The organism is Vibrio variabilis, assembly GCF_003263785.1.
Taxonomy (GTDB): domain Bacteria; phylum Pseudomonadota; class Gammaproteobacteria; order Enterobacterales; family Vibrionaceae; genus Vibrio; species Vibrio variabilis.
In genome coordinates this window covers 1-50,766 of sequence record NZ_JYJK01000152.1, presented here as the reverse complement: position 1 = coordinate 50,766, position 50,766 = coordinate 1, and the positions used below count along the sequence as shown (strand labels likewise).

Genomic DNA, 50,766 nt, shown 5'->3' with positions numbered 1-50,766 from the left:
TCTTTAGTTGATAATCGCAGTAAACGCGAAAAGAGGAGCTTAGGCTCCTCTTTTTTTATGTGAAAATAAATTTAACGTCGCTTCAGAGACTTACCTCAGTTAGGGCAAATTGGATATAAATAGCACTGGTAATGCTAACAATTCTCGTTTATATTCTTCTGCGTGAATTGTGAAAGGTTGTATTATGTTTGTTTGTTTATGCCACGGCATCTCTGATAAAAAATTGCGTAAGCTCGCTATCGAGCAAGGCATCACCGATATGCGTACCATCAGAAAGTGCACGTCACTTGGCTCTCAATGTGGTAAATGCGTTAAACAAGCAAAAGAAATCTTAAGCGAAACACAGGCGATGCAGTTTGCAAAAGTAAGCTAACCCCAAACCTTCGCCCGGTGACTTTGACACCTCCCCAATTGGTTCTACAGTTAATACTGAGCCAAAGAGGAGGGCTTTGTCATGAAAGGCGATCCAATCATCATTCAACATCTCAACAAAATTCTCGGTAACGAACTCGTTGCCATCAATCAATATTTCCTACACGCAAGAATGTACAAAGACTGGGGCTTAAAGCACCTGGCCGATAAGGAATACCACGAATCTATTGATGAAATGAAACACGCCGATCATCTGATTGAGCGGATTTTGTTCTTAGAAGGCATACCCAATTTGCAAGATCTAGGTAAGCTCATGGTTGGTGAGGATACAAAGGAGATGTTGGAGTGTGACCTTAAACTCGAAATGATGGCAATACCTGACTTAAAAGATGCGATCGCTTACGCCGAGGATAGTCGTGACTTCGTCTCTCGTGATCTGTTTCAAGATATCCTAGAAGACGAAGAAGAGCATGTGGATTGGCTCGAAACCCAGCTTGGACTTATCGAGAAAGTGGGCATTGAAAACTATCTTCAAGCTCAGTTTGTTGACGAAGAGTAGGGCGCTCTAATCAGGGTCTGGCGCGTTCCAGCTAGACCCTAAAAGTAAATTCGTTTATTTTTCCCCACCTATTGCATCCCGTTTTGTGATCTGTATAATACCGCCCACTGACTTAGTTCAGTTGTGAACCAATGAGCAAAGAGGAGTAAGCAATTTGCCTCGGCAAGTGCTTAGTAACGTAGACTCAGCTTATGTTCGCAGTTAATACAATTGACTCTCTGCCACGCAGTTGAGTGAATCGAAAATTAGCTGACAATGCGCTCAATCAGAGTGCTACGGTTTCACATAAATCAATCGGCATTCTCTCGCCTTAGCGAGTATGAGTGGCGATATTGTTTGTGTAATTTTTAATTATTGGAGCTCTGTCTCATGCAGAACCAACGTATTCGTATCCGCCTAAAGGCTTTCGATTATAAACTAATCGACCAGTCGACTGCGGAAATCGTTGAAACAGCTAAGCGTACCGGCGCACAGGTTCGTGGTCCAATTCCACTACCTACTCGTAAAGAGCGTTTCACTGTTCTTATCTCTCCACACGTCAACAAAGATGCACGTGACCAGTACGAAATCCGTACTCACAAGCGTTTGATCGACATCGTTGAGCCAACAGACAAAACTGTTGACGCTCTAATGCGTCTTGATCTTGCTGCTGGCGTTGATGTTCAAATCAGCCTAGGTTAAGGGAGATTAGAAGAATGATTGGTCTAGTCGGACGTAAAGTGGGTATGACCCGCATTTTTACCGAAGAAGGCGTTTCTATCCCTGTAACAGTTGTTGAGGTTGAAGCGAACCGTGTAACTCAAGTACGTACACTTGAAACTGACGGTTATGCAGCAATCCAGGTAACTGCAGGTGCTAAGAAAGCTAGCCGTGTTTCTAAGCCAGAAGCTGGCCACTTTGCGAAAGCAGGTGTTGAAGCAGGTCGCGGTCTTTGGGAATTCCGTTTGGAAAACGGCGAAGAGTTCGAAGTTGGCGCTGAGCTAAACGTAGAACTATTCAACGACGTTAAAAAAGTAGACGTTACTGGTACTTCTAAAGGTAAAGGCTTCCAAGGCGCTGTTAAGCGTTGGAACTTCTCTACTCAAGATGCTACTCACGGTAACTCTTTGTCTCACCGTGCTCCGGGTTCAATTGGTCAGTGCCAAACTCCAGGTCGCGTATTTAAAGGCAAAAAAATGGCAGGTCACATGGGTGCTGAGCGTGTAACGACTCAAAACCTAGAGATCGTACGTGTTGACGCTGAGCGCAATCTGCTTCTTATCAAAGGTGCAGTACCAGGCTCAACAGGCGGCAACGTGATCGTTAAACCAGCTATTAAAGCTTAACGTCTAGGAGTAAGTAATGGAATTGATGGTTAAAGGTGCTGATGCACTAACTGTTTCCGAGACTACTTTCGGACGTGACTTCAACGAAGCTCTTGTACACCAAGTAGTTGTTGCTTATGCAGCAGGTGCTCGTCAAGGTACTCGCGCTCAAAAGACTCGTTCTGAAGTATCTGGCGGTGGCGCTAAGCCATGGCGTCAAAAAGGTACTGGCCGTGCACGTGCTGGTACAATTCGTAGCCCAATCTGGCGTACAGGTGGTGTTACTTTTGCTGCGAAACCACAAGATCACAGCCAAAAAGTTAACAAGAAAATGTACCGCGGTGCTATGAAGAGCATTCTTTCTGAGCTAGTTCGTCAAGAGCGTCTAATCGTTGTTGATAACTTCTCTGTAGAAGCTCCAAAAACTAAAGAGCTTGTAGCTAAGCTTAAAGAGCTTGAGCTAACAGATGCGCTTATCGTGACTAGTGAAGTAGATGAGAATCTATTCCTAGCTGCTCGTAACCTATACAAAGTTGACGCACGTGACGTAGCTGGTATTGACCCAGTTTCTCTAATCGCGTTCGACAAAGTTGTTATTACTGCTGCTGCAGTTAAACAAGTTGAGGAGATGCTAGCATGATCACTGAAGAGCGTATCCTAAAAGTTCTACGTGCTCCGCACATCTCTGAAAAAGCAACTATGGCAGCTGAGAAAGCGAACACTATCGTTTTCAAAGTAGCGAAAGATGCAACTAAGAAAGAGATCAAAGCAGCTGTAGAAAAGCTATTTGAAGTTGAAGTTAAGTCTGTAAATACTCTTGTTCTTAAGGGTAAGACTAAACGTCAAGGTCTACGTCAAGGTCGCCGCAGCGACGTTAAGAAGGCGTATGTGACTCTGGCGGAAGGTCAAGATCTTGACTTCGTTGGCGGTGCGGAATAACAGGAGAGTTAAACAATGGCTATTGTTAAATGTAAGCCGACTTCCCCTGGTCGTCGTCACGTAGTTAAAGTTGTTAATGCTGACCTTCACAAAGGTAAGCCTTACGCTCCACTTCTAGAGAAAAACTCTAAGAACGGTGGTCGTAACAACAACGGTCGTATCACAGTACGTCACATCGGTGGTGGTCACAAGCATCATTACCGTTTGGTTGACTTCAAACGTACTAAAGATGGCATCCCAGCGAAAGTTGAGCGCCTAGAATACGATCCAAACCGTAGCGCAAACATCGCTCTAGTTCTGTACGCAGACGGTGAGCGTCGCTACATCATTGCACCAAAAGGCATCCAAGCGGGTGACCAAATCCAATCTGGTGTTGATGCGCCTATCAAAGCAGGTAACACTCTGCCAATGCGCAACATCCCAGTAGGTTCTACTGTTCACTGTGTTGAACTAAAACCTGGTAAAGGTGCACAAATTGCTCGTTCTGCAGGTGCATACGCACAAATCATCGCTCGCGATGGTGCATATGTAACTCTACGCCTACGTTCTGGCGAAATGCGCAAAGTACTATCAGAAGGCCGTGCAACAATCGGTGAAGTTGGTAATGCTGAGCACATGCTACGTGAACTAGGTAAAGCTGGTGCTAGCCGCTGGCGCGGTGTTCGTCCAACCGTTCGCGGTGTGGTAATGAACCCGGTAGACCACCCACACGGTGGTGGTGAAGGCCGTACTTCTGGTGGTCGTCACCCAGTATCTCCTTGGGGTCAGCCAACTAAAGGCTTTAAGACTCGTAAGAACAAGCGCACTGACAAGTACATCGTACGTCGTCGTAACAAGTAATCTATAAAGAGGAATCGCCATGCCACGTTCTCTCAAGAAAGGTCCTTTTATTGACCTACACTTGCTGAAGAAGGTAGAGAAAGCGGTGGAAAGCGGAGACAAAAAGCCTGTTAAGACTTGGTCCCGTCGTTCAATGATCATCCCATCAATGATTGGTTTGACCATCGCTGTCCATAATGGTCGTCAGCACGTACCAGTTTTCGTTACCGAAGAAATGATCGGTCACAAACTGGGTGAATTTGCACCAACTCGCACTTACCGCGGCCACGCTGCGGATAAGAAAGCTAAGAAGAAATAAGGAGTAGATGATGGAAGCTATCGCTAAACATAACTTTGCTCGTATTTCTCCACAGAAAGCTCGCTTAGTTGCAGACCAAATCCGCGGTAAAAGCGTGGATCAAGCTCTTGAACTACTAACTTTCAGCAACAAAAAAGCTGCTGAACTAGTTAAGAAAGTTCTTGAATCAGCAATCGCGAATGCGGAACACAACGAAGGTGCAGATATCGACGATCTTTCAGTCGCAAAAATCTTCGTAGATGAAGGCCCTATCATGAAGCGTATTATGCCTCGTGCTAAAGGCCGTGCCGACCGTATCTTGAAGCGTTCTTGCCACATCACTGTTGTTGTTGCAGACGCTTAAGACTAGGAGATAAGCAATGGGTCAGAAAGTACATCCTAATGGTATTCGTCTTGGCATCGTTAAGCCTTGGAATGCTACATGGTTTGCTAACACCAAAGATTTCGCTGACAACCTAGACGGCGACTTCAAGGTACGTCAGTTCCTTACTAAGGAACTAGCAAAAGCGTCTCTTTCACGTATCGTTATCGAGCGTCCAGCTAAGAGCATCCGTGTGACTATTCACACTGCTCGTCCTGGCGTTGTTATCGGTAAGAAAGGTGAAGACGTTGAGAAGCTACGCGCAGCTGTAGCTAAAATCGCAGGTGTACCAGCGCAAATTAACATCGCTGAAGTACGTAAGCCTGAGCTAGACGGCCAACTTGTGGCTGATAGCATCGCGTCTCAACTTGAGCGTCGTGTTATGTTCCGTCGTGCTATGAAGCGTGCGGTACAAAATGCTATGCGTCTTGGCGCTAAAGGTATCAAAGTGGAAGTAAGCGGTCGTCTAGGCGGCGCTGAAATCGCACGTTCTGAGTGGTACCGTGAAGGCCGTGTGCCTCTACACACTCTACGTGCTGACATTGATTACGCAACTTCTTCGGCTCACACTCAATACGGTGTGATCGGCATTAAAGTTTGGATCTTCAAAGGTGAGATTCTAGGCGGTATGCCAGCAGCTAACGCTGTAGAGCCAAAAGGCGATAAGCCTAAGAAGCAGCGCAAAGGCCGTAAGTAAGGAGTCGACAGATGCTACAACCTAAACGTACTAAGTTCCGTAAGGTTCAGACTGGTCGCAACCGTGGTCTAGCTAAAGGTACAGACGTAAGCTTCGGCACATTCGGTCTTAAGGCTGTTGGTCGTGGTCGTCTTACTGCTCGTCAGATCGAAGCGGCTCGTCGTGCAATGACGCGTCACGTTAAGCGTCAAGGTAAAATCTGGATTCGTGTATTCCCAGACAAGCCTATCACAGAAAAACCACTAGAAGTTCGTCAAGGTAAGGGTAAAGGTAACGTTGAGTACTGGGTAGCCCAAATCCAACCTGGTAAGGTTATGTACGAAATGGACGGTGTACCTGAAGAGTTGGCACGTGAAGCGTTCCGCCTAGCGGCTCGCAAACTGCCGTTCAAAACTACATTTGTAACTAAGCAGGTGATGTGATGAAAGCACAAGATCTACGCGAAAAAAACGTTGAAGAGCTTAACGCTGAGCTTTTGAATTTGCTACGTGAACAGTTCAACTTGCGCATGCAAGCTGCAACTGGTCAGCTACAGCAAACTCATACTCTGAAAGCTGTACGCCGTGATATCGCACGTGTGAAAACTGTTTTGACTGAGAAGGCAGGCGCATAATGAGCGAACAAATCCGTACTCAACAAGGTCGTGTAATTAGCAACAAAGGCGACAAGTCTATTGTTGTTGCAATCGAACGCATGGTTAAGCACCCAATTTACGGTAAATTCGTAAAGCGTACGACTAAACTACACGCACATGACGAAAACAACGAGTGTGGCATTGGCGACACAGTTGAAGTTCGTGAGTGCCGTCCACTGTCTAAGACTAAGTCTTGGACTTTGGTAAGCATCGTAGAAAAAGCGAAAATTTAATCGTTTTTCTATAGCGAAATCAAGCGGCTCCAAATTATTTTTGGGGCCGCTTATTTTTTGTCTACCCAATCACAAAAAAGGGTGGTACAATTCGCGTCCCTTTAAAGAGGCAGCCCGACCCGAGAGGGTCTAGTTTTTAATATTTAGCGGAGCACTAACAATGATCCAAATGCAAAGTACACTTGACGCAGCAGATAACTCTGGCGCGCGCAAGGTAATGTGTATTAAGGTTCTGGGTGGCTCACACCGTCGTTACGCACACATCGGCGACATCATCAAAGTTACTGTGAAAGAAGCAATTCCTCGCGGTAAAGTTAAAAAAGGTGATGTTCTGAAGGCGGTAGTAGTTCGCACCCGTAAAGGCGTACGTCGTCCAGACGGTTCTGTCATTCGCTTCGACCGTAATGCTTGTGTATTGTTGAACGACACTACTGAGCAACCAGTCGGCACACGTATCTTTGGTCCAGTGACTCGTGAACTTCGTAACGCGAAATTCATGAAAATTGTTTCACTAGCACCTGAAGTACTGTAAGGAGCTATAAAATGGCAGCTAAAATCCGTCGTAATGACGAAGTAATCGTTCTTGCTGGTAAAGATAAAGGCAAGAAAGGTAAAGTAACTAAGGTTCTAGCAACTGGTAAAGTTATCGTTGAAGGTATCAACCTTGTTAAGAAGCACCAAAAGCCTCAACCGGCTCTAGGTCAACAAGGTGGCATCGTTGAGCAAGAAGCAGCAATTGACGCTTCTAACGTTGCAATCTTTAACGCGGCTACTGGTAAAGCTGACCGCATCGGTTTCCGTATCGAAGATGGCAAGAAAGTTCGTTTCTTCAAGTCTAACGGCGAAACTGTTTCTAACTAATAGAAAGTAATTTGGAGTTCTACTATGGCGAAACTGCATGATTACTACAAGTCGTCTGTAGTTGCTGAATTGACCAAACAATTCAACTACTCAAGCGTCATGCAAGTCCCTAGGATTGAGAAAATCACCCTAAACATGGGCGTTGGTGAAGCAATCAACGATAAGAAACTGCTAGAAAACGCAGCAGCTGATATGGCAACGATCTCTGGTCAAAAGCCTCTTATCACTAAAGCGCGTAAATCTGTTGCAGGTTTCAAAATTCGTGAAGGCTACCCAATTGGTTGTAAAGTAACCTTGCGTGGCGAACGTATGTGGGAATTTTTAGAGCGTTTAATCTCTATCGCACTTCCACGTGTACGTGACTTCCGTGGCGTTAGCGCTAAGTCTTTTGACGGACGCGGTAACTACAGCATGGGCGTTCGCGAGCAAATCATCTTCCCGGAAATCGACTACGATAAAGTAGACCGTGTTCGTGGCCTAGACATCACTATTACGACGTCTGCTGCAAACGATGAGGAAGGCCGAGCTCTGCTGGCTGCCTTTAACTTCCCATTCCGTAAGTAAGGTGAAGGGTTACTGTTATGGCTAAACAATCAATGAAAGCGCGCGAAGCAAAACGCGCGAAGCTAGTAGCTAAGTTTGCTGAAAAGCGCTCAGCTCTAAAAGCTATCATCAGCGATGTAAACGCATCTGAAGAAGATCGTTGGAATGCAGTTCTTAAGCTGCAATCTCTTCCACGTGATTCAAGTGCATCACGTCAGCGCAACCGTTGTAACCAAACTGGTCGTCCACACGGTTACCTACGTAAGTTCGGTCTAAGCCGTATCAAAGTTCGTGAAGCTTGCATGAAAGGCGAGATTCCTGGACTTCGTAAGGCTAGCTGGTAATTGCCACTTAATCATTTGGAGTAAATCGTATGAGCATGCAAGATCCGATTTCGGATATGCTGACCCGCATTCGTAACGGTCAAGCAGCAAACAAAGTTGCTGTTAAAATGCCTTCTTCAAAGCTTAAAGTTGCAATTGCTGCACTACTGAAAGCTGAAGGTTACATCGTTGACTTCGCTGTTGAAGGCGAAGCAAAACCAGAGCTAGAAGTTACTCTTAAGTACTTCCAAGCGAAACCTGTAATTGAGCAAATCAAACGTGTTTCACGTCCTGGTCTGCGTGTCTACAAAAACAAAGACTCGCTACCAACTGTGATGGGCGGTTTGGGTATTGCTGTTGTTTCTACTTCCAAGGGTCTGATGTCAGACCGCGCTGCTCGCAAAGCAGGTCTTGGCGGTGAAATCATCTGTTACGTAGCTTAATAGGAGTAGATTATGTCTCGTGTTGCTAAGGCACCTGTCGCTATTCCAGCTGGCGTAGAGGTGAAACTTAACGGTCAAGAAATTACCGTTAAAGGCGCTAAAGGCGAACTAACTCGCGTTCTAAACAACGCTGTAGTTATTGCGCAAGAAGAGAACAACCTTACTTTCGGTCCTCGCGACGGTGTTGCTAACGCATGGGCACAGGCAGGTACTGCACGTGCACTAGTTAACAACATGGTTGTTGGTGTTACTGAAGGCTTTACTAAGAAGCTAACTCTTAAAGGTGTTGGTTACCGTGCTGCTATCAAAGGCAACGCTGTAGGTCTAACACTAGGCTTCTCTCACCCAGTTGAGCACGAGTTGCCAGCGGGTATTAAAGCTGAATGTCCTAGCCAAACTGAAATCGTGATCACTGGTTGTGACAAGCAACTAGTTGGTCAAGTAGCGGCTGACATTCGTTCTTACCGTGAGCCTGAGCCTTACAAAGGTAAAGGTGTTCGTTACGCAGATGAAAATGTGCGTACTAAAGAAGCTAAGAAGAAGTAAGGTAACACTATGGATAAGAAAGCATCTCGCATCCGTCGTGCTACACGTGCACGTCGTAAGATTGCAGAACTGGGTGCAACTCGCCTAGTAGTACACCGTACTCCTCGTCACGTTTACGCTCAAGTAATCGCAGCGAACGGCTCTGAAGTAATCGCAGCCGCTTCTACGGTAGAAAAAGCAATTCGTGAAGAAGTTAAGAGTACTGGTAACATCGATGCAGCTAAAGCAGTAGGTAAAGCTGTTGCTGAGCGCGCGCTTGAGAAAGGCGTATCTGCTGTTGCATTCGATCGTTCTGGTTTCCAATACCACGGTCGAGTAGCGGCGCTAGCAGAATCTGCTCGCGAAGCTGGTCTGAAATTCTAAGGTAGGGTTGGAAGATGGCTAAAGAACAACAACAAGCTAGTGATTTGCAAGAAAAGCTAATCGCCGTTAACCGTGTTTCTAAGACGGTTAAAGGTGGTCGAATCATGAGCTTCACTGCACTAACAGTAGTTGGTGACGGTAACGGTCGTGTAGGTTTCGGTTACGGCAAAGCTCGTGAAGTACCTGCTGCGATTCAAAAAGCAATGGAAAAAGCACGTCGTAACATGACTACGATCGCGCTTAACGAAGGCACTCTTCACCACCCGGTGAAAGGTCGCCACTCTGGCTCTAAAGTTTACATGCAGCCAGCAGCAGAAGGTACGGGTGTTATCGCAGGTGGTGCGATGCGTGCAGTACTAGAAGTTGCAGGTGTACACAACGTACTATCTAAAGCATACGGTTCTACGAACCCTATCAACATCGTTCGTGCAACGATCGACGCTCTAGGTAGCATGAAGTCACCAGAAATGGTTGCTGCTAAACGTGGTCTAACTGTTGAATCTATTTCGGAGTAAGAACACCATGGCAACTATCAAAGTAACTCAAACTAAGAGCTCAATTGGTCGCCTACCTAAGCACAAAGCGTGTCTTAAAGGTCTTGGCCTTCGTAAAATCAACCACACAGTAGAACTTGAAGATACTCCGTGCGTTCGCGGTATGATCAACAAGGTTTACTACATGGTTAAAGTTGAGGAGTAATCAGAATGCGTTTGAATACTCTATCACCGGCTGCGGGTTCTAAGCCTTCTAAGAAGCGCGTAGGTCGTGGTATCGGTTCTGGCCTAGGTAAAACTGGTGGCCGTGGCCACAAAGGTCAAAAATCACGCTCTGGCGGCAGCGTTCGTCCAGGTTTTGAAGGCGGTCAAATGCCTTTGAAACAGCGTCTACCAAAATTCGGTTTCACTTCTCGTAAGAGCCTAGTGTCTGCTGAAGTTCGTCTAGCTGAGCTAGCGAAAGTAACTGGTGACGTTGTTGACCTAAACAGCCTTAAAGCAGCTAACGTTATCACTAAGAACATCGAATTTGTTAAAGTTGTTCTTTCAGGTGAAATCAACAAAGCTGTGACTGTTAAAGGTCTACGCGTGACTAAAGGCGCTAAAGCTGCAATCGAAGCTGCAGGCGGTAAAATCGAGGAATAATCTCGAGGGATGAGGTACAGATGGCTAAGAAACCAGGACAAGATTTTAGTAGTGCAAAGAATGGCTTAAACGAACTTAAGTCTAGACTTTTATTCGTGATAGGCGCACTTTTAGTGTTCCGTGCCGGCTCTTTTGTGCCGATCCCTGGTATTGACGCAGCTGTACTTGCCGATTTGTTCGAACAGCAAAAAGGTACCATCGTAGAAATGTTTAACATGTTCTCCGGTGGTGCATTAGAGCGTGCATCTATTTTAGCACTGGGCATCATGCCGTATATTTCGGCGTCGATTGTTGTCCAGTTGCTAACGGTAGTTCATCCAGCGTTAGCCGAACTCAAGAAAGAGGGTGAGGCAGGGCGTCGTAAGATCAGCCAATATACGCGTTATGGTACGCTTGTACTTGCAACATTCCAGGCAATAGGTATCGCAACTGGCCTTCCAAACATGGTCAATAATCTGGTTGTTATCAACCAAACCATGTTTACGCTAATTGCAACCGTAAGTTTAGTAACTGGTACCATGTTCCTAATGTGGTTAGGTGAACAAATTACAGAGCGTGGAATTGGTAATGGTATTTCCATTCTAATTTTTGCAGGTATTGTTGCTGGATTGCCTTCGGCAATCGGTCAAACAATCGAGCAAGCGCGTCAAGGTGAACTGCACGTACTTCTTCTGCTGTTGATTGCTGTACTTGCTTTCGCAGTGATTTACTTTGTGGTGTTTATGGAACGTGGTCAACGTCGTATCGTCGTTAACTACGCTAAGCGCCAACAAGGCCGTAAGGTTTTCGCTGCACAAAGCACACACCTACCGTTGAAAATCAACATGGCAGGTGTTATTCCAGCAATCTTTGCTTCAAGCATTATCCTGTTCCCAGGAACACTGGCTCAGTGGTTTGGTCAGAATGGTGAGAGCAGCGCGTTCGGTTGGTTAACTGACGTGTCATTGGCTCTTAGCCCAGGTCAACCGCTGTATGTAATGCTTTATGCAGCAGCGATTATTTTCTTCTGTTTCTTCTACACGGCTCTTGTTTTCAATCCGCGTGAAACAGCAGATAACTTGAAGAAGTCAGGTGCATTCGTACCCGGCATCCGCCAGGTGAGCAGACAGCGAAATACATTGATAAAGTAATGACTAGACTAACCCTTGCTGGTGCTCTATACATTACCTTTATTTGTCTGATTCCCGAGTTCATGATGGTCGCGTGGAACGTACGTTTCTACTTCGGCGGTACTTCACTACTTATCGTAGTGGTAGTCATTATGGACTTTATGGCACAGGTACAGACTCATCTGATGTCACAACAGTATGATTCTGTGTTGAAGAAAGCAAATCTGAAAGGTTACGGCCGTTAATTCGGCGGTAGTCTCAGATTTCATCTACGGAGTTTAGCAATGAAAGTTCGTGCTTCCGTTAAAAAAATCTGCCGTAACTGTAAAGTTATCAAGCGCAACGGTGTTGTGCGTGTTATCTGTAGCAGTGAGCCAAAGCACAAACAGCGCCAAGGCTAATTAAGCAGAAATTTTTACTTGAAATATAAGGTATGGTCGAGTATATTCCTCGGCCTACCTTTTGCGTGCAAAAGAAGTAGCACTCCGCAGCGTATCCATAACGGGCTTTGCTGCGGCTATTCTTTTAAGAAACACTAGGAGTGAATAATGGCCCGTATAGCAGGCATTAACATTCCTGATCAGAAACACGCTGTAATCGCACTAACTGCGATCTACGGCATCGGTAAAACTCGCTCTCAAGCTATCCTAGCTGAAGTGGGTATTGCTGAAGATGTTAAGATCAGTGAACTAACTGAAGAGCAGATCGATCAACTGCGTGATGGTGTAGCTAAGTACACTGTAGAAGGTGATCTACGTCGTGAAGTATCAATGAACATCAAGCGTCTTATGGACCTTGGCTGTTACCGTGGTCTTCGTCATCGTCGCAGTCTACCACTACGTGGACAGCGTACTAAAACCAACGCTCGCACCCGTAAGGGTCCGCGTAAGCCGATCAAGAAATAATCGGGAAGGTAGAGTACAATGGCTAAACAACCAACTCGCGCGCGTAAGCGCGTTCGCAAGCAAGTTGCAGATGGCGTTGCGCACATCCATGCTTCTTTCAATAACACAATCGTAACTATTACTGACCGTCAAGGTAACGCTCTAGCATGGGCTACTGCAGGTGGTTCAGGTTTCCGCGGTTCTCGTAAGTCTACTCCGTTCGCTGCACAGGTTGCTGCTGAGCGTTGTGCTGAAATGGCTAAAGAATACGGTCTAAAGAACTTGGAAGTTATGGTTAAGGGTCCAGGTCCAGGTCGCGAATCTACTGTTCGTGCACTGAACGCTGCTGGTTTCCGCATCACGAACATCGTTGACGCGACACCAATCCCTCATAACGGTTGTCGTCCACCTAAGAAACGTCGCGTATAACGTTTCTAGGATAATTGGAGAAGAATCATGGCAAGATATTTGGGTCCTAAGCTGAAGCTTAGCCGTCGCGAAGGTACAGACTTATTCCTTAAGTCAGGCGTACGCGCGATCGATACCAAGTGTAAAATCGATAACGCACCAGGTGTACACGGCGCTCGTCGCGGTCGTCTATCTGAGTATGGCGTTCAGCTTCGTGAGAAGCAAAAAGTTCGTCGTATCTACGGCGTTCTAGAAAAACAATTCCGTAACTACTACAAAGAAGCAGCTCGCCTTAAAGGCAACACTGGTGAAAACCTACTTCAGCTTCTTGAAGGTCGTCTAGATAACGTAGTTTACCGCATGGGCTTTGGCGCTACTCGCGCAGAAGCACGTCAGCTAGTTAGCCACAAAGCTATCCTAGTTAACGGTAAAGTTGTAAACGTTCCTTCATTCAAAGTTGCGGCTAACGACGTTGTTTCTATCCGCGAGAAGGCTAAACAGCAAGCTCGTATTAAAGCAGCTCTAGAAGTTGCTGAACAACGTGAAAAACCAACTTGGATTGAAGTAGATGCTGGCAAGATGGAAGGTACATTCAAGCGTATGCCTGAGCGTTCAGATCTATCTGCTGACATTAACGAACACTTGATCGTCGAGCTTTACTCTAAGTAAGGTTTAAACTAAAGAGAGGACACAATGCAGGGTTCTGTAACAGAATTTCTTAAGCCACGTCTTGTTGACATCGAACAAGTTAGCACGACACACGCAAAAGTAACTCTTGAGCCATTAGAGCGTGGCTTTGGTCACACTCTAGGTAATGCGCTTCGCCGTATTTTGCTTTCGTCAATGCCAGGTTGTGCAGTGACTGAAGTTGAAATCGAAGGCGTTCTGCACGAGTACAGCACTAAAGAAGGTGTACAAGAAGATATCCTAGAGATTCTTCTTAACCTGAAAGGTCTAGCTGTTCGCGTTGCTGAAGGCAAAGATGAAGTGTTTATTACACTAAACAAATCAGGCTCAGGCCCTGTTGTTGCAGGTGACATCACCCATGATGGTGATGTAGAGATCGCTAACCCAGAACACGTTATTTGTCACCTAACGGATGACAACGCTGAGATTTCTATGCGAATCAAAGTTGAACGTGGTCGTGGTTACGTTCCAGCTTCAGCTCGTATCCATACTGAAGAAGATGAGCGTCCAATCGGTCGTTTGCTCGTTGACGCAACTTACAGCCCAGTAGACAAAATTGCCTACGCTGTAGAAGCGGCACGTGTTGAGCAACGTACTGACCTAGACAAGCTCGTTATCGATATGGAAACGAACGGTACTCTAGAACCTGAGGAAGCTATCCGTCGCGCAGCTACTATCCTAGCTGAGCAATTGGATGCATTCGTAGATCTTCGTGATGTACGTGTTCCTGAGGAGAAGGAAGAGAAGCCGGAGTTCGATCCTATTCTACTGCGTCCTGTAGACGATCTTGAACTAACAGTTCGCTCTGCTAACTGTCTAAAAGCAGAAGCGATTCACTACATCGGTGATCTTGTACAGCGTACTGAGGTTGAGCTACTTAAAACGCCAAACCTTGGTAAAAAATCTCTTACCGAGATTAAAGACGTACTTGCATCACGTGGTCTGTCTCTGGGCATGCGCCTAGAAAACTGGCCACCAGCGTCTATCGCTGAAGATTAATCGATACTAGTTAGAAGGATTAGGTCATGCGCCATCGTAAGAGTGGTCGTCAACTCAACCGCAACAGCAGCCATCGCAAAGCGATGTTCAGCAATATGGCTAGCTCTCTTGTACGTCATGAAGTAATCAAGACTACATTGCCTAAAGCAAAAGAGCTACGTCGCGTAGTTGAGCCTTTGATTACACTAGCTAAGACTGACAGTGTTGCTAACCGTCGTCTAGCATTTGCACGTACTCGTGATAACGAAGTAGTTGCGAAACTATTCAACGAACTAGGTCCACGTTTTGCTGCTCGTCAGGGCGGTTACACTCGTATCCTAAAAGCTGGCTTCCGTGCTGGCGATAAAGCTCCAATGGCTTACATTGAGCTAGTTGATCGCCCAGAAGCATCTGAAGAAGCTGCTGCTGAGTAATCAGTAAAGTTCGTAGAACTAAAAAAGCCGAGCATTTATGCTCGGCTTTTTGCTATCTGCTATTTTGAAATCGCCTCTCCCCTTTACTGCCATAATGATGTCAGTGATTCCAAAAGACCTGAACTTGCCCCTTGTGAGCCCAGGTAATCCAATACGACCGGTGCAAACTGTGAAATCATCGACGGGTCTAAACCCACGGATGAGAAGGCACTTTTTACACTGTCCATATCTTGTATTGACGAGAGAAGACCGCTGCTTGTTAGCGAATCCATTCCGGGAATCAGGGAGTTCAGCTCACTCTGCTGATCTGAACCGAGTGAACTTTGTGCAAGAGAGAGTAGCGCGCCTACGCCAGTTGTCGCTTGTTCAGGGGATATAGAAAGATTGCTGGCTAAGTCATTAACGACTGGTGAATCTTTTGCGTTCATCATTGAGTTTGCACTAGAGAGTAAACCGCTTGCATCGTCAGTGGATACGCTTGAAAGGTCAAGTGCAGCGTGCGCTGGTGCTGAAATGAGTAGTGCCGTAGAAAGGGCTAGAAGAGTTCTCATAATACCGTCCATTTTATTGTCTATCCCGTTAAGATTAGACAATAAAAAAGCAGTGACGAGTCACTGCTTTTAAAAACTGAGTATCAGAGATGAGATTAAGCGATGATGTCTAGTAGCTCAACTTCGAATACTAGTGCTGCAAACGGAGGAATCGCTGCACCTGCGCCGCGCTCACCGTATGCTAGGTCTTGAGGAATGTACAGTTTCCACTTAGAACCTACAGGCATTAGTTGAAGTGCTTCAACCCAGCCTTTGATTACGCCAGTCACTGGGAACTCAGCAGGTTGACCGCGAGATACAGAGCTGTCGAATACAGTACCGTCTGTTAGCTCACCGTGGTAGTGAACGCGTACAGTTTTGTCTGCAGATGGGATTTCGCCAGTACCTTCAGTGATCACTTCGTATTGAAGACCAGACTCAAGAACCGTTACTTCTGAACGAAGTGCGTTGTCTTTTAGGAACGCTTCGCCGTCAGCTGCCGCTGCTTTTGCCGCTTCTTGACGTAGTGCTTCTGCGCGAGTGTGTAGCTCTTGCAGTGCGTTGTTGATCTCGTCAATTTCGATTTCTGGCATGTCACCAGTTAGTGCAGTTGCAATACCTTTAGCGATTGCATCTACGTTTAGACCTTCTAGCCGCTACCTGCTAGTTGTTGGCCCATTTGTAGACCAATACCATAGCTTGCTTTCTGTTCTACAGTTTCTAATTTCACGTCAGACATGACGGTCTCTCTTGCTATTCGAATGAAGACGAAAGCATACCAGTTCTGGCTTTAAACCGAAACGCTCTAACCAACTTTTACCAATTAATTCGTTTTGGTTGTTAAACTTGTGACATTAGGCGGTTATAAATTAGCAGACCTGCGATTTTTCTATACTCTGAACGCAGGTTTTCTTAAACTGAGACGGTTGTGTAGTAGGAGACCAATGGGAATGAATCGTCGTCACCGTAAAAAGCAAAAAGTTGACCACGTTCAAGTGCTGAAAGAAAAGTGGCAAGCGCTGGATTTATCGCGTCTAAAGCAAATCGATTTGTCTCGACTGTCTGCGATACGTGATAAGGCTAAGGCGTTATGGCAACGTTTGCCGCGTCTACATAGAAGGGTTTTGAGCGTTCTCATTCCTGTTGTTATTGTGTTGATGCTTTTGCCAGGCCAAAAAGCTGAGGCGCCTCAAGTGACCCCTACCAATCAACGCGTCGCAGTCAGCGTCAATACCGCGCCATTGAGTGAGCAGTCGTCGCAGGTTAACGTGGAAGAGCGAGTAGAAACGGATTGGCGCGAGTACACGGTGAAAAAGGGTGACACGCTCGCGCGCGTATTCCGCACCAACCAATTGCCGATGGCAGACTTGAATGCGTTGGCACGCATTGAAGGCAGCGACAAACCACTAAGCCGAATTAAGCAAGGTCAGCTAATTCGATTTAAGTTCAATGAAGAGGGCAGCTTAGATATCTTGCAGATTGAGCGTGGTGACCAGTCGATCATGTTCTTCCGCTTGTCTGATGGCGGATTTGGTCGCAGTAAATAGAAAAAGATAAGAAGGGGCTCGCAAGCCCCTTTTTTGCTCTATTCGTCACTGTTTAAGTCACGATTATTTTAGAAGCCTCATGTCAATATGAGGGATATCATCTTCTAGGTATTCATCCGAGCAGGCACTAAAGCCATGTTTTGAATAGTAACCTTGCAAGTGAGATTGCGCTCCGATTTGGATGCTCTCGTTAGGCCACAGACGCTCACACTCGAGTTTTGCTTGCACCAATAGGTCATGCCCTAGACCACCCCCTCTATGCGTCTGCTTTGTCGCGACACGGCCAATACTTACTTGTTTGTACGTAGTGCCTTTTGGTAACAATCGCGCACAAGCGACGAGTTCATCACCTTGGTAACCCAGTAAATGGTGTACGCCTTCGATCTGGTCTTTGTTATCCAATTCTGGATAAGGACAGGTTTGTTCTACCACAAACACATCGACGCGCAGTTTGATCAACTCATATAGCTCAGTCGTGTTGAGTTCAGTGAACGTTTTTGTCTTCCAGATAATCATGATGTATTTCTCTTTATTGCGAACAGCGGCCTATCGTTCTTAGACTAAACCGAGGCGAATAAAAAAGCCACGCATTACGCGTGGCTAGATTCAATAAGATGATACTAAATTTAGATCAGCTTATTTTTGTAAGTCGATCTGGTAAACCGCGAAACCAACATCGTCAGTCGCGACCTTTTTCATTGGGTATTGACCTTTGTCGCTGATAAATTGCGCCGCTTTCTCTGATGGAGAGGTTTCAAAACGCACGTCCAGCTTAGCGCTTGTGCTAATTGGCGCAAATGACCAGTTGTTGTCCGCACTTGGCGTCACTTCACCTTTCTCTTTGCTTACTTTCGAGATGTAGTTAGCAACGATAGAACGGTTTTCATCTGGAGAATCAAATGCGATAAAGTCGCTACCAGTACCAGGGAACTTGTTGCTGTATGCACGGTAGTTATTGGTCGCAATGATGAAGGTTTGCTTCATGTCGATTGGTTTGCCGTTATAAGTCAAACCAAGGATACGCTCGCTACCTTCGTCTAGCAGTTTGCAATTGCCGTCATAACGGGCTGGTTTAGTGACATCGATTTGGTATTCAACGCCATCCATCACATCAAAGTTGTAGGTACGGAAACCATCCCAATCGATCAGTGATTGTGGCTTGTTAGAGTTTGCATCGATTTGTTTGAACTGACCTGCAGAACACTCCAACCATTCCTTCACTTCTTTACCCGTTACTTTCAACGCTACAAGCGTATTTGGGTATAGGTATAGGTCGGCTGCGTTACGGAACGTAAGTTGACCCGATTCTACTTCGGTAAAGTTAGCTGGATCGTTCTTACGGCCGCCCGCTTTAAATGGCGCAGCAGCAGACAGCACTGGCAGACCATCAAGATCCGGATCGCCTTGGATCATGGTTTCTACATAGTCTTTCTGTGCAAGGTTAACGATCTGTACCGTAGGATCATCTTGAACCAGCGCTAAGAAGCTGTACATCACGTCATTCGCTTTACCAATCGGTTGGTTAACGAAATCACGTGTAGCACTGTGATCGCCTTTAACCGCATCGACAATACCTTGGTCTGCTTTAGCAATTGGCTTTTTGTTAGCAGCGTCGAAGATAGGACGAGCTTCTGTTTGCGCATCAGCCACTTTCCAGCTATCACCGTCTTGCTCAAGTACCAGATCCATTACGCCCACGTGACTACCCCAACGTCCTGGCATTACTGCAGCAACACCATTAATGGTGCCTTTTTCATTGTCGACACCTTGGATATTGTCAAAGCCTTTACCTGGGAATACTGCGTGAGAGTGACCAAACGCAATCGCATCGATGCTTCTACTTCAGAAAGGTAGTAAGTCGAGTTCTCTGCGCCGGCTTTATACGGATCGCTTGAAACGCCTGAGTGCGGGATAGCAACGATAATGTCCGCACCTTCTTTCTTCATTTGTGGCACTAACTTTTCAGCGGAAGCTTTGATGTCTTCAGCGAACACTTTGCCTTCGAGGTTTTTCTTATCCCACACCATGATTTGAGGTGGTACGAAGCCAATGTAGCCAACTTTCACGTCGTGTGCATTGCCATCGGTGTCTTTGAACGTATGGGTTTTGATTAGGTAAGGCTTGAAGTAGTGGTCACCGGTTTTTTTATCAAATACGTTAGCGCTGATGTAAGGGAAGTTAGCGCCTTCCAGTGAGGTTTTAAGGAACTCAAGGCCATAGTTAAACTCATGGTTACCGATGTTACCCACATCGTAGTCAAGCTGGTTCATGGCTTTGTAAACCGGGTGGATTTCACCTGGCTTAATCCCTTTCGATGCCATGTAGTCGCCCATTGGGCTACCTTGAAGTAGGTCACCGTTATCCACCAATACGCTGTTCGTTACCTCACCACGAGCTTCTTTTACCAAAGTAGCAGCGCGAGTCAGGCCGATTTTCTGCGACGGCTTATCCTTGTAGTAGTCGTAATCCATAACATTAGTATGAATGTCCGTCGTTTCGATAATTCTTAACTTGATCTCTTCAGCCATCGCTGGGCTCGCCATTGCAAGCATCCCGCCTAGCACAGCGATAGAAATTGGGGTCACTGCCACTTTCATCTTCATATCCTTCTAATTCGAGGGTGATTCAAAAACTCGCTAAGTGTATCAATTTGTGATGTAAGAAATGTTTCTATGGCTATAAAAGTGTGATCTGCATTTATTACTTACTGGGGTTCTGATACCGATCTCTCACCTTTACTAGTAAGACTACAACTGATAGCGGTTCCATGCGGCGAGTTAGCTCGAAATTTGACCATATTTTTCAGGCTAAATAGCTTCTTTAGTGACTTTTGGAATAAAAAATGAAATTTTAGAATTTCAAGTAATATAGGCGAGTGGTCATAATGCCATCATTCGATATGCGAAGGATTGCCATTATGACCCCAACTTTTACTAACCAGCCGGGCAAAGGAAGTACACCCACTTTGGTTAGCAGCCAAGATAAGCCAAGGCTAGCCAAATCACAGCTCAACAAAGGCGAGGTGGCTTTAATCGGTGCCGGTCCAGGCGATCCTGAACTACTGACCATAAAAGCATTAAACCTGCTACAACAAGCTGACGTCGTGCTCTATGACTATCTTGTTTCTGAAGAAATTATGGCGCTGGTACCAGATAGTACTATTTTAGTTTGTGTGGGCAAAAGAGCTGGTCATCACAGCGTTCCTCAAGAAAAAACCAATCAACTGTTGGTCGAGTTTGCCCAGAGCGGTCATAAAGTCGTTCGTATTAAAGGTGGCGATCCGTTTGTATTTGGCCGTGGTGGTGAAGAGCTGCAAGTTCTCGCATCAGCAGGCATTCGATTCCAAGTGGTGCCGGGTATTACCGCAGCCGCTGGCGCGACGGCATACGCAGGTATCCCCCTAACTCATCGAGACTACGCGCAATCGGCGCTGTTTGTCACCGGGCACCTAAAACCGGACAGCGATGATATGGATTGGTCAACGCTGGCGCGCGGCAATCAGACTCTCGTTATCTACATGGGGCTAATGAAATCTGACTATATCCAGTCGCAACTTATTGAACACGGCCGAAGTTCAAGTGTACCTGTTGCCATTATTGAGCGTGGGACACAGGCAACCCAAAAGGTCTTACGTGGCACTTTGGCAACACTACCGGAGATGGCCAAAGATGCGCAGTCGCCATCACTGATTGTTGTCGGTGAGGTGGTCTCGTTAGCCGATGAACTCTCTTGGTTTGGTGAAGATAGTGCACAGCCAAGCCAAATCGAAACACTACAAAGTATTAGAGCTTAACCCTAAGAGGATAGCTCACTCATATTCTAAATCAGTCGTGTGTTGGCCAAGTCACGTCAACATGAACAAAGGAAGCACAACTCATGGACCAAGAAAGACTCACACACCTTAAACAGTTGGAAGCGGAAAGTATTCACATCATCCGCGAGGTCGCGGCGGAATTTGATAATCCCGTCATGATGTACTCCATCGGTAAAGACTCGTCGGTGATGCTGCACTTAGCGCGTAAGGCATTTTACCCAGGTAAGATCCCGTTCCCGTTGCTACACGTGGATACCGATTGGAAGTTCAAAGAGATGATTGAATTTCGCGACCGTACAGCAAAGAACTACGGATTTGAGCTTTTGGTGCACAAGAACCCAGAAGGTCTAGCCATGGGCTGTAGCCCGTTTGTGCATGGTTCGTCCAAGCATACCGACATTATGAAGACTCAAGGTCTAAAGCAGGCGCTCAACAAATACGGTTTTGATGCGGCATTCGGTGGTGCACGTCGTGATGAAGAGAAGTCTCGCGCTAAAGAGCGTGTCTATTCATTCCGCGACAAGAACCATACATGGGATCCGAAGAACCAGCGGCCAGAGCTGTGGAAAACCTACAACGGTCAAATCAACAAAGGTGAGAGCATCCGTGTGTTCCCACTTTCTAACTGGACCGAGCTCGATATTTGGCAATACATCTTGCTAGAAGGCATTGAAATCGTGCCTTTGTATCTTGCAGCACCACGTCCAGTGGTCGAGCGCGATGGTATGTTGATCATGGTGGACGATGATCGCATGGAAATCGGCCCTGATGAAACGGTTGAGCATAAGAGTGTGCGCTTTAGAACGCTTGGCTGTTACCCATTGACCGGTGCTATTGAGTCGGAAGCAACCACACTTACTGGAATTATCGAAGAGATGCTCGTCGCGACCTCAAGTGAGAGGCAAGGACGAGCGATCGACCACGATCAGTCAGGATCGATGGAGCTTAAGAAACGTCAAGGATACTTTTAAGGATCGAAGGAACAGACTATGAACAGCGCAGTAGAAGCACAACTTGCCGAACTCGGTATTGAAGGTTACCTGAGTCAGCACCAGTACAAATCGTTACTTCGATTCCTAACGTGTGGCTCAGTTGATGATGGTAAAAGTACCTTAATTGGACGCTTGCTCCACGACTCGAAACAAATTTATGAAGATCAACTAGCGGCTGTTCACTCAGACAGTCAACGTGTTGGTACGACTGGTGAAAAACCAGATTTAGCCTTGCTTGTAGATGGCTTACAGGCAGAACGTGAACAAGGGATCACGATTGATGTGGCATACCGCTACTTCTCGACCCAAAAACGTAAGTTCATCATTGCCGATACTCCGGGGCATGAGCAGTACACGCGAAACATGGCAACGGGCGCATCGACGTGTGATCTTGCCGTGATCTTGATTGATGCGCGTAAAGGTGTACTCGATCAAACGCGTCGTCACTCATTTATTTCCAGCCTGCTTGGTCTAAAGCACTTTATTGTTGCGGTGAACAAGATGGATTTGGTCGACTACTCACAGCAGCGCTATGAAGAGATCCGCGATGAGTATCTGACTTTCTCAGAGAACCTAGGTAAAGACATCGACATTCAGATGATCCCGATCTCTGCCTAGAGGGCGACAACGTTGTCGATCTCAGTGACAAGATGAGCTGGTATCAAGGTGAGCCATTGCTCGATCTACTAGAGAAAGTGGATATCGACCAAGGCAAACAGCAAGGCGAGTTCCGCTTCCCGGTGCAGTACGTTAACCGACCTAATCTCGATTTCCGTGGTTTTGCTGGCACGATTGGCTCTGGTGAAATCCGCGTTGGCGATGAGATTAAAGCGTTGCCGTCTGGTAAGACGTCTAAAGTCGAGCGCATCGTGACCTTTGATGGTGATTTACCGAGTGCATTTGCAGGTCAAGCAGTGACGTTAACGCTGACTGATGAGATTGATATCAGCCGTGGTGACTTGATTGTTAAGCAAGACGCACGCGTTGCGTCATCAAATCGTCTACTGGCGGATGTGGTATGGATGACGGATGAGCGCTAGCGGCAGTCGCAGCTACGACATCAAAATTGCGGGTAAGAAAACGCAAGGTCAGTTGGACGCGATTCGCCATCAGTATGACATCAACTCGCTTAAATCGTTTGAGGCAGAGTCACTGCCACTAAACGGTATCGGTTTGTGTGAGTGGTCACTGACGGAAGCGGTAGCGATTGATAGCTACGATTCGGTTCAAGATACCGGTGGTTTTATTGTGATTGATCGTCTCACCAACGTGACAGTGGGTGCAGGCCTTGTTCGTGAAGCTTTAGCGGAAGAGCAGCGTTCACCACAAGAGCGTATGGGCGCCTTTGAGAAAGAGCTTAAGGCTCTGATCATGAAGCACTTCCCTGAGTGGGACGCGAAAATATAACCACCGTTATATAACCGTAACCATGAGCTCTAGCGATCGCTAGAGCTCACAAGAACAACGCAGTGACTTTGCATAAGGAATAGGATGATGTGGGAACAAGGAGTGGTGCTGGCTTTGCTGATGTCTATCATCACTTGCTTGATAGCAACCCAGATCAAACCGAGCCTTATTTTTGCAGGCGCTGCGTTTTTGGCGTTTATTGCTGGCATGATAGATATCAATGCGGTTGCGAGTAATTTCACCAACTCATCGCTGCTCACACTGGTGTTACTGATTTTGTCCTCAGCAGCGCTGGAGAAAACACGACTAATTAGCTGGGTCAGCCGCTCAATTGCGACGGGGCGTTTAGGGGCTGTGGTTGCTAAGTTAGGTATCTCGACTGCACTGCTTTCCTCGTTCACTAACAACACGGCAGTGGTCGTCTCGTTAATTGGTGCTATTAAGCGTAATCAGCGCCATGCGCCATCCAAGTTACTGATACCGCTATCTTATGCTGCCATTCTAGGCGGCACACTGACGCTGATTGGTACCTCAACCAACCTGATAATTAACAGCTTTGTTGAGGATGTAGGCTTACCAAGCTTAGGCTTTTTCGAGCCAACTTGGATTGGCTTGAGCGTATTGCTCGGTGGTGTGTTGGTATTAATTCCGCTTAGCTACTTCTTACCGAACTACGATGACACCAACCAAGATGATCTACCGTATTTTTTAGAAGCACGAGTAGAATCTGGCTCACCGCTGGTGGGACGCAGTATCGCCGAGAATAACCTCAGAGCATTGCGTAAGCTTTTCCTTGCCGAGGTGGTTCGTGATGGTCAAACGTTGGCATCGGTTGGCCCTGACTTTGTATTAGAAGCTAAGGACCGCCTACTGTTTTGTGGTGACGTGGAAAGTGTCGCGACGCTACAAGAAATTACCGGCTTAACCTTTTTTGGTCAGCATCACCTCAACGGACAGAATCTACTGGAGGTGGTAGTCAGCTCGTCGGCGACATTTTGCAATAACACCCTCAAATCGAGTCAGTTTCGAGATCGCTTTGATGCGGTGGTCGTGGCGATTCGTCGCGGTCATGAACGTTTGGAAGGTGGGCTTGGCAATATTATCCTGCAAGCGGGGGATACGTTAGTACTCGCTCCGGGTAAACGCTTTGAGGCACTTCGTCGTCAGCATCGCAAAGAGTTCGTGCTTATTAACGATTTAGACTCCAGTGCCAAGCTTGATTTAGTGAAGTCTAGCTATGTTCTGTTTGGCTTTGTTGCTGTCATTGCGTTAGCACTCACTAACGTACTGCCTATCATCAAAGGGCTTGCACTGTATCTAATCGCGGTGTTGGCGTTTGGTATCGTTAATTTGGGCGAGCTGCGCCGCCGCTTCCCAACTGATATTGTGGTGATCGTCGGCTCTGCGCTTTCCATTGCTCAACTGATGATTTCTACTGGCCTTTCTGAGCGCATGGGTGACATGTTCATTGAGATGTTCAACGGCTGGGGCGTATTCGGTGCGTTAGTGGCCACTTACTTAGTAACACTCATATTGACCGAATTAGTCACTAACAATGCCGCAGCTGCGCTGGCATTCCCGATTGGCTACAGCATGTCGGTGGCCTATGGTGTCGATCCTATGCCGTTTATCATGGCAGTGCTATTCGGAGCGAGCGCAAGCTTTGTCTCTCCCTATGGCTATCAGACCAATCTATTGGTGTATAGCGTGGGTAATTATCAGCTTAAAGATTACATGCGGATTGGCATTCCCATCTCCATCGTTTACTCGGTGTTGGTGCTCGCGCTTATCCCTTACTTTTTTCCTTTTTAACGGCGTTACCTAAGGACGAGTTATGTCGAATACTGTACAAGCCTCTGACACGATCGAAAAAGATGAAAACGTGATTTGGCATCAACATGTGGTGACCAAGTCAGAGCGCGCTGAACTGAAAAAACAGCAGCCGGTGGTACTGTGGTTTACTGGCTTATCGGGGGCAGGCAAATCCACGGTCGCTGGCGCGCTGGAAACAGAACTAGCAAGCCTTGGCTACCATACCTATTTGTTGGATGGTGATAATGTAAGACACGGACTTTGTCGTGACTTAGGATTTTCGGAGCAAGACCGTCGAGAAAACATTCGCCGTGTTGGCGAGCTGGCTAAGTTAATGGCGGACGCAGGTCTGATTGTCCTCTCTGCGTTTATCTCTCCGCATCGTGAGGAGCGCGCCTTGGTTCGTGACCTTTTGCCTGATGGCGAGTTTATGGAAGTGTTTGTCGATGCGAGCCTAGAGGTGTGTGAATCACGCGATCCCAAAGGTCTGTATAAGAAAGCACGCGCTGGCGAAATACCGAACTTTACGGGTATCGATTCTGAATATGAAGCGCCGCTTAATCCAGAAATCCATCTCAAAGCCGGTGACAGCACGGTCGCACAGCTGGTGGAGCAATGTTTAACGGTACTTAAAGATAAGCGCGTTATACGTTAATCAATAGGGCTGCTACACCTTATGATGAAATGAGGTGGGCAGCTCACCTTTGACCACAAACTTTCTGTTCAGTAGTGCCACCAACTGCTCTTGATACTGCGCATTGCTGCGATGACCAAGAAGCTGACATAACTCATTGCCTGTTGGCGTAAATCGATAGTAGGTTAGGACGATGCCCTTGCTCTTTGCGGTCAGGGTCATTTCTTGGCCTTGATAGCTCAGCTTCAGTGGCGCTTCTCTATTAATCTCTCCCGATTCAAGTTCTGTCGCCAACAACACTCCTAATTCAACCAAAAGTAGGATACTAGAGTAGGGCAACTGAAATTCGCCCAAACTCAACTCATCCACACTCTCGCGGCGAGAAAAACTGAATAATCCGGAGTGATGCTTAATGCCTAATAACAATTTTCGACTACTGTCAGTCCCAAAGCTGCAAGCTAGAGAGGAGGCTCTTTGCAGGGTTTGCGCTTCTTTAGGAGTCATGTCTCGAAGTGTTTTTAGTGCCTTCATTGAAGTGGCACCGGGGTTAGTGATTTCTCGTTTTAGCACTTGCGCCCAAAGCTTCTGCATCGACGAGTTGTGGATCTCTTTCGCCATATCAAAATAGCGCACTAACCAGTCAAAATCAGGCTCTCCCGCCACTTCGTTTTTGCAGGCTGCCATCGCCGCTTTGATTATCTGCTCAAGGTTCTTCTGGCGCTGCTCTTTGCCTTGTTTTTCACGCAGCATGGCTCGTTCAAACAATGACTGGCTTGGCGTTTCCTCACGGATCAGGGCGTCGAGGTAATGAGATTCGGCAATCGCGCGCAAACGGCTGGCGCTGTCTTTCATGTGATGGGCTTTCTTTTGCCCAGACTCAGTGGAAGAGTTAGATTCTACTTTAGCAGGCTTGCTCTCAACGGGATGATGACTCATTACTCAGACTCAATATGAAGCGAAAACGAAGCAATAATGTGCAATAAGTCTTCAATTTAGCGGGAATTTCGTGCAAAAACCAGCGTAATTTATGTGAGCTGATGTCCGAAAATGGTGGGAGCGAGAAGCGGTTGTAAAAACTCTAGGATAAATGCTAAAATTTTGTTAAGTTTATGCTTCATAATAGAGGAGGGCGTTATGAGGCACTCAAGAGACAATCACTCATTAGAGAGTCACGCGCCACAGAGCAAAATGAAAAAGCATGTCTCGGTGGCATTGCTGATGTGTGTTTATATTGGCGTACTAGGCTATCTGTCCACATTAATAGGCTAACAACCTAGCACGCGATTTCGTATCTTACGACTACTCGCTTTGACAATCACTCGGCTTCGTCATAACCATCATCGTAGTCTTCAATCTCATAACCATCGATTAAGTAGCCAGTCTGTGCTAGCTCTGAGTCGATGGTTTCTGTTTTTAGCGTACCAACAACATAAATCACATCCCATAGACGGTGTACAGGCGCGCCTTCCTTGAACTTCACGTAGATGATTTGGTTTGGAGGCGGTGGTGGAACGTGGATACAGGCACCGAAGTAGGGTACCAATAGAAATTCCGTTACCGCATTTTCATCCCCTTCGAGTGGGATAACGAAGCCAGGGATTTTTACCTTACTGCCATTGAGTTCTTGGCGCACGGTACCGACTTTCGATTGTTCCATCACGCCACCGGAGTGATCGACTGAAGGCATCCCCATCGCATCAAACTGATTGCGCTCTTTCTCCGGAATGAGATCAATCCAATCGAGTGTTAATACATCTGAGTCAGTTTCAGCCATCGCCAGTGGCGCAGCCAGCACGCTCAGGGATAACAATAAGCCACAAAGTAGCGTTTTCAAGGTTTTCATCGAAGTCCCACTAAATACGGATGGTCATGCCATCACTTAATGATTGTCTGTACGCACGCAGCGCAGGGAAGAAGCCAATAATAATGCCTGCTAACTGCACAAACCCAAGTAGCATCCATTCATGTGAACTGATCCCAGATAAGGCAATATTAATCCCGTAATTTGAGGTAATGATTGGCGCTGCGACCGCAAGCATCGCATACATACCACCCACACCGCAAATGATACCTATGGTGGTCAAAACCGTGGCTTCACTAATCAGCAATACGAACACATGGCGCGGCCTTGCCCCATTGCTCTGAGAATTGCCATTTCGCGGCGACGCTCCTGAAGGCTAGTTAAGAGGCTCGATAACATGCCCATAAGACCGGCTACAACCACAAACACAGAGACAATCAATAGCGCTTGCTCCGCGACGCTCATCATGCCCCATAGCTCATGCAAGGCAATACCTGGAGGATTGCGCTGAGTGGCTCTTGCTTATAGGTGTTGATCTGGCGTTGTAAGGCGAAGGTTTGGATTTTACTTTTCAGTCCAATCATCATCGCCGTAATTTGCTTGGGATGGAAATCCATTTCGAGCAGTTGCTCTTTACTTGGATTGTTACCAAGGTTTGCGCCAGACTCCCAACCAACGTGAATCGCTTCGATGGCTTCGAGTGACACATGAACGGTTTTATCCACTGGAGTGCCCGTAGGTGCTAAGATACCGACCACTTTAAATGGCGTGTTTTCATGGCGGCTGAAACCCACATCGCTGATGCCATGAGCAATAACGATCTCAGTGCCGATGTCATAGCCAAGCTTCTTAGCAACCTCAGAGCCAATAACCGCTTCAAATAGGTTGTCGAACTCTTCTCCTTTACTCAGAGAGAGGTGCTGCTTTTGACCATATTGATAGTGCTCAAAGTAGCTGTGATTGGTGCCCATCACTCGAAATCCGCGATGAGAATCGCCGAGAGAGATAGGGATCGCCCATTTTACCGCGCGATGATTGCTAAATTCTTCGAAACTCTTCCAGTCGATATTGTTGGTCGCATTACCAATACGAAATACTGAGTAGAGCAATAAGTTCACTTGTCCGGAGCGACCACCCACAATTAAGTCTGTGCCAGAAATCGTGTTGGCAAAGCTGCTTTTTGCTTGAGTTCGAATGCGCTCAACACCCATTAGCAAAATAACGGAAATCGCCACCGTCAGAATGGTGAGCAGTGCCGTGGTTTTGCGATTCAGCAGGCTTTTCCATGCCAGCTTTAATGTGATGCTCATAGCGGCCTCACTTGATTAATGTCTTGTAGGTTTTCAGTGCGCTTGAATAAAGGCTCGAGCGTTGGATCGTGGCTGACGAAAATGAGTGTCGATTCAGCGCGGTTCGCTTGTTCCATGAGTAGCTCGATGAAGGCTTCACGATTGTCGTGATCTAAGGCTGAGGTCGGTTCGTCAGCAATCAGAAATTCGGGCTGGCCGATGAGTGCTCTTGCAGCCGCGACGCGTTGCTGCTGACCAATACTGAGTTCAATCACGGGTTTTTGTAGCAAATTTGACGGCAGACGCAAATGATCAAGCAGTCGCTTAGCTTCATTAGCTAGCGAGCCAGATACCTTCTCTTTGCGTCTTTGCGAAAAGTGGCAAGGCAGCGTGACATTGTCGATGACCGACAAATATGGGATCAAATTAAACTGTTGAAAAACATAGCCGATGTGGTCGGCGCGAAATCTATCGCGTTTTGACGCTGAAAGAGCCGTTAAGTTTTGATTGAGTGCCAAGATATCCCCGCTGGTGGCCGTATTTATACCAGTAAGCAAACCGAGCAATGTCGATTTACCACTGCCACTTGGGCCTTTGAGAAATAAATGCTCACCTTGTTTGATAATAAGAGAGGGAATATCAAGAGTTGGAGCTTGGTCGGGCTGCCACTTAAATGTGACGTCTGTAAGTTCGATTACGCTAGCCATAGTGTCCTCTAAAAACTACCCTCAAGCCTCGGGCGAGGCCTGAGAGTTGGACGGTTTAGAATTTAATAGTTGTGCTACCTGATGTCAGTTCCGTTGCTGATTGTGCGCTATCCGTTAGCAGGTTTACTGATACTTTCTCAGTTGCAGGGAAGTGTGTAAACCACTGTGTATCAATTTGCGAGACTTTAGCAACGTCTTCACAGGAGAATTGGTATTGAATTGAGAATTCACCGTGGCCATCATGATGGTCGTGGTCGTGGTCGTGGTCGTGGTCGTGACCTTTGTGCTCGTCATGATGCTCGTGGTCATCGTGTTCTTTATGGTCGTCGTGGTGGTCATGACCTTCATGATCATGTCCCTTATGATCGTCGTGATGGTCGTGACCTTTGTGATCATCATGATCTTTATGCTCACCATGGTGATCATGCTCGTCTTTCTCTAGCGTGTTTTCAATATGAGCCTCAACCAGTTTACAGTTCGCAGCCGCTGGAATCGTTAGAATGCTATTTACATTGTTCAGTTTTGCTGTGGCATCAGCGATAGCTGATTTTTCTGCATCCGTCTTTGGTGCGTGTTCAAAGCCCACTACATCAGCGCCTGGAGCGGTGATTTCCACTAAAAGATCTTGACCATCTTGAGCAATGTTAAATTCTACATGACCATGCACATGGGCATCATGCTGGCGAAATTGGTCTTCAGCGACAGCGAACTGCGATACAACAAGTCCAGCTAAGAGTGTCATCTTCAGTTTCATGATTAATCCTTAAATAGCGAAGTAAAAGTAGTGAGCACCAATGCAGGTAAATAGGCTGTTGAAGTAGCCTAGTGCAAAGGTTTCTGGTGAGAACGATGCGATCGGTTCTCGTTTAACTGTTGTTTGTTATGTTATAACAAACAAATATTTTTTCCAGCGGAAACAACATTCAGCCTGAGCTTTCTGACCGGAAAACAACAAAAAAGGAGCCGCAAGGGCTCCTTCTCAGAATCTTTAACTGTCAATTAGATGTTGTCAGTAACCAGGCTCAGTACTTGCTGAATGTCAGCTTCGCTGAGCGCACCTTCTTTAACATAGAGGATTTTACCTTGTTTATCCTGAACGATAATTGCTGAGCTTTCTTCTGCAAGTTGCCAAGCGTTCGCCACCAGGCCATGTTTGTCTAGTACCATTGATGACCAAGGAAACTCTTTTTTGCTGTCTTCCGCGGAAGACTTAACAAATGAACTGGTGCCCCACATTGCATCGTCTTGGTTGATGATGGTTGTAGTTTGATAGCTTTCTTTTGGAAAATCGGCAGCGGTAATGGCAGCCATCAGCGGTGCATTCATCTCTTTTGAGCTGCTGCGGCCAGCGATAGCTTGGATGACACGCACTTTGCCTAGCATGTCATTAGTGCTCCATGCTTGGTAGTTGATCGCGTCGTTGCTTAGGATAAGTTCACCGTGATCACTGACCGATACAGAGCGAGCATTTCCACCGACTTGTAGGTTGGTTGCCATAGCAAATGCTGGCACCAGCAGCATAGCGAGAGTTAGGAGAGGCTTTAGTTTCATTGTAATAGTTTCCGTTACTTTGTAGTGGGCGGCTACCTTAGGCGAACTCAAGGTCAGCCACAATGTAAATAATGATGATTTGACCAAGAATTGTCTGTCTCTCAATAAAATCATTTCAAGCATAACAGCAATTTATAGTTTGTTGCAAAGTTGTTAACTTTTGTTTGTGTCCTCAAGAATTTCGAGTATAATTTCAATCGAACGCAAACTATATTGCGAAATGACTCGCAGAAATGTGGTCACGATTAGATGTACTCAAACGGATATTGAGGTTAGGTTATGCTGCGTAAGTTCACGGTTTATCGTCCGCGTCAGATTGCGAAGTTCGTAAAGACGCTGTTTAAGGGGCAGTTTTTTATTGCAGGTATTGGTTTGTTTCGTTTTGATAACGGCAAGGTGCTGTTACCTGAAGTCGAAGACAAGCAAAAGCTGGTGGCATTTAGAGAGATAAACGGAGAGATTGCCGCACTGGCGCTCTAAAAAGGCCAAAAAATTTATGTGAAATGCCCTCGCTAATGCGAGGGCATTTTTGTTGATACTAGCTTAACTCTGGTGGGAAGCACACACCTGTGCCACCAATGCCGCAGTAGCCATTTGGGTTTTTCGCCAAGTATTGTTGATGGTAGACCTCGGCAAAATAGTACTCACCAAGAGGGGCTATTTCAGTGGTGATGCCAGCATCGCCGAGCGCTTGTTGATATTGTTGCTGCATTTGCTTTGCAATTTCAGCTTGATCATCATTCGCGGTGTAAATCGCTGAGCGATATTGAGTGCCGATATCGTTGCCTTGACGCATTCCTTGAGTCGGGTCGTGCTTTTCCCAAAATGTGCGCAAGATGGTGGCTAGAGAGGTTTGCGTGGTATCAAACACGATACGAACCACTTCGGCATGGCCGGTTAAGCCGCTGCAGACCTCTTCGTAGGTCGGGTTTGGCGTAAAGCCACCAGAGTAGCCTACAGAGGTCGAAACCACGCCCGGCAATTGCCAAAACAAGCGCTCAGCACCCCAAAAACAGCCCAACCCTAAAACAATACTCTCTTGCTGTGCATTAAGCGGTGCGTAAAGGTCAGATTGATTGATAAAGTGCGGCTCCATATTCGCTATGGCGCTATCTCTACCCGGGAGCGCTTGGTCGGCGGAAATCATTTCTTGTTTACGCATCGTCAGTTCCTTTTTTAGACTAGAATTTCAAGTGCAAAGCGTCTGAAAACAAAATGAGTGCAATGACTTATCTGTTTCACCCTTGTCTACAGACTTCTCTATCAATCAGAGTTATCATTCTACGTAACAACAAAAATAAACGCATCACAGCCTCACAATAAAGCATGATAAAGAGACTTTTACCACCGCTATTCTTGACCTTATCGCCCGCACTCGCTTTTGCTGATGAGAGCGTGTCTTTGGATGTTCAAGGATTAAGTGGCGCGCTTCAAGATAACGTCAATGCCTATGTATCCGCGATCGCGGTGAATGAATACTCGACGTCGCTGCGATTCCAATCTCGACTCACCAAAGAAATCAACGAAGCGCTCAATGCTCTGGGCATTACAACGCCAAGATCGATTTTTCTGTGAATGAGCGTGGCGATGAATTGACGGTCAAGGTTAACCCAGGACCGCCAACTCGCATCAAGCTGGTGGATGTTCAACTGACGGGTGAAGCTGAAAAGGATGAGGATTTCATGCGCCTCATTCGTATCTCGCCGCTCAAAGAGGGCGATACACTCAATCACAATCAATATGACAGTTTGAAATCGGGCATTCGTAATTTAGCGCTGCAAAAAGGCTACTTTGATGGTGTGTATACTATGAGCCGTCTCGAGGTTATCCCGGAGCGGAATGAAGCGATTGTGAGGCTTCATTATGACAGTGGTATTCGTTATCAGTTTGGTAAGGCAACCATAACTGGCAGTCAAATTGACATTCAGAAGGTGCAGTCATTGCAGCCTTATAAAATTGGCGATGAGTATCAAGTTGCTAAGGTGGGGGAGCATAACCAAAACTTATCCAACACTGAGTGGTTTTCATCAGTATTTGTCGAGCCTGATCTGTCGGAAGTGGGCAAAGGGCGTGAGCTACCAATGAAAGTGTCATTGGCTCCTCAAGTGCGAAATCAGTTTGAAACCGGTCTCGGTTATTCCACTGACGTGGGAGCAAAAGTGAAATTTGGCTGGAAAAAGCCGTGGCTCAACGAACATGGTCACAGTTTCAAAACCAGTTTGGATTTATCTCTCCCTGAGCAGCAGGTAACGGCGAGCTATAAGATCCCACTCGACGATGTGCTCAAAGATTACTACGTCATTCAGTATGGTCTGAAAAACGTCAACCGAAGCGACAAAAAGACCTTGGAATCGAACCTGTCGTTCGAGCGCCATTGGGTGTTGGACAGTGGCTGGCATCGAACCGCTTACTTACGATATTTGATTGAGAACTATGAATTTAATGCGCAGGGAGAGCTTGGTCAGTTTGTGTTGCCCGGGCTTTCCTATTCTCGCGTAGTCTCGCGCGGTGGCGTCTTACCCATGAGTGGCAACAAGCAAACCATTATGTTTGAAGTGGGTGATGAGCGAGCGCTCTCTGAAACCTCGGTGTTTAGACTTCGCGGAACTTCAACTTGGATTTCTAGTATTGGTGAGAACCACCGAGGCTTGTTCAAAGTTGACATTGGCGCCAACATTGCCAGTGACCCTTCTAAACTTTCCCCATCATTGCGTTTCTATGCCGGTGGTGACAACAGTGTGCGTGGTTACGATTATGAGAGTATCTCCCCTGTCGATGATGCGGGCAATAAAACCGGTGGCCAATATCTCGCGACCAGCAGCCTTGAATATCAATATCGTTTAACGGGTAACTGGTGGGCGGCAACCTTTTTTGATGTTGGTGATGCCTTTGATGACGATCCCGAATGGAAGCGTGGTGCCGGTTTTGGCATACGTTGGGTCTCTCCAGTCGGCCCCGTTAAATTCGATTATGCAAAAGGATTGGATACGAAACCGCAAGCCGAATGGCGCATTCACTTTAGCTTAGGGCCTGAACTATGATGTCGAAAGTTTGGCAAGTCACCAAATGGTGTTCTATTGGCCTGATTACTCTGATTTTACTGCTCCTCGCAACACTGGCGTTTGCTCTGTTTACCAATGCCGGTCTTAACAGCATTTTGTGGGGGGTAAACAAAGCGTTGCCGCAATTTGAGGCTGGCGAGACACAAGGTGCACTGTTTCCCAGGTTCACGATCAATGATGTGAGCTTTAAAGATGAAAGCTTGTTTGTTGACTTAACTGCGCAATCATTGACGCTGGCTGTCGATCTCAATTGCTTGTCAGATCCAAGAGTCTGCGTAAATGAACTGTCGATTCAAGGGCTTGATTTTAGCATGCCAGAGGTCGCGCCCAGTGAGCCTTCTCCAGAGCCGACAGAGCCATTAACTAAAATAACACTGCCAATTCCTGTCGCGATTGGTCACGTCAATTTTGACGATATCCAATTGGATATTTTGGGCACCAAGGTGAGTTGGGATAGTTTTTCTACTTCATTGTCGATGACGGGCTCTAACTTAACTGTCGGTAAGACAAAGTTAACCTCTCCGTTAGTTGCGTTGCCACCCGCAACGGAAACCGCACAAACGTTTGAAGAAGCGCCTGCGGCATCAAACGAACCCGCAACGGCGATTGAGCTGCCTGAGGTGTTGATCCCCCTATTCGTTAATATTACCGGGATTGAGATCCTCGATTTTAAACTCGATCAGCCAGAGCCCGTGATTGTCGATAGACTCAAACTCGTCGGTAAGGCAGGTAAGCACGATGTGGGTGTGTCTACGCTAGAACTGGAAATGCCTCTGGTTGATGCCAATCTGCAAGGCAAGGTGACCCTAAAAGATGGTTATCCACTTGACCTTGATTTGGGCGCGCACCTTAAGCAAACCGATTTTGCCGGGCAGAAGCTTAAGCTCAATGCCTCGGGTAGTGTGCAAACGCTTCAGCTTGATAGTGAGTTCTCCGGACTAATAACAGGTCTACTAAAGGGGCAAATTCAACCGTTAGAACCGACGATTCCATTTGATGCAACAATAACGAGCGCTAAGGCGAACTGGCCATTGAGCGGTGAATCGGACTACCAAGTATCTATTGATACCTTAGGGGCTAAAGGTTCGTTAGAAGGCTATGAGGTCAATTTGTTGGCATCTGCTTCTGGCAAAGAGATCCCTGACCTTGATGTGGATTTGCAGGGTACTGGCGACTTAGAGCACATCGATTTGAGTAAGCTATCCATTGACACATTGGGCGGCAATGTTGCTGGTCAAGTGATGGCGAACTGGTCTGCGCCGGTGAACTGGCAAGGCGATATCAACCTCACTAATATTCAGCCGGGTTTGCAGTGGCCAGAAGCCGAGGGGGATATTAGCGGTAAAATAGTGACATCTGGCTCTCTCACTGATGCGGGGGTGGCAAGTCTCAGTGCCGACATTAGATATCGTCGGCATGCTCAGAAACTACCCAATAAATATCAAAGGTCAGCTTGATGCGTCTGATCAAGCCGGTAAAGGAGAGTTTAAGGTCGATACCCAGGGACTTTCGGTCGCCCATGGCCCTAACCAGCTTAATGCTCGGGGTAAGCTTGATAAAGACTGGGATATGAGTGTCGATATCGATTTCCCTGAGCTCGCGAAATCTGTCCCAGATCTCTCGGGCATTCTACGCGGAAAGCTTAGCCTCAAGGGAGCAATGAAAGAGCCAGATATCGCCACTGATCTGAGTATTGAAAAGATTCAGTGGAAGGACGAAGCAAGTCTTGAGGCGTTAACTCTATCCGGTACGGCTAAACCTTTGCCAATCGAGAGCGCGCAAGCGGATCTACGACTCAATGCGCGCGGTGTTAAGTATCAAGAACAAGAGGTCGATTCCGCCAGTTTGACACTCTCCGGCACTCAAGCCGCCCACACGCTAGCACTGGATGTGGTTTCTAAGATAGCGTCTTTAAATCTAGCGATCAGCGGTAAACTCTCGGATAAGCCAAATTTAGTTTGGGATGGCGAGCTGGCAGAGGTGCACCTTGAGACTGAGCAAGGTCCTCTCGATTTGACTGAACCTGTGGCAATCAAAGTCGATATTGATAAGCAAGTGGCCAATGTAGCGGCACACTGCTGGAAACAGGCCGACTCTCGATTGTGTCTAGAAAAAGACATCGAGGCGGGACAGTCTGGAGAAGCCTTGGTCACAGTGAAGAACTTCGACTTTGACCAAATTAAGGCTTATATCCCAGAAAACATGCTGGTAGAGGGCAGTGCCAATATTACTGCTTGGGCAAAATGGGCGCCTGAAACATCCCCTCAAGTGAAGTTGGATGTGGCACTACCAAAAGGTACCGTGACTCAAAATCTGGAAACACCATTGGTGGTGGGTTGGGAGTCGGTAAGCGTTAAAGCAAACCTAGCTGACGATAAGCTCGATGCGAGTTGGCTGATTGATGTCACTGACAATGGTGATCTCTCAGGTAAGGTGATCCTGCCAAACGTGCTTGCCGAACAAAAAACGATTGATGGTGAGCTGAATCTTTCAACATTTAACCTCGATTTCTTGCAGCCGCTGGTGGGTGAGTTTAACCAGCTGAAGGCGAATTTGGCGGCGGATATTAAGATCAAAGGTGATGCGTTGCATCCTGAGCTCTATGGTCAGTTCTCTGTCGCTGATTTGTCGTTGCAAGGTGATATTTCACCGATTCAGGTTGAGACTGGTAAGGTCGATATTGCCTTCAATGGTTACGACGCGCTGCTTGATGCAAACATTAAAACTAATGATGGTGAGCTTAAGCTGGAAGGTGATGGCAATTGGCAAGACTTGAAAGCGTGGCGAACTAAGTTGAGAGTGTTTGCCGATGAGCTTAATGTCGACGTACCACCCATGGTGAAAGTGAAGGTGGTGCCAGATATGACGATTGAGGCCAACCCGACATTAGCGAAAATCACCGGTTCTATCGGATTACCTTGGGGGCGTATTTTGGTTGAGGAGCTACCGCAAAGTGCGGTCGCGGTTTCTAGCGACCAGGTGTTACTGAATCCAGATATGACCCCAGTCAATGAAGAGGCAGAGGTACCATTTAATGTCGAAACGGACGTGTCAATTTCCATTGGCGATGACTTTACCATCTCGGCATTTGGTCTCAAAGGGGGACTGCAGGGCAAGTTGCATGTTTCTCAGAAAGACCGTGGCCCGTTTGTTCAAGGGGAAATCAATATCGTCGATGGCTCGTACAGTTCGTTTGGTCAGGATTTGCTGATTGAAGAAGGTAAGATCCTCATGACAGGTCCAGTCGATCAGCCTTATGTCAGCATTACAGCGATCCGTAATCCTGAAACGACGGCTGATGATGTTAAGGCGGGTGTGAAAGTCTCTGGCCTTGCGACAGAGCCTAAAATTGATATTTTCTCAGACCCAACCATGCCACAGGCAAACGCGCTCTCCTACTTGTTGCGTGGACAAGATATCGATGGTGAAACCGGTGGCAACGCCTTAACCACGACCCTAATCGGCTTGAGCCTAGCGCGAAGCGGTAAGGTGGTGGGTGATATTGGCCAAGCATTTGGTGTACAAGATCTTCAACTCGATACAGCGGGTACGGGTAATGACTCACAAGTCACCGTAAGTGGCTACGTATTACCTGGATTACAGGTCAAATACGGCGTAGGTATTTTCAACTCACTAGGTGAATTTACGGTGCGCTACCGCATCATCGAGGATTTCTATGTGGAAGCCGTTTCAGGTCTTTATAGCTCTGTCACCTTCCTATACCAATTTGAAGTGGATTGATAAACAGTGATGCCGACAGGGTTGTCGCACGTACAAATGGAGTGACAAGGAGAATCTATGTTTAGAAAAGGAATAATTGTTACGGCATTGGTGATGTTATCGGGCTGTGTACAACTTACGCCACCTACCGATGAAAGTGCTCAAAGTTGGCAAGATTTTGGTTATCAATGGGCAGTGAAGGGTTACATCATCGAAAGCCAATCTGATTTGGTAAAAAAAAGTCCCAGAGTTGTCCACAGAACAGTTTGCTCAGTATCAATCAGGCTATGCCACAGGGAAGGCGGAGTACTGCAAGCAAGATCCGTTTGTCCTTGGCTATGATAATAGAATTTATTATGGTATTTGCAACGACGTCGACCGTCGATATAACGAAGAGTATTGGCGGGGTAAGAATGCTCGTAATCGCAAGTAATTAAGCGATGTCTGTAGTAAGCGGGACACAGGCAATGAGGAGGAGCAATGAAAATAATTTGGCTTTCATTGTTTGCCGCGACACTGGTGGCGTGCGCTCAAAACAGCGGACCGAACAGTACTTCGCAGCAAGATTGGTTTCAGTTTGGAGAGCAGCAAGCGTTGGTCGGCTACGAGAAACAGAGTGATGATGAATTGAAGCAGTCATCACAAGTCAGTGTCGATAGTGCACTGTATCAAGCGTATTCAGCAGGCTACGAGCAAGGCCGCCAGGAGTACTGTCAGCAAGACCCGAAAATACTCGGTAAAAAAGGCGAGTTATATCGCGGGATTTGTGACGATATTCGACCGACGTTTCGGATTTGGTACAACAACGGCAAAGCGTCGCGAAGTCGCTATTAACGACCTATCTCTTGCCAAAACCAACTTGATTTAAAAAGGGCTTACCAACAACAAGTTAGTGAGCCCTTTTTGATGTTTGTATTGGTCAGTCGGCTAAAAGCTACTTGCCTTGAGCTCGTTCATACGATGATTGGATTTCATCACGTGCCGCTTGTGCATCTGCCCAGCCATCGACTTTTACCCACTTGCCTGCTTCTAGTTCTTTATAACGCTCAAAGAATTGCGTGATTTGCGCTTTTAGAAGTTCTGGAATATCGCCGACATCTTGAATGTGGTCGTACTCTTTGCTCAGCTTGCTGTGTGGAACTGCGAACACTTTGGCATCTTCACCTGACTCATCGGTCATTTTTAGTACCCCAACCGGGCGGCAGCGAATCACTGAGCCTGGCATCAATGGGTACGGAGTTGGAACCAGAACGTCTACCGGGTCACCATCCAGTGATAGAGTGTGGTTTACATAGCCATAGTTACAAGGGTAGAACATTGGGGCTGACATAAAGCGGTCAACAAATACGGCGCCAGAGTCTTTATCGACTTCGTACTTGATGGGATCAGCGTTTGCAGGGATTTCAATGACGACATAGATGTCATCTGGGAGTGACTTACCCGCAGGCACATTGTTTAAGCTCATTTTGACTTTCCTTTTCTTTGTTCGATATTCCTTTAGGCGTAAGGAACTGAGGGCTGAAACACGAATCGTTTACAGTCAGTATACTTGGTTAATTTTAAAACAAAAAGTGCCTCATTGAGAGGCACTTCGAAGTTATTAGTCTTGGTACTCTTCGAGGAAGGACTCGACTTTTTCAACCATGTTCTTTGAACCTACAAAGAATGGCACGCGTTGGTGAAGCTCTGTTGGTTTGATATCCATAATGCGCTGGGTGCCATCTGACGCGACACCGCCCGCTTGCTCCATGATGAATGCCATTGGGTTGCACTCATAAAGTAAACGCAGTTTACCGCTTGGGTGACTTTGTGTACTTGGGTACAAGTAGATGCCACCTTTAAGTAGGTTACGGTGGAAGTCAGACACCAGTGAGCCGATGTAGCGAGAGGTGTATGGACGCTTCTCTTCCGGCACGTTTTCCTGGCAGTACTTGATGTACTTCTTCACACCCATAGGGAAACGGATGTAGTTGCCTTCATTGATTGAGTAGATAGTTCCGTCTTCAGGAATCATCATGTTTTCGTGTGAAAGGCAGAAGCTGCCGATCGATGGGTCGTAAGTGAAGCCATTGACGCCTTTACCTGTTGTGTATACCAACATGGTAGACGAGCCATAAACCACATAACCTGCAGCCACCTGTTTATTACCAGGCTGTAGGAAATCCTCTTGGGTTGGAGGCGTGCCTACTGGTGAGATACGACGGTAAATAGAGAAGATAGTACCAACTGAGACGTTCACATCGATGTTTGACGATCCATCCAATGGATCCATCAACACCACATATTTAGCGTTCTTATTGAGCTCTTTATTGAACGCGACTGCCTCATCTTCTTCTTCACTCGCGACACCACAAACTTGGTCACGTGCTTCTAACGCTGCTTTGAACTTATCATTCGCATAGACATCGAGCTTTTGCTGAGCTTCACCTTGAACATTGTCTGTACCAACAGCACCTGTGATATCAACAAGACCAGCTTTATTGATTTCTCGGTTTACAATTTTTGCAGCAAGTCGAATCGAGGACAAAAGAGAAGAGAGATCACCGCTAGCGTGGGGGAAATCATGTTGTTTCTCAACAATGAATTCGCCAAGGGTGCGCATATCAGACATGTTATATCCTTAACTTTTTTACTTATTTTCTTGGGGGTATGTGTGTGGAATAACGCGAAATCAAACGATTGCGCGAGTTGGGGGTATTCATCAACACACATGGATATTGTAGGGGGCAGAACTTTTTAATGGTAATGAAGTAAGAGTACAGAGCGGCAATTTGTATGATGAATGTCACATTTATCTGTCTAACCACTAACTTTCTCGCTTTTAACACACGCTTTGGGTATATATAGCGACAATGGCGTAAACTAAGACGCAACGGAATTTAAGAGAGCAAGTTATGCATATTCATATCCTTGGCATCTGCGGTACCTTTATGGGTGGCGCTGCTGTACTGGCCCAGCAACTTGGGCATCGAGTTACCGGCAGTGATGCAAAACGTCTACCCACCAATGAGCACTTTATTGGAATCGGAAGGAATCGAGATCATCGAAGGTTTTGACCCTGCGCAGCTCAACCCCGCGCCCGATCTCGTGGTGATTGGCAATGCAATGAGCCGCGGAAATCCTTGCGTTGAATATGTCCTTAATCACAACCTTAAATACACTTCAGGACCTCAATGGCTGCAGGAGTTCCTTTTGCATGATCGTTGGGTATTGGCAGTGTCTGGAACGCACGGAAAAACCACCACTTCGAGCATGCTGAGCTGGATTTTAGAGGACTGCGGCTATACACCGGGTTTCTTGGTGGGCGGCGTCTTGGGCAACTTTGGGCAATCGGCGAGACTGGGTGAGTCGATGTTCTTTGTGGTCGAAGCGGATGAATACGATAGTGCCTTTTTCGATAAGCGCTCTAAGTTTGTTCATTACCATCCTCGCACTTTGATAATGAATAACCTTGAGTTTGATCATGCGGATATTTTTGATGATCTCGAAGCGATTAAGAGACAGTTCCATCATCTCGTGCGCACGGTTCCCGGGAACGGAAGGATCATGGCACCGAAAGGCGACAAAGCCTAGGAGATGTTCTGAGCAGAGGCTGCTGGAGTGAAGTCGAACATACGGGTGCTGGCGCAGATTGGAACGCCAATAAACTGACTGCTGACGGCTCGCACTTTGAAGTGTTCTTGCATGGCGCGAAAGTGGGCGTGGTGAAATGGGATCTAGTGGGTGACCATAATGTCGATAACGCACTGATGGCGATTGCTGGCGCAAGGCATGTGGGTGTTACGCCCGATTTAGCTTGTGAGGCGCTGGGTAAGTTTATCAATACTAAGCGACGCCTTGAGTTAAAAGGTGAAGTGAATCAGGTGACGGTCTACGATGACTTTGCCCATCATCCAACGGCAATTGAACTGACTTTAGATGGTTTGCGTAACAACGTCGGCGACAAACGTATTCTCGCGGTATTGGAGCCGCGCAGTGCGACCATGAAACGTGGCGTGCACAAAGAGACGCTTGCACAATCGCTCACTAAAGCTGACCAAGTGTTCTTGTTCCAACCTGACAATATTGAATGGTCGGTACAAGACATTGCCGACGCATGTAGCCAGCCCGCTCACGTAGACAGTGACATTGATGCGCTGGTGACTAAAATTGCAGAGCAGGCAGAGCCTGGCGACCAGATCTTGGTGATGAGTAACGGCGGCTTTGGTGGTATTCATCAAAAATTATTGGAGGCGTTGGCCTAATGAAACCGGCAGATAAAGCCATTACCCTTGCATTTACTGGCGCCTCTGGCGCGCCTTACGGTATGCGCCTGCTTGAGTGTTTACTGGCTCAAGATTATACCGTGTATCTGTTGATTTCGTCAGCCGCGCGCGTGGTGCTTGCCACCGAGCATGATATTAAACTGCCAAGTGGCCCAGATGCTGCCCACAAAGCTCTGGTAGAGCGTTTAAACTGCAAGCCAGAAAAGCTGGTGGTGTGTGGTAAAGAAGACTGGTTCTCGCCTGTGGCTTCGGGTTCCGCGGCACCGAAACAGATGATCGTCTGTCCGTGTTCGGCCGGTAGCGTTGCTGCGATTGCTCACGGTATGTCGGATAACCTTATTGAACGTGCCGCTGATGTGGTGATCAAAGAGAAAGGGCAACTGCTACTCGTGGTTCGTGAAACGCCGTTCTCAACCATTCATCTCGAGAACATGCACAAGCTGTCCCAAATGGGGGTCACCATCATGCCAGCGGCGCCTGGCTTTTATCATCAGCCACAATCTATCGAAGATTTGGTGGACTTTATTGTGGCCAGGGTGCTCGATCATATGGGGCTAGAGCAAAACCTAGTGCCGCGTTGGGGCTACGATCAGCGATAGATTGACGTTAGCTAACGAATGCTAAGGATAGATTTGGCGAATCTGTGACAAAAAGGTTACAATTCGCCCTCAAAGGTTGTAACTCACGGGGTGCACTAGCAGTGGTGCTGAGAGAAGGTCAAGCCTGATACCCGCGTACGTTAAGTAACAGCCCTGATCCAGATAATGCTGGCGTAGGGATGAGGCTCCTTTGCTATTAATCGGCTAAGAAGACACTCTAGCTTCCATATATTGGATGCTCTCCCACATCGCGCGTTTTCTCTGGATCTCAAAACAATAACTAAGGACAGAACCAGTGAAAAACCATTCAATCAGCAAGATCGCGTTAGCGACGGCACTACTCTCTACTCCACTAATGGCATCGGCACAATCGCTGACCGTCTATACCTATAGCTCATTTGCCTCCGATTGGGGGCCAGGTCCTGCGATTGAAAAAGCATTCGAAGCACAATGTGGTTGCGACCTTAACTACGTCGCTCTGGATGATGGCGTGTCTATCCTCAACCGTCTTCGCTTGGAAGGCCGCAGCACTCAAGCAGATGTCGTGCTTGGTCTTGATAATAACCTAATGAGTGAAGCGAAAAAATCGGGCCTGCTGGCTAACCATGGCGCTGATTTGTCGTCAGTTGTCCTGCCGAATGGTTGGAGTGATGAAGTGTTCGTCCCATTTGATTACGGCTACTTTGCCTTTGTGTACAACAAAGAAAAGGTAAAGAACCCACCAAAAAGCCTTAAAGAGCTCGTTGAGCAGCGCGATGACCTTAAAGTGATTTACCAAGACCCACGCACGTCGACACCAGGCCAGGGCTTACTGCTGTGGATGAAGTCTGTGTACGGAGATGACTCAAGCACCGCATGGCAGCAACTGTCGAAGAAAACCGTGACGGTGACTAAGGGCTGGTCTGAAGCGTATTCGATGTTCTTAGAGGGGAGTCGGATCTTGTGCTGTCTTACACCACATCTCCGGCCTACCATATTATTGCTGAGCAAGATGAGCGCTTCGCGGCGGCTGATTTTTCAGAAGGCCATTACACTCAAGTAGAGGTCGCTGCCAAGGTTGCGGGTAGCAGTAATCAGAAACTCGCCGATGAGTTTATGCAGTTTATTGTCTCTGATGGCTTTCAATCCAACATCCCAACGGGTAACTGGATGTATCCAGTGGTGGACAGCAAATTACCAGCTGGGTTTGAGAGCCTAACTATTCCGGCTAAGGCGCTCTCTTTCTCTCCTGATGAAGTGGCGAATAATCGCAAAGCGTGGATCCGTGAATGGCAATCTGCGTTGATTAAGTAACGCTGTCTATTCGACGATACGTTATTCTCTAGCAAGAATAACGTATCGACGGAAATTTTTTCTTCCCTTGAGGTCACTGTGATTCGAATTCCCAAAGCCGGCTTAGTCGTTGCGCTGCTCATTGGCCTGTATGTCGTCGCGTCCTTGTGGACATTGCTTTCTTACTCTTCCATTAATGATATTGGGCTGCTGTTTAGCGACCCTTATTATCAGCACGTGGCTAAATTCAGTTTTTGGCAAGCGAGTCTTTCGACGTTGTTAAGTGTTGGACTCGCTGTACCCGTAGCTCATGCAATTTCGCGTCGCCATTTCTGGGGGCGAGAGTGGCTACTCAAACTGTTTGCCACAACCTTGGTGATGCCTGTGCTCGTTGGCGTGTTTGGTATTGTGGCTATTTATGGTAATCAAGGGGTCATTGCCAAATGGTTCGTTGGTGGCTCTGCGCTTTTTTCCATCTATGGGCTCAATGGTATTTTGCTCGCTCACGTGTTCTTCAATCTACCATTTGCTACTCGGCTTTTGTTGGGAACGATAGAGGGCGTGCCTGATGAGCAGCGTAAGTTGGCGCTTCATCTTGGCATGAACAGTTGGCAGTGCTTTCGATTAGTGGAGTGGCCAAGGCTGAAGTCGCATCTTCCTCATGTCATTGGTTTGGTGTTTATGCTTTGCTTTACCAGCTTCGCAACCGTTATGGCGCTTGGGGGCGGGCCACAAGCGACACTATCGAGCTGGCTATCTATCAAGCGATAAAGTTCGACTTTGACTTACCTACGGGGGCGGTGTTGGCTCTTTGGCAAATGGTAATCTGTGCCGCTTTGGTGATGTTTGTTGGACGATTCAGTAAACCCGTTTCTGGAAAGAGCAATTTTCACGGGACGCCTAGCTTGCAGCCTAAAGATACGCTGCTTAAAAAGGGTTGGGATAGCTTTTGGATCATGGCAACCCTAATGCTCGTCATACCTCCGATACTGGCTATTTTGCTCAGTGGTTTGAACTCGAAATTGCTTGATGTGTTTGCGGATTCACGCTTTTGGAGTGCTGTGGGTACTTCGCTGCAAGTGGCCGTATTGGCAGGGAGTATTGCTCTTCTGGTGGGGGTTGTCTTGCTATCAACAACGCGAATTTACCGGCTTAAATCTCAAGCTCGCCGAGCGGACAGTCTTGAGCTTGTGGGAACCGTTATTCTGGTAACACCAGCGTTAATCCTCAGTACTGCGACCTTCTTGATGCTGCGAGGCATGGCAAATGTGTTCAGTCTAGCGTTTGGTATTGTGGTGTTGGTCAATGCCCTAATGGCGCTTCCCTATGTGATTAAAACCTTGAATCAGCCAATGCAGCGCCTTGCTGCTCAATACTATCCATTATGGCAAAGTCTCGGTATGCACGGCTGCGCCGATTTTGGTTGATGGAATGGCGCGCGATCCGAGCACCGATACTGCATGCTTTTTCGATAAGCTTCATTTTGTCTATGGGTGACCTTACCGTGATTGCCCTATTTGGTAGCCAAGATTTTAATACTCTGCCGCTGTATCTTTATCAACTGATGGGCAGCTATCAGCTCGAATCCGCTGCCGTAGTATCGCTTGTGCTGTTTGTATTGAGTATCGGTATTTTTTCACTGACTGATACACTGAATAGAACGTCTAAAAAGGGCAGTTCAACCAAAATCCACTCACAGGAAGCTCTCGCCATGTTGTACCTAAATAACGTCGCCTATCGCTACCATAGTGATTGGTTCCACTTTGAACTTGAGGTAAACCAAGGCGACATCGTTTCCTTGATTGGACCAAGTGGTGCAGGCAAATCCACATTGTTGGCTTTGGTGTCTGGCTTTTGTCAGCCTGAATCTGGGTTTATTCAAGTAGAGGGGAAGGACATCGATAGACTTGAACCTCATCAAAGGCCGCTGTCGATGCTGTTTCAAGAGCACAATCTTTTTGATCACTTATCGGTATTTGACAACATTGGTTTGGGATTAAGTCCATCCCTTAAGCTCACTGAAACAGACAAAAAGACAGTGCGTAATGCGGCGGAAAAAGTAGGACTAGGGGAGATGTTAACGCGGCTTCCTTCTGAGCTTTCTGGTGGCCAAAAACAGCGGGTGGCGCTTGCGCGCTGCTTTGTGCAGCCACATCCAATATGGCTACTCGATGAGCCTTTCTCAGCCCTTGATCCTATTCTTCGTAAAGAAATGCTCAGTGTGGTGAAACAGCTGGCGAGCGAGAAACAAGTGACCGTGATTATGGTGACGCACCATCTAAGTGATGCCCGCGCGATAGCAAATCGCTTTGCTTATTTGGCGAACGGTTGCATTGAAGCGCAAGGGGAGGTCGGTGAGCTGACGGATGCACACCCTAATGCGGCATTGGCTGAGTTTGTGCGCGCAGCGCACTAGCGCCCATAAACAAAAAGGCAACTGACGGTTCAGTTGCCTTTCATAGGTTTTAGCCGAGCTAGTCCTAAAACTCTTGCTCTTCTTCGTGCTTAAGCATTTGGAAGATTTCGCGGAATGCTTTCGCAGGCTTTCCAGCTTTCTTCTCTTTGTTTGCTTGGCGAGCAAGCTGGCGCAGGCGCTGACGGTCAAGCTCTGGATAAAGTGCCATTGCTGCTGCAATCGCCTCATCACCCTCTGCAATGATACGATCGCGCAACTGCTCAAGCTTATGCAGAGCTGCGGTAGATTGTGAGTGCTTGTTACGTACGCGATCAAGAGCGGCTTGAATTGGCTCAGGATCTTCGGTGCGCATTAGCTTACCAATGTATTGCAACTGACGACGCTTAGCTTCGTTCTTAAAGCGCTGCGCGTCTGCGATCGCTTCTCTCAGATCTTCGCTTAGTGGGAACTTATCCAACACAGCAGGTTTTAGATCAACCAACTCTTCGCCGAGTTTTTGTAACTCTTCCATGTCGTTTTTCATTTCGGTTCTGCTTACCCAAATGATCTCTTCTTCCTCTTCCCAAGGCGCTTTCTGATTTTTGCGGGCCATGATGTCTGCCTATATCACTATCTCATTACGAATATCCGCTATTTTAGCAAGAAATCTGGGGAGAATGCGAAAACCTTGTTATTCTAGACTCAGTTATTAGCAAAGAATTAGATAAATATGGACGTAAGAGAGCAAGTTGCTCAGCAAAAAGCTGAGCTAGAAGCGGCAGTTGCGAAAGCATTGGACATGGCTTCGGTAAGTGCAGATGCGGCCGAGGTTGCGATCACCAAGAGCACGGGTCTAAGCGTATCGACGCGTATGTGCGAGGTGGAAAACGTTGAGTTTAATAGTGATGGCGCTTTAGGTATCACGGTATACCGTGGTCAGAAAAAAGGCAGCGCATCAACCTCCGATCTGAGTGAAAAAGCGATTGCTCAAACGGTAGCGGCTGCGCTGGATATTGCTCAATACACGTCAGAAGATCCATACGCAGGTCCTGCGCCAAGAGAGCTTATGGTCACTGACATTCCAGATCTTGACCTCTTCCACCCGGATGAGCCAAACCCAGACATGGCGGCACAAAAAGCCATTGCTGCTGAAAAGGCTGCGCTGGAGTACAGCGACAAAATCAAACAAAGTGATGGTGCGAGCTACGACAGTCATTATGGTGTGAAGGTTTATGGTAACTCTCACGGTCTACTTGCCGGTTACGCATCAAGCCGTCATAGCATTAGTTGTAGCGTTATTGGCCAAGGTCAAAACGGTGATATGGAGCGAGATTATAGCTATACGCTTGCTCGCCATCGCGATGATCTTTGGACACCAGAATCAGTAGGTGAGAAGGCGGCGAAGAAAACCATCGAACGCCTTGACGCTAGAAAGATCAAAACGGGCCAATACCCAGTGTTATTTGCCAATGATGTTGCGACTGGATTGATTGGTCACCTAGTGATGGGTATCAGCGGTGGTAATCTGTATCGCAAGTCTTCGTTCTTACTAGACAAACTAGGTGAGCAAATCTTGCCAGATTGGTTCTCGATACAAGAAAAACCGCACGTATTACGCGGTCTGGCATCGAGCCCATTTGATAATGAAGGTGTTGCTACGCGCGATATGGACATCATTACCGACGGTAAACTGGCGACTTACCTACTAACCAGTTACGCGGCGCGTAAAATGAACATGACCCCAACAGGTCATGCTGGAGGCATTCACAACTGGTACGTGAAATCGACAGGCCAAGACTTCGATGCCATGCTTAAACAGCTTGGGACTGGTCTACTGGTGACTGAAGTGATGGGGCAGGGTGTGAACATCGTAACCGGCGATTACTCGCGCGGCGCAGCGGGTTTCTGGGTTGAGAACGGTGAAATCCAATTCCCAGTATCTGAAATTACGGTTGCGGGCAATTTGGCACAAATGTTCCAACAAATTGTTGCTGTAGGTAATGACGTGGAAACACGTTCACAAATCCAAACCGGTTCGATTTTGCTTGAGTCCATGAAGGTGGCGGGTGAATAACCCTTAAGGTATTACCAAAGATAGTAAAAGGGCGTCATAACCATGACGCCCTTTTTGCATTTTAGCGATATGTGTTTATTCAAAACAAATTTCAATAAACGCATTACCCCAGTCTGAGGTAAATGGCATGATGATGATCGCGCCATCGCATTTGTGTCGGATGGTGTGACCTTTGCCTGATACCACAACCGGTGTCGCCATATCAAAATCAAAGCCGTTTTCTGCAAGGATACGTTTTGCACCACCCGTTACCATGTTGGTGATTTCGCCGACCATGTCGGTCACTTCCTCATTCAACCCATGTGGTTTCTCACCCAGCATGTTCTGCATGATTTCAAGGGCAAGCCCTTCTTCAAATGTAATCGACATTGAGCCACGGGTTTGTGTACCGACCATACCGATAAGGCCAGACACATCGCCTCGAGCGATCTCGTCTTTTTTAATTCTTGGCTTAAGTGGCTTGATCTCCATTGAAGCCATCGTTTTTAGCACATTCATCAATGAGGCTAAAAACGGATTTACAAATTCAGCGCGCATAACTTCTTCTATTTGTTCGATTCTTCCAATGATGAACACGTCTGACATGTGCCATGAGTTTCTATGACGTGATTTGAAAACTGGAAGCCATGTTTTTCAACGTTGCTATTAAGCAAGGCTATCAGAATATCATCTTGTAGTTCAACGACATTACCGCACTTGTCACAAATCAGCAGATGCGAGTAGTGTTTATGCTCACCAAATGAACAGCAAGAGACAAAGCTGTTCGTCGATTCAACGCGATGGATAAATCCTTGCTCTAAAAGAAAGTCCAATGCTCGGTATACCGTCGGCGGCTTAGCCTGCGGTTCGGTGACCTTAAGTTGGTCAAGGAGTTCATAGGCACTTGAAGCCTTATTACTGTCACAAATCAGCTCATACACACGCTTACGCTGAGGCGTTAAACGAACCCCTCGAGCCGAGCACGTTTCTTCTAGTTGTTTGATTAGCTTCTGATCCACATGTCCACCTATGTTTGCGAATTCTGTTCATTTTATACTAATTCCATCAATAGATCGTTAGTCTCGGTTATGGAATTGCTGACATCGTGTTTAGTTGTAAGTTGCAAAGCTGAGTAGACGACATAAGAGCAGCCATAGTTCACAATTCTAGGGTGCGGGTTGAGTGAGATTTTTACGACCGGCGTCAACTTAAATCAGTCTTTTTTCGGTGCGATGACCAGCATACTAATATGGCATTGTAGAAAGGAGGCGGTATGTTGAGAGTAGGATATTGTGAAGTTAGCGACCTGCAACTTAGTCCAGCAAGTAGAACAGCAGTATCAGAAGTTCACGATATTATTAATCGGGGGGAATGTTGGGCTTTGCGATTGCTTCAACACCGCTCTATCAGATATTTTTTAGTCCAAGTGTGACAGGGAAGTCGGCTGAAGCCATGATTACAATTCGCGAATACGATTGGGAGATCTTTGGCGAGGCAATGTCGAGTGTTTCCAAAATTTCAAAAGACAGGGTCTTGCAAATAGCAGAACCTCTTACATGGACAACAAGTGGGTCGGAACAAAAGTTTTGGAGGTGCATAAGTGAAGCTGCACTTTAATAGGATTCTGATTCTTCTACCACTCTCGGCGTGCACCGCTGAAACAACCTCAGATCGCTTTGATTTATTAGCTGATTGGAACAACAGACACTCAGAGTGCTTTGATCTCCGAAGCAACAATGCTGACACGTTTCCAATCACACCTTGGTTTGAATCTTTGACTGAAGATGATAAGAGGCGGGTCGTTTTGTATTTGTCTGAGCTCAAGATGTACCAATGTACGCTCGAGGAGGCAAGTAAGATAAAGCAGACATACTCGAAACAAGATATTCAAGAATTGGAAAAGATGTTTGGTTCTGCGCTTAGGCTTGATGAACCCGATAAAAACGACATTGAAGATTTGGACTACCGACAAATTGAGCTAATCAGCGAGCAGATCTCTGTATTCAGTGTTTTGGTTGTCGCTGAACAATTGAATGTCTTTTAGAGTCCAATACGCCAGTCAACAATAGAGTGCAGTGCTTTTTTTCTGAATGTTTTCGAATCTCTGTGTATAATCTCCAACCTATTTTTGAAGACGACGTCTACAATGAAGCGTTTTGGCGCTTTGTAGTATGCGTTGCACTGCTGAATGATGTCATTTGTCCTACTTCTTCCACATGATTATGGAGGGGCATTTGGGGCAATTCTAGCAAGTTCATGTATATATACAGCATCAAGATTTCGAGTAACACCATATGAAGCCTGAAGAAACTAGTAAATACACTGCGAACCGCTTATCCGTTGCGCCCATGCTCGATTGGA

At 46.8% G+C, this 50,766-nt stretch carries 54 protein-coding genes and 10 pseudogenes; 48 read left to right on the top strand and 16 right to left on the bottom strand.

What is annotated here, in order from left to right; translation table 11 throughout:
• Positions 1-184: 184 nt before the first annotated feature.
• The 30 genes and pseudogenes from TZ48_RS24225 (at position 185) to rplQ (ending at position 14,955) form a co-directional block, all read left to right on the top strand.
• Complete coding sequence (locus TZ48_RS24225; RefSeq protein WP_112481256.1) at positions 185-373, top strand: (2Fe-2S)-binding protein; 189 nt, start codon at positions 185-187, stop codon at positions 371-373.
• A gap of 81 nt (positions 374-454) precedes the next feature.
• Positions 455-931, top strand: coding sequence for a bacterioferritin (gene bfr, locus TZ48_RS24220; protein WP_112460407.1), 477 nt, complete (start codon positions 455-457; stop codon positions 929-931).
• A gap of 369 nt (positions 932-1,300) precedes the next feature.
• The gene (gene rpsJ / locus TZ48_RS24215) at positions 1,301-1,612 is read left to right on the top strand and encodes a 30S ribosomal protein S10 (RefSeq protein ID WP_031495630.1); all 312 of its coding nucleotides are present in this window, start codon (positions 1,301-1,303) and stop codon (positions 1,610-1,612) included.
• 14 nt (positions 1,613-1,626) lie between these two features.
• Complete coding sequence (gene rplC, locus TZ48_RS24210; protein ID WP_112481254.1) at positions 1,627-2,256, top strand: 50S ribosomal protein L3; 630 nt, start codon at positions 1,627-1,629, stop codon at positions 2,254-2,256.
• Positions 2,257-2,272: 16 nt separating this feature from the next.
• Complete coding sequence (rplD, locus tag TZ48_RS24205) at positions 2,273-2,875, top strand: 50S ribosomal protein L4 (protein ID WP_042478663.1); 603 nt, start codon at positions 2,273-2,275, stop codon at positions 2,873-2,875.
• The gene (rplW, locus tag TZ48_RS24200) at positions 2,872-3,174 is read left to right on the top strand and encodes a 50S ribosomal protein L23 (RefSeq protein ID WP_042502749.1); all 303 of its coding nucleotides are present in this window, start codon (positions 2,872-2,874) and stop codon (positions 3,172-3,174) included. Before rplD ends, rplW begins: the two co-directional genes overlap by 4 nt.
• Positions 3,175-3,189: 15 nt before the next feature.
• Positions 3,190-4,014, top strand: a complete 825-nt coding sequence (rplB, locus tag TZ48_RS24195; RefSeq protein WP_103881810.1) for a 50S ribosomal protein L2 — start codon at positions 3,190-3,192, stop codon at positions 4,012-4,014.
• 19 nt (positions 4,015-4,033) lie between these two features.
• Positions 4,034-4,312, top strand: coding sequence for a 30S ribosomal protein S19 (gene rpsS, locus TZ48_RS24190; protein ID WP_031495622.1), 279 nt, complete (start codon positions 4,034-4,036; stop codon positions 4,310-4,312).
• 10 nt (positions 4,313-4,322) lie between these two features.
• Positions 4,323-4,655 (top strand): 50S ribosomal protein L22, encoded by a 333-nt coding sequence (rplV, locus tag TZ48_RS24185; protein ID WP_042478670.1) that lies wholly within the window; start codon positions 4,323-4,325, stop codon positions 4,653-4,655.
• 16 nt (positions 4,656-4,671) lie between these two features.
• Positions 4,672-5,370 carry a 30S ribosomal protein S3 gene (rpsC, locus tag TZ48_RS24180; protein ID WP_112481252.1) on the top strand — a complete coding sequence of 233 codons (699 nt, stop codon included), beginning with the start codon at positions 4,672-4,674 and terminating at the stop codon, positions 5,368-5,370.
• An 11-nt stretch (positions 5,371-5,381) separates the two neighbouring features.
• The gene (rplP, locus tag TZ48_RS24175) at positions 5,382-5,792 is read left to right on the top strand and encodes a 50S ribosomal protein L16 (protein ID WP_006075723.1); all 411 of its coding nucleotides are present in this window, start codon (positions 5,382-5,384) and stop codon (positions 5,790-5,792) included.
• A complete protein-coding gene (gene rpmC / locus TZ48_RS24170) occupies positions 5,792-5,983 on the top strand; it encodes a 50S ribosomal protein L29 (RefSeq protein ID WP_004736737.1) in 192 nt (63 codons plus the stop codon). The genes rplP and rpmC overlap by 1 nt, the downstream gene beginning before the upstream one ends.
• Positions 5,983-6,237, top strand: a complete 255-nt coding sequence (gene rpsQ, locus TZ48_RS24165; protein WP_112481250.1) for a 30S ribosomal protein S17 — start codon at positions 5,983-5,985, stop codon at positions 6,235-6,237. The genes rpmC and rpsQ overlap by 1 nt, the downstream gene beginning before the upstream one ends.
• A gap of 160 nt (positions 6,238-6,397) precedes the next feature.
• Positions 6,398-6,769: a 50S ribosomal protein L14 gene (gene rplN / locus TZ48_RS24160; protein WP_006075569.1), complete on the top strand. Its 372-nt coding sequence runs from the start codon at positions 6,398-6,400 to the stop codon at positions 6,767-6,769.
• An 11-nt stretch (positions 6,770-6,780) separates the two neighbouring features.
• Positions 6,781-7,098 carry a 50S ribosomal protein L24 gene (rplX, locus tag TZ48_RS24155; RefSeq protein WP_042478676.1) on the top strand — a complete coding sequence of 106 codons (318 nt, stop codon included), beginning with the start codon at positions 6,781-6,783 and terminating at the stop codon, positions 7,096-7,098.
• A 24-nt stretch (positions 7,099-7,122) separates the two neighbouring features.
• Positions 7,123-7,662: a 50S ribosomal protein L5 gene (gene rplE / locus TZ48_RS24150; protein ID WP_006075572.1), complete on the top strand. Its 540-nt coding sequence runs from the start codon at positions 7,123-7,125 to the stop codon at positions 7,660-7,662.
• A 17-nt stretch (positions 7,663-7,679) separates the two neighbouring features.
• Positions 7,680-7,985 (top strand): 30S ribosomal protein S14, encoded by a 306-nt coding sequence (rpsN, locus tag TZ48_RS24145; protein WP_004398460.1) that lies wholly within the window; start codon positions 7,680-7,682, stop codon positions 7,983-7,985.
• A 29-nt stretch (positions 7,986-8,014) separates the two neighbouring features.
• Positions 8,015-8,407 (top strand): 30S ribosomal protein S8, encoded by a 393-nt coding sequence (rpsH, locus tag TZ48_RS24140; RefSeq protein ID WP_006075574.1) that lies wholly within the window; start codon positions 8,015-8,017, stop codon positions 8,405-8,407.
• A 12-nt stretch (positions 8,408-8,419) separates the two neighbouring features.
• Complete coding sequence (gene rplF, locus TZ48_RS24135; protein ID WP_031496829.1) at positions 8,420-8,953, top strand: 50S ribosomal protein L6; 534 nt, start codon at positions 8,420-8,422, stop codon at positions 8,951-8,953.
• Between the two features lie 9 nt (positions 8,954-8,962).
• On the top strand, positions 8,963-9,316 hold the full coding sequence (rplR, locus tag TZ48_RS24130) for a 50S ribosomal protein L18 (RefSeq protein ID WP_038228845.1): 354 nt from the start codon (positions 8,963-8,965) through the stop codon (positions 9,314-9,316).
• A 14-nt stretch (positions 9,317-9,330) separates the two neighbouring features.
• On the top strand, positions 9,331-9,831 hold the full coding sequence (gene rpsE, locus TZ48_RS24125; RefSeq protein ID WP_042478682.1) for a 30S ribosomal protein S5: 501 nt from the start codon (positions 9,331-9,333) through the stop codon (positions 9,829-9,831).
• 7 nt (positions 9,832-9,838) lie between these two features.
• Positions 9,839-10,015: a 50S ribosomal protein L30 gene (rpmD, locus tag TZ48_RS24120; RefSeq protein WP_004410429.1), complete on the top strand. Its 177-nt coding sequence runs from the start codon at positions 9,839-9,841 to the stop codon at positions 10,013-10,015.
• Positions 10,016-10,020: 5 nt separating this feature from the next.
• Positions 10,021-10,455, top strand: coding sequence for a 50S ribosomal protein L15 (gene rplO / locus TZ48_RS24115; RefSeq protein ID WP_021712509.1), 435 nt, complete (start codon positions 10,021-10,023; stop codon positions 10,453-10,455).
• Positions 10,456-10,475: 20 nt separating this feature from the next.
• Positions 10,476-11,809, top strand: a pseudogene (gene secY, locus TZ48_RS24110) (preprotein translocase subunit SecY).
• Positions 11,810-11,848: 39 nt separating this feature from the next.
• Complete coding sequence (gene rpmJ / locus TZ48_RS24105) at positions 11,849-11,965, top strand: 50S ribosomal protein L36 (protein WP_042478686.1); 117 nt, start codon at positions 11,849-11,851, stop codon at positions 11,963-11,965.
• Positions 11,966-12,112: 147 nt separating this feature from the next.
• On the top strand, positions 12,113-12,469 hold the full coding sequence (gene rpsM / locus TZ48_RS24100; protein ID WP_005450559.1) for a 30S ribosomal protein S13: 357 nt from the start codon (positions 12,113-12,115) through the stop codon (positions 12,467-12,469).
• A gap of 18 nt (positions 12,470-12,487) precedes the next feature.
• On the top strand, positions 12,488-12,877 hold the full coding sequence (rpsK, locus tag TZ48_RS24095) for a 30S ribosomal protein S11 (protein ID WP_001118870.1): 390 nt from the start codon (positions 12,488-12,490) through the stop codon (positions 12,875-12,877).
• Between the two features lie 27 nt (positions 12,878-12,904).
• A complete protein-coding gene (rpsD, locus tag TZ48_RS24090) occupies positions 12,905-13,525 on the top strand; it encodes a 30S ribosomal protein S4 (protein WP_031493229.1) in 621 nt (206 codons plus the stop codon).
• Positions 13,526-13,549: 24 nt separating this feature from the next.
• On the top strand, positions 13,550-14,542 hold the full coding sequence (locus TZ48_RS24085) for a DNA-directed RNA polymerase subunit alpha (RefSeq protein ID WP_042478691.1): 993 nt from the start codon (positions 13,550-13,552) through the stop codon (positions 14,540-14,542).
• Between the two features lie 26 nt (positions 14,543-14,568).
• Positions 14,569-14,955, top strand: a complete 387-nt coding sequence (gene rplQ / locus TZ48_RS24080; protein ID WP_031493230.1) for a 50S ribosomal protein L17 — start codon at positions 14,569-14,571, stop codon at positions 14,953-14,955.
• Positions 14,956-15,038: 83 nt separating this feature from the next.
• Here the strand turns inward: rplQ and TZ48_RS24075 are convergent, their stop codons facing one another.
• On the bottom strand, positions 15,039-15,509 hold the full coding sequence (locus tag TZ48_RS24075) for a DUF2780 domain-containing protein (RefSeq protein WP_420822983.1): 471 nt from the start codon (positions 15,507-15,509) through the stop codon (positions 15,039-15,041).
• A gap of 92 nt (positions 15,510-15,601) precedes the next feature.
• Positions 15,602-16,224, bottom strand: a pseudogene (locus tag TZ48_RS24070) (FKBP-type peptidyl-prolyl cis-trans isomerase).
• 211 nt (positions 16,225-16,435) lie between these two features.
• On the opposite strand from TZ48_RS24070, the gene TZ48_RS24065 reads away from it, so the two are divergent.
• The gene (locus TZ48_RS24065; RefSeq protein ID WP_112481248.1) at positions 16,436-17,032 is read left to right on the top strand and encodes a LysM-like peptidoglycan-binding domain-containing protein; all 597 of its coding nucleotides are present in this window, start codon (positions 16,436-16,438) and stop codon (positions 17,030-17,032) included.
• A gap of 63 nt (positions 17,033-17,095) precedes the next feature.
• Here TZ48_RS24065 and TZ48_RS24060 read toward each other — a convergent pair whose 3' ends face one another.
• Both TZ48_RS24060 and cpdB read right to left on the bottom strand, forming a co-directional pair.
• The gene (locus tag TZ48_RS24060) at positions 17,096-17,548 is read right to left on the bottom strand and encodes a GNAT family N-acetyltransferase (protein ID WP_112481246.1); all 453 of its coding nucleotides are present in this window, start codon (positions 17,546-17,548) and stop codon (positions 17,096-17,098) included.
• Positions 17,549-17,668: 120 nt separating this feature from the next.
• A pseudogene (gene cpdB, locus TZ48_RS24055) lies at positions 17,669-19,629 on the bottom strand (2',3'-cyclic-nucleotide 2'-phosphodiesterase).
• A 320-nt stretch (positions 19,630-19,949) separates the two neighbouring features.
• Between cpdB and cobA the strand changes: the two are divergent.
• From cobA to cysC, 5 genes and pseudogenes are all read left to right on the top strand, one after another.
• On the top strand, positions 19,950-20,825 hold the full coding sequence (cobA, locus tag TZ48_RS24050; RefSeq protein WP_112481244.1) for a uroporphyrinogen-III C-methyltransferase: 876 nt from the start codon (positions 19,950-19,952) through the stop codon (positions 20,823-20,825).
• Positions 20,826-20,908: 83 nt separating this feature from the next.
• Positions 20,909-21,817 carry a sulfate adenylyltransferase subunit CysD gene (gene cysD / locus TZ48_RS24045; protein ID WP_042502781.1) on the top strand — a complete coding sequence of 303 codons (909 nt, stop codon included), beginning with the start codon at positions 20,909-20,911 and terminating at the stop codon, positions 21,815-21,817.
• Between the two features lie 18 nt (positions 21,818-21,835).
• A pseudogene (gene cysN, locus TZ48_RS24040) lies at positions 21,836-23,245 on the top strand (sulfate adenylyltransferase subunit CysN).
• 87 nt (positions 23,246-23,332) lie between these two features.
• Positions 23,333-25,057 (top strand): SLC13 family permease, encoded by a 1,725-nt coding sequence (locus TZ48_RS24035; protein WP_112481242.1) that lies wholly within the window; start codon positions 23,333-23,335, stop codon positions 25,055-25,057.
• A gap of 22 nt (positions 25,058-25,079) precedes the next feature.
• The gene (gene cysC, locus TZ48_RS24030) at positions 25,080-25,712 is read left to right on the top strand and encodes an adenylyl-sulfate kinase (RefSeq protein WP_112481240.1); all 633 of its coding nucleotides are present in this window, start codon (positions 25,080-25,082) and stop codon (positions 25,710-25,712) included.
• Positions 25,713-25,724: 12 nt separating this feature from the next.
• Here the strand turns inward: cysC and TZ48_RS24025 are convergent, their stop codons facing one another.
• The 6 genes and pseudogenes from TZ48_RS24025 to TZ48_RS24000 all read right to left on the bottom strand — a co-directional run bounded on the left by TZ48_RS24025 (position 25,725) and on the right by TZ48_RS24000 (position 31,039).
• Entirely contained in the window at positions 25,725-26,627 is a 903-nt protein-coding gene (locus TZ48_RS24025; RefSeq protein ID WP_112481238.1) for a TIGR03899 family protein, read from the bottom strand.
• 379 nt (positions 26,628-27,006) lie between these two features.
• Positions 27,007-27,465 carry a DUF3299 domain-containing protein gene (locus TZ48_RS24020; RefSeq protein WP_420822982.1) on the bottom strand — a complete coding sequence of 153 codons (459 nt, stop codon included), beginning with the start codon at positions 27,463-27,465 and terminating at the stop codon, positions 27,007-27,009.
• A 79-nt stretch (positions 27,466-27,544) separates the two neighbouring features.
• Positions 27,545-28,802 (bottom strand): annotated as a pseudogene (locus tag TZ48_RS24015) (ABC transporter permease).
• Entirely contained in the window at positions 28,799-29,488 is a 690-nt protein-coding gene (locus TZ48_RS24010) for an ABC transporter ATP-binding protein (RefSeq protein WP_112481236.1), read from the bottom strand. Before TZ48_RS24010 ends, TZ48_RS24015 begins: the two are co-directional and overlap by 4 nt.
• Before the next feature lie 55 nt (positions 29,489-29,543).
• A complete protein-coding gene (gene zrgA / locus TZ48_RS24005) occupies positions 29,544-30,242 on the bottom strand; it encodes a zinc uptake protein ZrgA (RefSeq protein WP_112481234.1) in 699 nt (232 codons plus the stop codon).
• Positions 30,243-30,487: 245 nt separating this feature from the next.
• Positions 30,488-31,039, bottom strand: a complete 552-nt coding sequence (locus tag TZ48_RS24000) for a YtfJ family protein (RefSeq protein WP_112481232.1) — start codon at positions 31,037-31,039, stop codon at positions 30,488-30,490.
• Positions 31,040-31,318: 279 nt separating this feature from the next.
• On the opposite strand from TZ48_RS24000, the gene TZ48_RS23995 reads away from it, so the two are divergent.
• Complete coding sequence (locus tag TZ48_RS23995; RefSeq protein WP_112481230.1) at positions 31,319-31,519, top strand: DUF1107 domain-containing protein; 201 nt, start codon at positions 31,319-31,321, stop codon at positions 31,517-31,519.
• Between the two features lie 58 nt (positions 31,520-31,577).
• Here TZ48_RS23995 and msrA read toward each other — a convergent pair whose 3' ends face one another.
• Positions 31,578-32,201 carry a peptide-methionine (S)-S-oxide reductase MsrA gene (gene msrA, locus TZ48_RS23990; RefSeq protein WP_112481228.1) on the bottom strand — a complete coding sequence of 208 codons (624 nt, stop codon included), beginning with the start codon at positions 32,199-32,201 and terminating at the stop codon, positions 31,578-31,580.
• A 164-nt stretch (positions 32,202-32,365) separates the two neighbouring features.
• On the opposite strand from msrA, the pseudogene tamA reads away from it, so the two are divergent.
• The 4 genes and pseudogenes from tamA (at position 32,366) to TZ48_RS23970 (ending at position 38,655) form a co-directional block, all read left to right on the top strand.
• Positions 32,366-34,080: pseudogene (tamA, locus tag TZ48_RS23985) on the top strand (autotransporter assembly complex protein TamA).
• Positions 34,077-37,842, top strand: a pseudogene (gene tamB / locus TZ48_RS23980) (autotransporter assembly complex protein TamB). Before tamA ends, tamB begins: the two co-directional pseudogenes overlap by 4 nt.
• A gap of 229 nt (positions 37,843-38,071) precedes the next feature.
• Entirely contained in the window at positions 38,072-38,254 is a 183-nt protein-coding gene (locus tag TZ48_RS26565) for a DUF2799 domain-containing protein (protein ID WP_112481227.1), read from the top strand.
• Positions 38,255-38,301: 47 nt separating this feature from the next.
• A complete protein-coding gene (locus tag TZ48_RS23970; protein ID WP_112481225.1) occupies positions 38,302-38,655 on the top strand; it encodes a DUF2799 domain-containing protein in 354 nt (117 codons plus the stop codon).
• Between the two features lie 100 nt (positions 38,656-38,755).
• On the opposite strand, the gene ppa is transcribed toward TZ48_RS23970, so the two are convergent.
• Positions 38,756-39,286, bottom strand: a complete 531-nt coding sequence (gene ppa / locus TZ48_RS23965) for an inorganic diphosphatase (protein WP_112481223.1) — start codon at positions 39,284-39,286, stop codon at positions 38,756-38,758.
• 135 nt (positions 39,287-39,421) lie between these two features.
• Positions 39,422-40,432 (bottom strand): class 1 fructose-bisphosphatase, encoded by a 1,011-nt coding sequence (gene fbp / locus TZ48_RS23960; RefSeq protein WP_042502808.1) that lies wholly within the window; start codon positions 40,430-40,432, stop codon positions 39,422-39,424.
• 283 nt (positions 40,433-40,715) lie between these two features.
• On the opposite strand from fbp, the pseudogene mpl reads away from it, so the two are divergent.
• The 5 genes and pseudogenes from mpl (at position 40,716) to thiQ (ending at position 46,373) form a co-directional block, all read left to right on the top strand.
• Positions 40,716-42,065, top strand: a pseudogene (gene mpl / locus TZ48_RS23955) (UDP-N-acetylmuramate:L-alanyl-gamma-D-glutamyl-meso-diaminopimelate ligase).
• Positions 42,065-42,685: a flavin prenyltransferase UbiX gene (locus tag TZ48_RS23950; RefSeq protein ID WP_112481221.1), complete on the top strand. Its 621-nt coding sequence runs from the start codon at positions 42,065-42,067 to the stop codon at positions 42,683-42,685. Before mpl ends, TZ48_RS23950 begins: the two are co-directional and overlap by 1 nt.
• A gap of 355 nt (positions 42,686-43,040) precedes the next feature.
• A pseudogene (thiB, locus tag TZ48_RS23945) lies at positions 43,041-43,978 on the top strand (thiamine ABC transporter substrate binding subunit).
• Positions 43,979-44,056: 78 nt separating this feature from the next.
• A pseudogene (thiP, locus tag TZ48_RS23940) lies at positions 44,057-45,629 on the top strand (thiamine/thiamine pyrophosphate ABC transporter permease); the annotation flags it as partial.
• Between the two features lie 39 nt (positions 45,630-45,668).
• On the top strand, positions 45,669-46,373 hold the full coding sequence (gene thiQ / locus TZ48_RS23935) for a thiamine ABC transporter ATP-binding protein (RefSeq protein WP_112481257.1): 705 nt from the start codon (positions 45,669-45,671) through the stop codon (positions 46,371-46,373).
• A 64-nt stretch (positions 46,374-46,437) separates the two neighbouring features.
• Here thiQ and yjgA read toward each other — a convergent pair whose 3' ends face one another.
• Positions 46,438-46,965 (bottom strand): ribosome biogenesis factor YjgA, encoded by a 528-nt coding sequence (yjgA, locus tag TZ48_RS23930; protein WP_112481219.1) that lies wholly within the window; start codon positions 46,963-46,965, stop codon positions 46,438-46,440.
• 117 nt (positions 46,966-47,082) lie between these two features.
• On the opposite strand from yjgA, the gene pmbA reads away from it, so the two are divergent.
• Positions 47,083-48,426, top strand: a complete 1,344-nt coding sequence (gene pmbA / locus TZ48_RS23925) for a metalloprotease PmbA (RefSeq protein WP_112481218.1) — start codon at positions 47,083-47,085, stop codon at positions 48,424-48,426.
• Positions 48,427-48,501: 75 nt separating this feature from the next.
• Here the strand turns inward: pmbA and TZ48_RS23920 are convergent, their stop codons facing one another.
• Both TZ48_RS23920 and zur read right to left on the bottom strand, forming a co-directional pair.
• Positions 48,502-48,963 (bottom strand): chemotaxis protein CheX, encoded by a 462-nt coding sequence (locus TZ48_RS23920; RefSeq protein WP_112481216.1) that lies wholly within the window; start codon positions 48,961-48,963, stop codon positions 48,502-48,504.
• 8 nt (positions 48,964-48,971) lie between these two features.
• On the bottom strand, positions 48,972-49,424 hold the full coding sequence (gene zur / locus TZ48_RS23915) for a zinc uptake transcriptional repressor Zur (protein WP_112460381.1): 453 nt from the start codon (positions 49,422-49,424) through the stop codon (positions 48,972-48,974).
• A gap of 581 nt (positions 49,425-50,005) precedes the next feature.
• Here zur and TZ48_RS23905 point away from each other — a divergent pair.
• Positions 50,006-50,449, top strand: coding sequence for a hypothetical protein (locus tag TZ48_RS23905; protein ID WP_112481212.1), 444 nt, complete (start codon positions 50,006-50,008; stop codon positions 50,447-50,449).
• Positions 50,450-50,766: the final 317 nt, after the last annotated feature.

Bases quoted from the DNA above. Each gene is read 5' to 3' on its own strand.
- TZ48_RS24225 (WP_112481256.1), top strand. From the start codon at position 185: ATGTTTGTTTGTTTATGCCACGGCATCTCTGATAAAAAATTGCGTAAG.
- bfr (WP_112460407.1), top strand. From the start codon at position 455: ATGAAAGGCGATCCAATCATCATTCAACATCTCAACAAAATTCTCGGT.
- rpsJ (WP_031495630.1), top strand. From the start codon at position 1,301: ATGCAGAACCAACGTATTCGTATCCGCCTAAAGGCTTTCGATTATAAA.
- rplC (WP_112481254.1), top strand. From the start codon at position 1,627: ATGATTGGTCTAGTCGGACGTAAAGTGGGTATGACCCGCATTTTTACC.
- rplD (WP_042478663.1), top strand. From the start codon at position 2,273: ATGGAATTGATGGTTAAAGGTGCTGATGCACTAACTGTTTCCGAGACT.
- rplW (WP_042502749.1), top strand. From the start codon at position 2,872: ATGATCACTGAAGAGCGTATCCTAAAAGTTCTACGTGCTCCGCACATC.
- rplB (WP_103881810.1), top strand. From the start codon at position 3,190: ATGGCTATTGTTAAATGTAAGCCGACTTCCCCTGGTCGTCGTCACGTA.
- rpsS (WP_031495622.1), top strand. From the start codon at position 4,034: ATGCCACGTTCTCTCAAGAAAGGTCCTTTTATTGACCTACACTTGCTG.
- rplV (WP_042478670.1), top strand. From the start codon at position 4,323: ATGGAAGCTATCGCTAAACATAACTTTGCTCGTATTTCTCCACAGAAA.
- rpsC (WP_112481252.1), top strand. From the start codon at position 4,672: ATGGGTCAGAAAGTACATCCTAATGGTATTCGTCTTGGCATCGTTAAG.
- rplP (WP_006075723.1), top strand. From the start codon at position 5,382: ATGCTACAACCTAAACGTACTAAGTTCCGTAAGGTTCAGACTGGTCGC.
- rpmC (WP_004736737.1), top strand. From the start codon at position 5,792: ATGAAAGCACAAGATCTACGCGAAAAAAACGTTGAAGAGCTTAACGCT.
- rpsQ (WP_112481250.1), top strand. From the start codon at position 5,983: ATGAGCGAACAAATCCGTACTCAACAAGGTCGTGTAATTAGCAACAAA.
- rplN (WP_006075569.1), top strand. From the start codon at position 6,398: ATGATCCAAATGCAAAGTACACTTGACGCAGCAGATAACTCTGGCGCG.
- rplX (WP_042478676.1), top strand. From the start codon at position 6,781: ATGGCAGCTAAAATCCGTCGTAATGACGAAGTAATCGTTCTTGCTGGT.
- rplE (WP_006075572.1), top strand. From the start codon at position 7,123: ATGGCGAAACTGCATGATTACTACAAGTCGTCTGTAGTTGCTGAATTG.
- rpsN (WP_004398460.1), top strand. From the start codon at position 7,680: ATGGCTAAACAATCAATGAAAGCGCGCGAAGCAAAACGCGCGAAGCTA.
- rpsH (WP_006075574.1), top strand. From the start codon at position 8,015: ATGAGCATGCAAGATCCGATTTCGGATATGCTGACCCGCATTCGTAAC.
- rplF (WP_031496829.1), top strand. From the start codon at position 8,420: ATGTCTCGTGTTGCTAAGGCACCTGTCGCTATTCCAGCTGGCGTAGAG.
- rplR (WP_038228845.1), top strand. From the start codon at position 8,963: ATGGATAAGAAAGCATCTCGCATCCGTCGTGCTACACGTGCACGTCGT.
- rpsE (WP_042478682.1), top strand. From the start codon at position 9,331: ATGGCTAAAGAACAACAACAAGCTAGTGATTTGCAAGAAAAGCTAATC.
- rpmD (WP_004410429.1), top strand. From the start codon at position 9,839: ATGGCAACTATCAAAGTAACTCAAACTAAGAGCTCAATTGGTCGCCTA.
- rplO (WP_021712509.1), top strand. From the start codon at position 10,021: ATGCGTTTGAATACTCTATCACCGGCTGCGGGTTCTAAGCCTTCTAAG.
- rpmJ (WP_042478686.1), top strand. From the start codon at position 11,849: ATGAAAGTTCGTGCTTCCGTTAAAAAAATCTGCCGTAACTGTAAAGTT.
- rpsM (WP_005450559.1), top strand. From the start codon at position 12,113: ATGGCCCGTATAGCAGGCATTAACATTCCTGATCAGAAACACGCTGTA.
- rpsK (WP_001118870.1), top strand. From the start codon at position 12,488: ATGGCTAAACAACCAACTCGCGCGCGTAAGCGCGTTCGCAAGCAAGTT.
- rpsD (WP_031493229.1), top strand. From the start codon at position 12,905: ATGGCAAGATATTTGGGTCCTAAGCTGAAGCTTAGCCGTCGCGAAGGT.
- TZ48_RS24085 (WP_042478691.1), top strand. From the start codon at position 13,550: ATGCAGGGTTCTGTAACAGAATTTCTTAAGCCACGTCTTGTTGACATC.
- rplQ (WP_031493230.1), top strand. From the start codon at position 14,569: ATGCGCCATCGTAAGAGTGGTCGTCAACTCAACCGCAACAGCAGCCAT.
- TZ48_RS24065 (WP_112481248.1), top strand. From the start codon at position 16,436: ATGAATCGTCGTCACCGTAAAAAGCAAAAAGTTGACCACGTTCAAGTG.
- TZ48_RS24060 (WP_112481246.1), bottom strand. From the start codon at position 17,548: ATGATTATCTGGAAGACAAAAACGTTCACTGAACTCAACACGACTGAG.
- cobA (WP_112481244.1), top strand. From the start codon at position 19,950: ATGACCCCAACTTTTACTAACCAGCCGGGCAAAGGAAGTACACCCACT.
- cysD (WP_042502781.1), top strand. From the start codon at position 20,909: ATGGACCAAGAAAGACTCACACACCTTAAACAGTTGGAAGCGGAAAGT.
- TZ48_RS24035 (WP_112481242.1), top strand. From the start codon at position 23,333: ATGTGGGAACAAGGAGTGGTGCTGGCTTTGCTGATGTCTATCATCACT.
- cysC (WP_112481240.1), top strand. From the start codon at position 25,080: ATGTCGAATACTGTACAAGCCTCTGACACGATCGAAAAAGATGAAAAC.
- TZ48_RS24025 (WP_112481238.1), bottom strand. From the start codon at position 26,627: ATGAGTCATCATCCCGTTGAGAGCAAGCCTGCTAAAGTAGAATCTAAC.
- TZ48_RS24020 (WP_420822982.1), bottom strand. From the start codon at position 27,465: ATGGCTGAAACTGACTCAGATGTATTAACACTCGATTGGATTGATCTC.
- TZ48_RS24010 (WP_112481236.1), bottom strand. From the start codon at position 29,488: ATGGCTAGCGTAATCGAACTTACAGACGTCACATTTAAGTGGCAGCCC.
- zrgA (WP_112481234.1), bottom strand. From the start codon at position 30,242: ATGAAACTGAAGATGACACTCTTAGCTGGACTTGTTGTATCGCAGTTC.
- TZ48_RS24000 (WP_112481232.1), bottom strand. From the start codon at position 31,039: ATGAAACTAAAGCCTCTCCTAACTCTCGCTATGCTGCTGGTGCCAGCA.
- TZ48_RS23995 (WP_112481230.1), top strand. From the start codon at position 31,319: ATGCTGCGTAAGTTCACGGTTTATCGTCCGCGTCAGATTGCGAAGTTC.
- msrA (WP_112481228.1), bottom strand. From the start codon at position 32,201: ATGCGTAAACAAGAAATGATTTCCGCCGACCAAGCGCTCCCGGGTAGA.
- TZ48_RS23970 (WP_112481225.1), top strand. From the start codon at position 38,302: ATGAAAATAATTTGGCTTTCATTGTTTGCCGCGACACTGGTGGCGTGC.
- ppa (WP_112481223.1), bottom strand. From the start codon at position 39,286: ATGAGCTTAAACAATGTGCCTGCGGGTAAGTCACTCCCAGATGACATC.
- fbp (WP_042502808.1), bottom strand. From the start codon at position 40,432: ATGTCTGATATGCGCACCCTTGGCGAATTCATTGTTGAGAAACAACAT.
- TZ48_RS23950 (WP_112481221.1), top strand. From the start codon at position 42,065: ATGAAACCGGCAGATAAAGCCATTACCCTTGCATTTACTGGCGCCTCT.
- thiQ (WP_112481257.1), top strand. From the start codon at position 45,669: ATGTTGTACCTAAATAACGTCGCCTATCGCTACCATAGTGATTGGTTC.
- yjgA (WP_112481219.1), bottom strand. From the start codon at position 46,965: ATGGCCCGCAAAAATCAGAAAGCGCCTTGGGAAGAGGAAGAAGAGATC.
- pmbA (WP_112481218.1), top strand. From the start codon at position 47,083: ATGGACGTAAGAGAGCAAGTTGCTCAGCAAAAAGCTGAGCTAGAAGCG.
- TZ48_RS23920 (WP_112481216.1), bottom strand. From the start codon at position 48,963: ATGCGCGCTGAATTTGTAAATCCGTTTTTAGCCTCATTGATGAATGTG.